This is a genomic window from Bacillus sp. RIT 809 (assembly GCF_016892495.1).
Lineage (GTDB): Bacteria > Bacillota > Bacilli > Bacillales > Bacillaceae_G > Bacillus_A > Bacillus_A cereus_U.
Genome location: NZ_JAFEMR010000014.1, coordinates 115,344 through 163,185 on the forward strand (window position 1 = coordinate 115,344; position 47,842 = coordinate 163,185).

The following is a 47,842-nucleotide window of genomic DNA, read 5'->3' on the forward strand; positions in this document are numbered from 1 at the left end:
GGAGGACATTTAAAATGATCGAAATTAAAGTACCTGAGCTTGCAGAATCTATTTCAGAAGGAACTATTTCACAATGGCTTATCAACGTAGGCGACAAAGTTGAGAAAGGTGGCAGCGTTGTTGAGCTTGAGACTGACAAAGTCAATGTAGAAATCATTGCAGAAGATTCAGGTATTGTATCGAAGTTACTAGGCGAACCTGGAGATACAGTTGAAGTTGGCGCTACTATCGCAATTTTAGACGCAAACGGCGCAGCAGTTGCAGTAAGTACACCTGCTCCAGCTAATGAGCAACCAAAACAAGAAACTACTGAAGCACCGAAAGCAGCAGCTCCAAGTGCTGAACAAAATAAAGCATTGCAAGGTTTACCAAATACAAATCGTCCTATCGCATCACCAGCTGCTCGCAAAATGGCTCGTGAATTAGGAATCGACTTAAACGACGTACGTAGTACAGATCTACTTGGACGTGTGAGACCACATGATGTACAAGCTCACGCTGCAGCTCCAAAAGAAGCACCAGCTGCTCCAAAACAAAGTCCGGCTCCAGTTGCAAAAACTGAATTCGAAAAACCAGTTGAGCGTGTGAAAATGTCCCGCCGCCGTCAAACAATTGCAAAACGTCTTGTAGAAGTTCAACAAACATCTGCAATGTTAACTACATTTAACGAAGTTGATATGAGTGCAATCATGGAATTACGTAAAGAACGCAAAGATGCTTTCGAGAAAAAACATGATGTGCGTCTTGGCTTTATGTCATTCTTCACAAAAGCAGTTGTTGCAGCATTAAAACAATTCCCATTATTAAATGCTGAAATTCAAGGCGACGAGCTTATCATTAAAAAATTCTATGATATCGGTATTGCAGTAGCAGCTCCAGATGGATTAGTTGTTCCAGTTGTACGCGATGCTAACCAATTGAACTTCGCTGAAATTGAAAGCGAGATTCGTAATTTAGGTCTGAAAGCACGCGATAATAAACTTTCATTAAAAGAGCTACAAGGTGGTACATTTACGATTACAAACGGTGGCGTGTTCGGTTCTCTAATGTCTACACCAATCCTAAATAGCCCACAAGTAGGTATTCTAGGAATGCATAAAATCCAAGTACGTCCAGTTGCGATCGATAACGAGCGTATGGAAAACCGCCCAATGATGTACCTTGCACTATCTTACGATCACCGTATTGTTGATGGTAAAGAAGCGGTTAGCTTCCTTGTTGCTGTTAAAGATATGCTTGAAGATCCAAAATCATTATTATTAGAAGGTTGATAGATTATTAATCTATTAAAGGCTGTAGAATGAATCATTCTACAGCCTTTTTTTATTGTATTCATACGGGACACATCACACTACATAGACTAATAATGTATGCCTAAAGCGTAAGGGGGATAAAAATGAATAACCTTCCAGCTCATGCAAAGCTTAAAGCAAATAAGGATACTTTCTTCCTCCCCGATTCAAACGGGGGTGTTTACTTTCGAAATAACTCCAGTTCATTCCGTATGGATGGTGATGGAATTTATGACTGGATTGAGAAATTAATGCCTATGTTTAACGGTAATCATTCTTTGACAGAAATAACCGATGGTCTCCCTCTCCCCTATCAAAATCGAGTATTTGAAATTGGAGAGATTTTATATGAAAATGGTTTCGTTCGTGATGTAAGCCAAGATGCTCCCCACGAATTAAACAGTGCATTACTCGACAGATACGCTTCGCAAATTGAGTTTTTAGAAGCTGATTCCCATTCAGGCGCTTTAAAATTCGAAACGTACCGCGCAGCAAATGTTCTTATAATTGGTTCTGGCGATATGCTTACTTCCCTAGTTTCTTCTTTATTAGAATCTGGTTTACCTACATTTCATTATCTTGTTACAGATCGTGCTGAAACAAACTACAATCGAATTCATGAACTAAGCGAACGTGCATATGCAAATGATGACAATGTACTTATTCAAGAAATAGATATTACAATTGATCGCCCTTTGCATGACGTATTCGAGCCCTTCGACTGGATTTTATACGTTTCCCAAAATGGAGATATTGAAAGTTTAAGGGCAATCCATACTATTTGTAGAGATGTTGGAAAAAATTTCATACCAGCTATTCGCTTATCAAGAATTGGTTTAGCTGGACCTGTCGTAACCGCAGACCGTGAAGAATGCTGGGAATCAGCTTGGCATCGTCTACACGAAACTACTTTACAAAGTGAAAATCCACCTGAACCTTTCTCACCAATTGCATCTGCTATGTTAGCAAATATTATCGTTTTTGAGTTATTTAAACATGTCGCTGAAGATTCACACAGGCATCATAATCCTCAATTCTTTTTATTAAACTTGGAAACACTTGAAGGAAAGTGGCACCCTTTCATAAAACATCTTCTCGCAACCGATGAAATCTTTACAATTGATACGGTGCAAAATCTTCAAGAAAACCTTGCCCACCGTTCCGGACAATATACTTCAACTGAACTTTTTCGTTTTTTTGATACGTTAACTTCTAAAGAAACTGGCATATTCCACATGTGGGATGAACAAGATTTACACCAATTGCCTTTATCACAGTGCTATATTCAAGTTGCAAATCCATTATCAGACGGACCTACCTCTCCCCTTCCTACTATAACTTGCGGTGGATTAACTCATAATGAAGCACGCCGCGAAGCTGGCTTAACAGGAGTTGAAACATATGTAGCTGAAATGATTCATCGTCTTATCCCCGAACATACTGATATCGGTATTGGTGCTGGGGAAACGATGACAGAAGGTGTATACCGAGCACTCCAAAAACATTTAAATAATAAGTTATATGAACGCCAATCACATATGCTAGAAGAGATTACAGAGCTTTATTTAACCGAAATTCATGATAAACATTGTAGGTTTTACTACGATGCTCTCTCTACAATTCATGAAATACCTAAAGTAGGAATGAGTGAGGAGTTACTTGGTTTTCCTGTCGTTTGGATCGGTATTAATGATAGATGGTATGGTGCGGCAACTATTAATATAACACTCGCATTAAGAAATGCTCTGCAACAGGCACTCCTTCATATTCAAAATGAAGAGATTCCTTATAAAGCTAATATGTTACCGGAATCATCCATTGTTTTATATAGTACGGATTCTGTTAGAGTAGCAATACAAGAAGAGGAAGAAATTCCAGGCGTACAGTCTTTACAAGTTGCTTTGCAAAATTTAGCGGAAAACAACTTGTATCCATTCGTTTTTGATTTAGCTATTGAGTCATTTTTAAGAGACAGCTTAGACGGTGTATATGGAGTATTAATTGCAAAGGAGGATGACCAATGACTCAAAACATACTACTTATAGGAGATGGCCTACTCACAGACTATGTACATGAGCAATTGTGCAAGCAATATTCACTCATCCGCCAGCATACAATTACAGAAGCTCTCCCTGAAAACATTCATCTTGCTCTCGTCTTACATGACGGCTCTCCTTCTTCCGTACATCGTGATGCTGAGCTTATCTTTCGCTCAAATAATATTCCGTGGCTTCGCGCGTTTACTTCGTTTGGTGAAGGTATTATCGGTCCTTACGTGAAGCCTCTTACAACTGGATGTTCCCACTGCGCTGATGGACGCCGGTTTATAGCTGGCTTTGATCAAAAAGAAATGTGGGAACTACAACGAAAATATGCATTAAAAGCAGAGAACGTGACGAGGCGTGATGTACGCGCCACCCAAAATGGAATGTTACAAATGTGCCAGCTCATTCATGCTGAAACAGAGAAAATATTAGCTCATGGATATTCTTCTTTAGAAAACGAACTCATTTTACTGGACTTACAAACGTTACAATGTACCCGGAATTCGTTTCTTCCAGACCCTCTCTGTCCGGTATGCAGCAATTTGCCTGACGATACAGCAGATGCAGCGCAAATTTCTTTACAACCAAGTTTGAAAACGAGTACTGAAGCGTATCGCTGTCGTTCCATTCATGAGCTAAACACATTTTTAACGAGAGACTATTTAGATTACCGGACTGGTATTTTAAACGGCCAAATGCAACATTCTTTATTACCGTTTGCTGATGTCATTATAAACATGCCGTTACTGTTCGGAAATGAAGGTGTCGCGGGCCGGACTCATTCATTTTCACTTAGTAAAGCAACCGCTATTTTAGAAGGTTTAGAACGCTATTGCGGTATGTCGCCTCGTGGAAAAAAAACAAATGTACATGGCAGTTTTCGTGAGCTAGAAGATATTGCACTGAATCCCCTCACACTTGGTGTGCATACAAATGAACATTACAATCGTGATAGTTTTCCATTTAAGCCGTTTGATCCTGATTATGAGCAAAACTGGGTATGGGGATATTCTTTATTACAAAGCAGGCCCCTTCTAGTTCCAGAATCAATCGCTTATTATAGCCTTGGTCATAGAGATGCTTTCGTGTATGAAACATCAAATGGATGTGCAATTGGTGGTAGTTTAGAAGAAGCAATTTTTCACGGCATTTTAGAAATTGTAGAGCGTGACGCCTTTTTGCTCACTTGGTATGCCGAATTACCTCTTCCCCGTCTCGATCTTAGTTCAGCCAATGATACTGAATTGCAACTAATGTTGGAACGCTTACGCACAATTACTGGATATGAATTATACGTTTTCAACGCGACGATGGAACATGGTATTCCGAGCATATGGGTCATTGCGAAAAATACAAGGCAAGATGGTATGAATCTCGTCTGTGCTGGCGGCGCACATATGGAACCAATTCGAGCTGTAAAAAATGCAATTCATGAAATAGCGGGCATGTTACTTATAACAGATGAAGAGCTTGAACAAAAAAGAGAGAAATATGAAAACTGTTTACAAGATCCATATCTTGTTTCGCAAATGGAAGATCATAGTATGCTGTATGGATTGAAAGAAGCGGAAGAACGTCTTCACTTCCTTTTACGTGAAGATGCTCCGGTGCAAACGTTCCAAGAAATGAATGCATTACAATCATTTGATATGGATTTAACATCTGATCTTCATCAACTTTTAAACAGGTTACATCAATCTGGACTTGAAGTAATTGTTGTAGATCAAACGGTCCCCCTTATAGAAAAGAACGGCTTACATTGTGTAAAAGTAATTATTCCAGGCATGTTACCGATGACGTTCGGTCACCATCTCACTCGGGTTACAGGACTGGATAGAGTGTATACCGTACCGATGACACTTGGATATTGGGCTGAGCCTTTAACGAATGAAAGTTTAAATCCACATCCGCATCCGTTTCCATAATTCATAGTGAGGGGGAAATTTGATGCAACCTGATACTTTTTTACATCATCTCCATTTTTCTATTAATGAAATTATGTCGTCCGATAAAGAGATTAACTGGGAAGACGCACCACTTCCTTATAAATTATATCGAAATTTACCAGTCATCCCTCTCTCTTTAGAAATCCCATTAACTTTGCGAAATTCTTCTACTAAACCTAACTTAGAGGAAATCGGTCATTATCTTTGGTACTCATTTGGTTTAACACAATTATGTCAGCCTACTACTAACCTAGAAAATAATAAAACAACGACTCTATTCCGAAGATTCATCCCTTCTGGGGGTGCTTTATATCCAAATGAATTATATATGTATTTAAAAATTGATCATTATCCAGACGGCATTTACCATTACGACGCCGCGCACCACCGTCTTATCTTACTTCGTGAAGGAAATTTCGATTCTTATCTTACAGAAGCACTTGGCAATCGTTGTAACATACATTCTTGTTTTGGTGCTGCATTCGTATCCACTATGTTTTGGAAAAACTTCTTTAAATACAATAACTTTTCGTATCGTCTGCAAGGATTAGATAGTGGTGTTCTAATCGGTCAATTACTTGAATGCGCAAAACAATTCGGTTATACAAATGGTGTATATTTTCAATTTCTAGACCGGGCAATGAATCATTTACTTGGACTGTCAGAAGGTGAAGAAAGTGTGTATGCTGTTATTCCTTTAAGTACAGAACCGAATACAGATTGGTTTCACGACGATCATCGTGAAAATAAAACCGTTACTTCTCATGACTTACTGCAGCAAATCCCGCCATTAACACATGAGCATTTCGTTCGTTCAAAACATGTAGATGACTATCCGATGATAAAAAAAATAAACGCGGCATCTATGATTGAATCCACTGAATACTTTCAAACGTTAACTCAAGAAGACCGACAACAATATAGTGCACACGCTGTACAGCTACCTAAAGTGGAACGTTTATCATATGATTTCTTACAACGTTGTAAAAAACGATATTCACCTGATTCTGACTTCATTTTAACGAAATGGGATGCAGCCGAGCTCGCTACTTTACTACAAGAAGCGAGCCTCTCCTTCCCTTATTACAACGACCTTGATGGCAAATATTTAAATGAAAACGCACGCGTCTCACTATATGGATGTTTTTATAACGTAAAAGACATAGAAAACGGCGCTTACGCTTATAACAGTAGGACACATTCCATACAGCCACTTCGGTACGGAGACCTTCGTTATCCGCTTCAATCTAGTATGACGATGGATAACGTAAATCTTTTTCAAGTACCACTTTGTCTACATGTAATCGGAAATAAAGATTACTATAAAAATAAATTAGGTTATAGAGGATATCGCATTCATCAAATGGAAGCTGGCATGCTCGTTCATAAACTCGTTTTAGCTGCGACCGCTATGGGAATGGGCGGGCATCCGTTACTAAGTTTTGATACAAATTCATGTGATCAATTGTACGGAATAGATGGCGGCAGTGAAACGTCTCTCATTCAAATTCCGGTTGGGGCGTATCGGGCGCGTAATTGGTTGAAGGGGTATTTGCATAATTAGAAGCACGCCGATTAATGGCGTGCTTTTTTTAAAGGAGTTAAATTATTAAAAGCGAAATAAATACATATTCTTATATAAAAGGAGAGTTTGAATTGAGTATTTTACAAAGATTAATCGAGCAAGCGAAAAATCCTCGTGGAACAATTGGTTCCTCTATGCTTTGCATTATGAATGCTGCGCATATGAGACTAACAAATTGGGCTTTACAAAAAATACATATACGTGAAGATGCAGTTATTTTAGATATTGGTTGTGGAGGTGGGAAAACAATACAGACTCTTTCAAAACGAACTCCGCTTGGGAAAATATACGGGATCGACTACTCCAATCAAGCTGTTGAAAACTCAAAGAAAGCAAATATGAAGGATGTCAAAGCAGCGAAAGTAATTATTCATCAAGCAAGCGTCTCCTCTATTCCATATCATCCGGACTTCTTTGATCTCATTACCGCTTTTCAAACCCACTACTTTTGGCCTGATGTTGAGAATGATATGAAAGAAGTATTTCGCGTCTTAAAACCGAACGGAGCCTTTTTACTAGTCGCTGAAACTTTCAAAATTCAATATCATATGGATAAATTTAAGACGACCGAAGAATTAGTAAACCTTTTTTATAAGACGGGATTTACAAGCGTGAAATGTTACGAAGAAAGAGGGTGCCTTTGCGTAATAGGAAATAAGTAAAAAAGCAGACCATTAGGGGTCTGCTTTTTCACTAGATTACTTTAAAAATACTCTTAATTTGTCTTGCAAATAACCAGTTTTTCGTACCGTAGTTATCATTCAGACTATCTAAACTGATAGATTGTCCGTTAGCAAACTTTAATTCTAACGTTGTATTTTTATCATTTGTTTTTAAGTTACTATTTGTAATATCATCATACTTTAATTTCCCAATCTCAATATACTCTTCCTTCTCTTCTCCGATAACGACGTGATCTTGGAAGAAAAACAATACTTCTACTTTCTTACCGAAACAAAATACGTTTTTCGTATAAATTAATGTCGCGTTATCAAGTCCGACACATACTTCTTTCATCTCTTCAACAACGTTTCCTAAGTCTTCTTCGTTTCTTGCATTTGATTCAGCAATCCATTCTTCGATTGTATTCATGTTAATTGCCATACTGTGCCCCCTGGTTCGTTCATTGCTTTATTAAAAAATAAATACTATATGACAATATAAGCGATACGTACTATGTTTTCAAGGGTGAACGGTATATTCGAAATAAAGTGAAACTTTATTTATTCCCCTTTAACGAAAAAAATAGCACTTAAAAAGTGCTATTCCGCTCGCCTTGCTGCTTGTTGAATTGGATCCCAAACGCTGTTATATGGTGGTGCGTAACTTAAATCAACATCTTCTAAATCGTGAATGCTCATTTTATTGAAAAGTGCCATTGCGATAACATCAATACGTTTATCTACACCTTCTTCTCCAATTACTTGTCCGCCTAATAATTGTTTCGTATCGGCGTGATATAGTAATTTCAAGTGAAGTGGCGAAGCACTTGGATAATAGCCCGCCATATTTGTTGAATCTACTTTGACCGTCTTATACGGGATGTTTAGCCCTTTCGCTTCTTTTTCATTTAAGCCTGTTCTTGCGAGCGTCAGATTCATAAATTTAATAATGCCTGTACCTAACGTACCTTTGAATGCTCTTCGTTTATCAACCATATTGAGTCCGGCAAGTCGCCCTTGTTTATTCGCAGTCGTTCCAAGCGGGATATGGTCATGCATTTCCTTTATTACATGGTAATGCGTTGCACAATCCCCTGCTGCATATACGTCTTGTACATTCGTTTGCATATAAGCATTTACTTCAATTGCACCTTTAGGATTTTTACGTATATTTGTCCCTTCAAGAAAATCAGTATTTGACTGTACACCGACAGATACTAAAACGAGATCTGTTTTATACGTACCTTTATCTGTTTCAATTTGTTCGACTCTTTCTTTTCCTTTAAACGCTTTTACATTCTCATTTGTTAAAATTTCAATATTATGTTTGTCTGCTTCTTTATGTATATATTCCGCCATATCAGCATCATAAATTGTGCCAATATGATCGTTTCGCTCAATCATTCTTACTTTCTTACCAAGTTCGACGAATGTTTCTGCCATCTCTAGACCAATCGCACCACCGCCAATAATCGTTACGTGCTCAACGCTATTTGTTTGTAATGTGTCTACTATACGCTCAGCATCCGGAATTGTTTTTAAAAGATGAACACCTTGTAAATCTTTACCTTCCCAATCCGGCATAACAGGGCGTACGCCAGTCGCAATTAATAAACGGTCATATGAAAATTCAAATACATCTTTCGTCTTCGTATGTACTGCATATACAATTTTCTTTTCTGTGTCTACTTTCGTTACTTCATGACGCACTTTCGCATCAATTCCATATTTATCACGAAACGTTTTTACATCGCGTGCAATTAACTTTTCAGTAGAGGCGATAACACCACTAATCACATACGGTAATCCGCACTGAGCGTATGAATAGATTTCACCTTTTTCTAACGTTACAACATTTGCAATTTCATCGTTTCTAACAATTTGCATTGCTGCACTCATACCTGCTGCATCTCCGCCAATAATGACATAGTTCACTTTACCACTCCTTCTTTTTTACATACTCTTTACGATTTCCATATTTTATAGAAATAACACCTACTTCTATTGTAAAGAATGTGCATTTCATCTACAAATTTGGTGCACAAACCTATGCTTGAATAGGTATCCGTCGTGTCTTATAAACAACATGTGTAATATGCTATAACAGAAGCAATTGAAAGTAGGTGAAATATACATGTGCCCTGGCCTTCTCGCCCAAACTCCAGAGGAACCGCAAGAACCGAAAGCCGCCACGCCACTTGACCAAGAATTTTCCATTAACGCAACAATATACAGCGCTCGTGCTTGGTTGTCTGACAATGATACTTACGCTCAAGATATTTGGAAAGGCACTCGCTTCGCTTCAGCATCACATGCTGGTAAGTCCATATTTCCAAGTGGTACTATTAAAGTGATTAACTTATCTTCAGATACAATAACAGTTACTACATCAGGAGAGGCAGATCATACTCTCAAAACAGTCGTACCACCCCATTCTGAAGTGGCTTTATCACCCAGTTCGTTATCCGCTGTACAGGCTAGTACATCCGGAAAGGCAAGTAAAGTCACATTCCTCTTCCACATCTTTTTCTCAAGGGATCCTGGTTCAGATAAAAAACCATAAAAAAGGTACAGTAATATACACTGTACCTTTTTCACGTACTCTATTCTCTTGATTTAATCAGTTCAACATTATAAGATTCCACACTCGTTAACGTTCCCGTAAAATACGGATTCTCTCTATACCAAGACTGTTTTGAAAAGTACGCTTGCATATCTTTCGTTTGAAAAATATGTCCATGTCTTGCGTATATTTCATTTCTAGCAATTTTCAACTGTTCTTTCGATAAATATGTTAAGTCCGCACTCGTTAATTTTCGAATATCACTATCAGGGAAGATGAAACCATTATATACATACCCCGTCGCAGGCGGCGGAGTAACATTGTAAACAACTGTTTTTTCTACACTTTTCTTTTGAAACGGAAGATTATAAGCCGAAAGTGCTGTTACCGTTTCTACTTTCGTCGTTTCCCTTCCACTTTCTCCATTTCGTTCTAAATAAATCGCCGCACTTCCATCAGTCGCTATCGGTCCCCACCTAATTTCTTCTCCGGTCAACGCTGTAACTGGCTTTTGATTCACGTATAATGTCGCACCAGGCGCATTCGTTTGAACTGTAATATATTGCCCTTGCAGTGTTAAATCTATCGTTACATTATTTTGACTTTGTTTCATAAGTACAACCTTTTCCTCACGTAATAGTTTTACATAGTCATTTTTATATTCTGCTTGAAATACTTGAGTTCCTGGAAGAAACGGTCCATATTGCTTGTCAAACTTTTTATCATTTGTTTTATCAATTTCTTTTCCGTTCAATTTTAAAGATGTACCTTTTTCATTTGTAAGCAGAGTCGTATAATACGTCTTCGCTTTCAATTTATACCGATCAAATAAAACGAAATACTTCCCGTCTTTCGTTAAAGAAAAATCTGCTCTTTCTATTCCATCCCCTTGTTTTTCACCTTGCCTCAAATATTCTTTCAATTCATTCACGTAAGATGGATTTTCTTTTATATATGAAAATAGAGGCGTTACACTCTCTCTCGTTACAATAACGGCTGGATCATCTGTCGTGACAATCTCAGCTAACTTCTCTCCGTCCCTCTCTTGTAAAACAGTAATAATTCTCTCTACTTGCGATGATTGTGAGTAATATGAAGATCCATACGCATATAATCCGCCCAATACTATAATAAAAAATGTTAAAAGTGTAATTCCAATTATTGTCCCTTTGCTCATTTTTTGCTTCTTTACTACAGGATTCCCCCTCTTCGTCCCGCAGTTTTGACAAAATTGCACACCGTCTTCAAAATGAATCCCACACTTTGTGCATACATTCATCCGTTCAACCACCTTTTCGTTAGAAGCCAGTTAATCCCTGTGTAAAGGTTTGAATTATCGTGTTAATGTAAGACCAAAACACAATAAACGTTGCAATTCCAATTAAAACATTTGCGATAAGAAGTGTGTACACAGGATCTAATCCACCGTTATCTAGTTTTAATATAGCTACAATTATACTAATTACCATATACGTTGTAGCTATCCATAGTAATATTGGTAAGAAAAAGATTAATAAGAAACTAAAAAGAAAAGAAAGAACTAGTATAGCAATAGCTGGCGTCGCTATCGTCCCCCATATGCCGCATGCTTCAAGAAAAGAAAAAGATGATTTCATCATCTTACCACTTACAAAAATAATAAATCCGACAAATAAAGTTAAAATTAATAAAAAGAAAAAGACCATTACAGATTCTCCAAAGAAAGTAGGAGTAGATACATCTGGCACTAATGTCCTCGTAACAGTCGCCGCTGTGCTCATCATTCTATAAAAAATACATGCTCCTAAAAAGCAAATAAGCACAAGACTTACAATTCCATTTCGCACTTCAATATTTCCACTTTTCATAATGGTCGTTGGTGATTTAAAAGCATTTTTGAAGAACTGAAAATAGCCACTTGCAAATTGTTTCGCTTGCTCTACCGTTTCATTTGGGCGAGTTTCCTTTACTTGTGCCGCGCTCGATAGTTGCCCTTCTTCCTGCACACCACTTACTACTACTTCTTCCGATAACGAATGTCCACAATTCCCGCAAAACTTTGCTTCCGCTGCATTTTCTGTTTGACACGCCGTACATTTCATTCTCTCATCCCTCCTTAAGCATATACCTTATAGGGTGTTACAAATTCAATATATGACTTTGTACATAAAACATGACTACAAGAAAAAGAATATGAAATCCTTCTTTTAAACGAAACTATGCGTGCTAGTAATATAGAAAAATAATGTTATTATGAAACAGAGCAACTAACATTTTTAACAGATTGGATGAAGACAATGGAATTTGTAAACTCGATTTTTCAAACACTCCTTACAAGCGTGATCCAATTATTTTCTTTAATTGGTGTCATCATTGTAATTGGATTTATATTAGGTTATTTAGAATCTCTCACACGAACGTATTGGTCGAGAGCTTTCGGAAGGACAGGCTTTCTTTTGACTGCATGGATCGGTGTCCCTATTCATGAACTTGGACATGCAATTATGTGTCTATTATTTCGTCATAAAATTGTAGCAACGCAGTTCTTCCCGACAGATACAAGTCAGGGAGCTTTAGGTTACGTACAACATCAATACAATCAAAAAAGCATATATCAACGAATCGGGAATTTCTTTATCGGCATCGGTCCTATTATTTCTGGTATTACTGCCTTAATCCTTTTAATGCGCTATTTCGTACCAGAGTCATATTCTTTATTTAATACGACTCTTGAAACAACGATTGCATCGACTTCTATTAACTTAGACATGATCCAAAACATGTTTTTATCAACATTCTTTTTATTAAAGAGCTTGTTTACAATGAGCAATTTATTAACCCCTTCTTTTTGGTTATTTTTATTTATAGCTATTTGTATTTCCGCACATATCGCTTTAAGTAAACCAGACATTAAAGGATCAATAGACGGCGTCATCGTCATGTTTATCATGTTATTTTTATTCAATATAATTGCAGGACTTTTTCAGTACGACAGTAACCAACTCATCGGAAAAATGATGAAGTATAATATGTATCTCATCGCGTTTTCTAGTGTGGCGCTTCTTTTCTCTTGTATTTCTACACTTGTGAGTTTTGTGTTTTATAAAATAAGAGGAGGGCGTTCATTGTGAACGCCCTCTTCTTATTAGTTATTTCTCTTATAATCACAATGCTCAACCGGCACACGAGCATGCCCTTCTTCATCCGTACACCATGACTGTGACTGAAAGGCAAGAAAAATACCAATCCACTCTTCCTTCTTCTCAAAATGAATGAGCAAACCACCGTCTTGCCATTTGCCATCATCACCTTGCCATTTCTCTACATTCCCTTGGTTCATATGAATATCATGTATACCATTTCCAGGTGTAAAGTGGAAATACGAATCCGGAACCTCTTCTTCTGGTCCCCACCTTTCACCAAACGCATAAATAATCGCCTTTTCTTCTATTGCTCGCTTTATATAACGTTCTATTTTTTCATTTAAATCATTATCCACTCCTGCTTTTTCAGCAGGTAAAGGAATCATTTGCTTCGAATCAAATAAATTACCTCTTACATAATCTAAAGCAACTTTCGGTTCGTTATTTTTCACTTCTGTAAAACCAAACGGTAACGTCGGTAAAATATGAATCGCCTCTGATCGAATATCGTCGCTCGCAAAATATAAAACTTCTGACGGATAACTTTGCGATTTCACGTTAATTGCAATGCGATAATCTACTCCTGCTTCACCTTGTAAATGAACTTGATAATGAGGTGTTTTGCCTTTTCCAATCTTAGATTGTATAACTGTACCTTTTAATACACCGTAGTTTTTTAAGGGCATACCTTTCATCTCCTATTCATTTAGTAGAAGCTTTTCATATTTAAAACATTATCCAGTCATAAAGAAAATCCTCCTATGTTAGGAGGATTTTTAATTTCTCAATATATACCAAAAGAAAACTTCCACTACTACAAGCAACACCGCACCAAAAATCATTAACGTCGTCTTCTTTAATAGTTCGTTTTCACGATACGGAATATTACATAAATAAGCACCAAGTGTAATCCGTGATGGGCAAGCAATTGTCGCTACTGATGATGCGGTGTTTTGAAGTGTTGTGACGTATTGCCACGGAAGCGCTACGTTTTGTGCTGTTTGCATTTGGAGTTTAATAAACATCGCATTTGATCCTGCATTACTACCTGTTAAAAAGCCGCCAATTCCGCCAATGAATGGAGCAACGAAAACGAAAAAGGTGCCAAATGTTTCACCAGCTGTCTTTGCGAGCAATGAATGCATACCAGATGCCCCCATTAGCTCTGAAATCGCAATAAACATTGTCGTTGTAATTGCGAATGGAATCCATTGTTTTATCGTTTGCGAGAGTGATTGTTTAATAATATTAGATGGAATGCGGAAGAAAATGATTGTAAATAAACAAGTCATGGCGAGCCAAAACCCTGGCGAATATAGTAGCTCTAGTTTGTAAGAATATGATTTTAAATCGAGAACTGCATATGACCTGAGCAGATCATGTAATGCTGGAACGAGGCGAGAAAGTAAAATACAAACCGTTAAAAAAATATAAGGGCTAATAATTTTTATAATGGATACTTCTCTCTCCGTAGCCGCCGCATGTTCTGTTAAAAGGTTTTGCTCACCTTTTCCTTTTAATTTAATGATTAAAAAGCCAAATGAAATTGTAACGATAGAACTTAATATTCCTGCTAGTTCAACACTTACGTATGCGTTAGAAAGATAGATTCCGAGAGAAAATAATAGAAAGAATCCTATCCCTTCCTTCCACTTTTCTATAACTGCCTGAAAGCCACCGACAACGTATAAGGAAAGGATGATGAAGTACGCAAAAATTGGAATGCTTAATAATGCTGTATTTGTACCAAGAGTTGTGAGTGGCATGTTGATAAGCTGAGAACCGATAATCGTACCTGTTGCCATTGCACCCCATGAACTAGCTAGTAAGCCGATAAATGAGAGCAGTACAGCTTGAAATGGTTTATAGCCTAATGAAAGAAAAATAGGTGCTGCGACCATAAAACCAATTCCGAACCCACTTACTGATTCAATAAGTGGACAAATTCCAAAACACATAAGAAGCATTTGTAATAATCGATCGCGCGTGACTTGTTCTAGAAATCTCGCTACTTGATCGATGTATCCCATTTTGTTCATGAGGTGAAATAAAAAAATACCGAAAAACAAAACGTATCCAACAATAAAACAAATTAACCACCCTTTAATCGTTGCGTGTACAGTTTCACTTATCCCTAATTGAAACGTTGGCGAGAGTAAAACGATTCCGACAGAAACGGCATAAGAGATTAATGAAGCTCTTAATGACGTTTGTTTAAACAAAAACAAACAAATAAAAATCATCATAATCGGGATAAGTGCCAACAATATGGCCATGCTATCATCTCTTTTCGTAAAAAATGCAATTTTTAACTATTATATAACAGATATTGTAATTTCCAATTAATTTTATAACAGCTCTTTTTTTGAATCAATCCCATTTTCTTTTATCCTGAAAAACCGTCTGCTGTCCAATCATTTTTTCTAGTACAACAAACACAATATAAGCACATATTACTTGCAATACAATATTCCCAAGTTTTATTAATTCAAATGAATGGATCCATTGGAATAATTCATTTAATAATACAATCGAAACGATACTAAATAGTTCTATACTAACCGAAAATATACATACTTCGAAAATAGATTGCTCTTGAATCCGATTTAGGTTAGAGAAGATGAATAAGTACCCTAGAAACAGAGCTAGTAATTCTATTTTCGTCATGCTAATTAGCCAAGCGTATAGTGGTACGGTTAAAAGAAGATATAATAGTTTCCGTCTTAGCATGCCTTCTCACCTCTAATTTATAAGTGTTTTCTGTATATTTTAACACTTTTCACATAAAAGAAACAGAAGAGACTTATGCCTCTTCTGTTTCTTTTACTGCATGTATTAACTCACATATTTCTTCGTGCATTTCATTTTCTAAAAGCTCAATGACTTTACTTCCAACGACAACACCGTCACATATTGTAATCATTTCTTCTATTTGCTCTCGTGTTGAAATACCGAATCCTGCAACAACTGGTAAGTGAACGTGTGATTTTACTTTTTCCAAGTAACTATGAATCTCGTCCTTAAAGTTTTGACGTACTCCCGTTACGCCCGCTACTGTAACGGCGTAGACGAATCCTTGTGATTCACTCGTAATTTTCTTGATTCGTTCAATTGGGCTTGTTACAGTTACGAGTGGAATTAAAGCTATTTTCGCCACGCGAAGGAGCGGCGCAATAATATGTTGTTCTTCATACGGTAAGTCTGGAACGATAATGCCATCCACACCTGCTTCAAGACAGCTCTCGATGAAACGTTCTTTTCCGAATGCTAGTACTGGATTTAAATATGTCATGAGTACAAATGGAATTTGAACTTCTTGCCTCACTTCTGCTAATGCATGAAAAATCCCTTTTAATGTTACACCGCTATCTAGCGCACGTTTTCCTGCTCTTTGAATAGTTGGACCGTCTGCGACTGGATCTGAAAACGGAATACCGATTTCAACGATGCTTGCTCCTGCTTCATCTAGAAAACGGATTCTTTCTTTTAACTTTTCAAGTCCACCATCTCCGCCCATTACGTACGGAATAAATGCTTTCTTGCCATTTTCAAACGCTTCTTTAATTTTTTCTACTCCCATTTTTTACACCTCTCCCATATAACGTTTTATACTCTCTACATCTTTATCACCGCGGCCAGATAAGCAAATGACAAGACCTTCGTCTTTCTTCATTTTCGGCGCTAATTTTAAAGCGTATGCGACAGCATGTGAGCTTTCTAACGCCGGGATAATCCCTTCTTTTTTCGTTAATAATTGAAACGCGTCTAACGCTTCGTCATCTGTGATTGAATGATAAGAAACGCGTCCAATATCTTTTAGTAAACTATGTTCTGGTCCAACACCTGGGTAATCCAGTCCTGCCGAAATAGAATGCGCTTCTTGAATTTGTCCTTCTTCATTTTGCAGAAGATACATCATCGATCCGTGTAAAACACCGACGCTTCCTTTCGTTAAAGTAGCTGCGTGCTTTTCTGTATGAACACCTTTTCCAGCTGCTTCTACGCCGTAAAGGGCAACTTCTTCATCGTGTACGAACGGATAAAACATTCCCATTGCATTACTACCACCACCAATACAAGCAACGACTGCTTCTGGTAATTTTCCTTCTAACGCTTCGTATTGCTTTTTCGTTTCTTTCCCAATTACACTTTGGAAATCACGAACAATTTGCGGAAATGGATGTGGTCCGAGAACTGATCCCATAATGTAGTGCGTATCGTGTACATGTGAAACCCAGTAACGAAGCGCCTCGTTCACCGCATCTTTTAACGTGCCGCTACCTGCCGCTACGCTTTCTACTTTCGCTCCGAGTAATTCCATTCGGAACACGTTTAATTTTTGTCGTCTCACATCTTCTTCTCCCATGAAGATGACGCATTCTAAACCGAGAAGTGCACATACAGTAGCTGTTGCAACTCCGTGTTGTCCTGCTCCTGTTTCAGCGACAACTTTTTTCTTACCCATTCTTACCGCAAGAAGTGCCTGACCGATTGTATTGTTAATTTTATGAGCTCCCGTATGGTTCAAATCTTCACGCTTTAAATAAATCTTTGCTCCGCCGCAATACTTCGTCATATTTTCAGCGAAATAAAGCGGTGTTTCTCTTCCAACGTACGTTTGTAAATAATGATTTAATTCCTTTTGAAACGCTTCATCTTGCATCGCTTCTTTATACGCTTCTTCTAGTTCTAGTACGGATTGCATTAACGTTTCTGGAACGTATCGTCCTCCGTATATACCGTAATGACCTTTTTCATCTGGATATGCGTAGTTCATTTTGAACACTCCTTCGCTTTTTTAATAAATTGTTTTATTTTCTTTAGATCTTTCTTTCCTTCTGTCTCTACTCCGCTGCTCACATCGATCATATATGGCTGAACGGTTCGAATTGCTTCTTCTATATTAAGGATGTTTAATCCGCCAGCTAATATCGTTTTCTCTCGCAACTCGTTTGGCATATGTGCGAGTAACTCCCATGAGAATGTCTTTCCGTTTCCTCCGTGGAACTTTTCTTTCGGGCTATCAAATAACAGATAATCTGTATCGTATTTTTTCGCACATTCAATATCTTTCTCTAAAGCTACTCCTACTACTTTTATAGACGGAATATTCAATCTTCTAATTTGATGATTGTCTTCATCCCCATGCAATTGCACATGCGTTAACCCGCACTCCTCTGCAATTTTCTGGATCACTTCTACCGATTCATTTACGAAAACACCGACCTTGAAAACGTGGGCTGGAATTTCCCCAATAATTTCTTTCGCTTGCCCTGGAGTGATTTGGCGTTTACTTTCTGCAAAAACGAATCCGATTGCATCTGCGCCGTATTCGCAAGCTCTTTTCGCTGTTTCCATATCAGTGATGCCGCAAATCTTCACTTTCATATGCCCACCTTACAGTCTTCAAAAAAGGTACTGATAGAAGATGATGTCATAAGCGCTTCTCCGACTAATACGCCTTTGGCACCAGCTCGTTTGACTCTGATGATATCTTCTTTTGAATGAATACCACTTTCACTAATCCAAAGCAGATTTTCCTCATTCAGTCGTTTTCCGAGTTTTTCAGTTTGGCTTAAATCTACTTCAAACGTTTTTAAATTACGGTTATTAATTCCGATAACGTGCGGATTTAATCGGGTTGCAATTTCTAATTCCTTTTCATCATGAACTTCAACAATCGCTTCTAATCCCATTTCTAGTACGTAGTTATAAAGCTCTTTTAATTTCTCTTTTGACAATGCTGCAACGATTAATAAAATAAGATCTGCACCAGCTTCATAAGCTCTATCAATTTGAATCTTATCAATTATAAAATCTTTACATAAAAGAGGAATGTTACTTTCTGCTCTTGCCGTTTGTAAGTCGTGAAACGATCCTTTAAAAAATTGACCGTCTGTTAAAACAGAAACCGCTCCAGCGCCGCATTCTTCATATGTTTTTACTTGTTTTGGTACATCAACGTGTAAGTTTATATCGCCTTTTGATGGAGACGCTCGCTTTACCTCGGCGATTACAGTAAACTGCTCTAAAGCTTTTACAAGTGAGTGTGTTTTCCTTTTTTCTTTCACTGGTGAATATGTTTCATATAACTCCGCAACTTCTACTTTCTTCTGCTCTACAATTTTGTCTAAAATCGTCCCCACTTTAATTCACCCTTTCTAATTTTTCATGGCTTGCTGTAATTAATAAGTTTAATTTTTCTAATGCTTTTCCGGAGTCAATGCTATGTGCCGCTAGTTTAATTCCTTCTTCAATCGTTTCCGCTTTTCCGTTTGCGAAAAGAGCAAGCCCTGCATTTAGTAAAACGGTATCGCGGTATACACTTTTTTCTCCGCTCAATACTCCGAGCGTAATTTTTGCATTTTCTTTTGAATTTCCGCCTCTAATTTCCTCATTTTTCACTCTTGAAAAACCGTAGTTTTCTGGTGCAATACTCATTTCAATTATTTCATTGTCTTTTAAAATAGCGACGCAGTTTTCTCCTTGTAATGATGCTTCATCTAAAAATCCACTTCCGTTTACGACGAGCGCTTGTTTTCTGCCTAGTTTCTGCAATACTTCCGCTACCGGCAATAACATATCTCGTTTATAAATACCGACAAATTGTGTTTCTAAATTAACCGGATTCGTCAGCGGTCCAATTAAGTTAAAGATCGTCGGAACGTTTAATTCTTTTCTTATTTTCATAATGCGTCTTAATGCTGGATGCATCGCTGGTGCAAATAAGAAGGCAATCCCTACATTTTCTAATAAGTAGTCAATCTCACCTGGCGTACAACTAATGTTTACACCGAGTTCTTCTAATAAATCAGCACTTCCTGTTTTACTAGAAACAGCGCGGTTTCCATGTTTCGCAACCTTTACACCAGCTCCGGCAAGTACAAATGCCGATGTTGTACTAATATTGAATGTTTGCGCACCGTCACCACCCGTTCCGCAATTGTCCATCGCGCCTTTTATATGATTTGAAAACGGTAATGCCTTTTCGCGAAGAGCACGAACGAGACCGTATATTTCTTCTGCTGTTTCGCCTTTCGCTTTCAGCAATACTAAGAAAGCTGCAACTTCACTTTCCAATATGTTGTCACTTAATAAAAGAAGTCCCGCTTCATACATTTCCTCTTCTGTTAAATGTTGTCCCTCTACTAACTTTCGAAGATAACTGTTCATACTCTCTCCTCCTCTTTCACTTCTGCTAAAAAGGCACGTATTAACTTTCCGCCTTCTTCTGTTGCAATTGATTCTGGGTGAAACTGTAATCCGAAGAGCGGATAATAGTTGTGACGAACTGCCATGATTTCTCCGTCATCCATCGCTGTCGCGAGTATGTCAAAACACTGCGGCAAACCATTTTGTGCTGCGACGAGTGAATGGTAACGCATCGCTGTTAGCGGCTGCGTAACGTACGAAAAGATTGACGTTCCGTTATGTTTCACACGCGATGTTTTTCCGTGTTTAATGCGCTCTGCTCTAACAATTTCTCCTCCAAATGCGGATATGATTGCTTGATGGCCAAGGCAAATTCCTAAGATGGGAACGTTCTTATAAAAGTGACGAATAACATCGATACAAATTCCAGCATCTTCTGGTTTTCCAGGTCCTGGTGATAGCACAATTCCTTTCGGCTTCATCTCCTCTAATTGTTCAATTGTTATTTGATCATTTCTTACTACAACAATTTCTTCCTCGTACTCGCCTAATAGTTGATACAAGTTATATGTGAATGAATCATAATTATCGATCAGTACAATCATTTCATAACCTCCAAAAGCGCTCTCGCTTTATTTAATGTTTCTTCATATTCAGCTACAGGGTCTGAATCGTAGACGATACCCGCTCCTGCCTGAACGTACGCTTTCTCATCTTTTACAACCATCGTTCGAATTGCTAGCGCCATATCAAGATTTCCTGAGAATGAAATATATCCAACTGCTCCGGCGTATACATTTCTTTTTTCATGCTCTAACGTATTAATAATTTCCATCGCCCTTATTTTCGGAGCGCCTGATACTGTGCCGGCTGGTAAACAATACGCTAATGCATCAAATCCACTCATTTGTTTTCGCAATGTTCCGTAAACTTCAGATACAATGTGCATAACGTGAGAGTATTTCTCTACTTTCATATATTTATCTATTGTCACAGAGCCAATTTCACTTACTCTGCCAATATCATTTCGGCCTAGGTCCACAAGCATCATATGCTCCGCCCGCTCTTTCTCATTTCCTAACAGTTCTTTTTCGATTTCCTCATCTTCCTGCTTCGTTTTCCCTCTCGGTCTCGTGCCGGCAATTGGATTTGTCATTACCTTATCATCTCTTACTGATAGTAAACTTTCTGGCGAAGAGCCCAGTACAACATAATCTTGAAAATCGATATAGAACATATATGGTGATGGATTTGCAATTCGAAGTTTCCTGTATAATGCAAATGGATCTCCTTTACATTCACTTTGCAAACGCTGGGATAATACAACTTGAAAAATATCTCCGGCCCGAATGTATTCTTTCGCTGTTTCCACCATTTCACAAAATTCTTTTTCCGTTACTGAAGAAGTGAATGCTAAAGATGATATTACTTCACTCACCTTCTCTTCTTCTACGTTTAGCACTTCCTCTTTGTATCGTTGCAATCTCTCGTATACTTCCTCATAAGAAGCTGATTCATCTTCCTTGCATACATATACAAACGATAGTTTTTGGCGTAAATGATCGTAAACGATAAACTCGCGATACAGTAAAAGGTGTACTTCTGGAATATTTAATGGATCATGTAAGTCTACTCCTATATTTTCATACTGCCGAATTACGTCATAGCCGATATAACCAACTGCTCCTCCGCAAAATGGGAATGGACTTTCTACTAGCGATGGTGCGATTACCTCTTCTAACACTTGCAGTACGTTACCTTGCAGCTTTTCTTTTTGCCCATACATCGTTCGCTCTACTTCTACGCCAACACTTTTCACTTCTCCATAAGGATTACATCCTAAGCAAGAATAGCGTCCTTTATCTTGATGAAGCTGTGAGCTTTCTAGTAAAAACTTCTTCTTCCCTTTCATACGTCTATATAAAGAAATTGGCGTAATGCTATCTCCTTCTTCTTCAGCGATTACTAAAAATGTTTTTCCTTGTTCTTTTTGCTTCATAAATTCTTCTTTCGTCATCATGCCTTTCACCTCACTCTGAAAAATAAAAAAGTCCCCTACATATCGAAATATGTAGAGGACGATAAATTTACCGTGGTACCACCTCAGGTTGGATGCAAAAGCATCCCGCTTTATTCAGGTACAAAATATATACCTTATCCTTGTAACGGCGGAACCCGGGTTGCCTACTGAATAGAAATTGTTCAGCATACCTCTCGTAAGCCCATTCCGTATATGGCACCGTACCGGGCTCCCACCTGCCCCCGGCTCTCTGTAACGTCTCCAAGTATACGTACTCTTCTTACTTAAACGATTTAACTTATTTAATTTTTATAGTGCGTTCAACAATTTTTTGTACACAAAAAGGGAGTACTCATCCTATAAAAAGGACGGGTACTCCCGTGGTGCCACCTTAATTCGTTACGAATGTAACGCACTTTGCCGTATCAAAAAATAATACGTGTCTCTTGTATCGATGAGATCATGTCGCCAAAGCCTACTTCTTTCGTTTCGGTTTGGAAGCTCCGAAGCCCATTCCACATCAATCCCATACTGATTCGCACCAACCATCAGCTCTCTGACATGTTCATCATGTGTACTCTTCTTCATCAACGCTTGCATTTTTTTAAGTTGCACTCATTATATTCCTCATATTTCTAATAAGTCAATACTTTTTCCGAAAAAAATATTATTTCTTCGTTCGATATTATATTGACAAAACAACCTGTTTTTATGTAAAAATAATAAATACTCTATTAAAATTAAGGTTTTTTGCCAGAAAGTTATATATCCCAAAAGTAAATAGATGTCAAAAAACGCTTAAATTTCAGAAAATTCTTATTTGCGCATGGATTTTTCTGAATAATCATGATAGATTATAAATATGCAAAATGCATCAAAAGACATGACAAAAGGAAGGGGAACTACATGAGTACGCAGATGTTAACTTTAACTTCTATCTCTATTTACATGCTCGGGATGTTAGTAATCGGCTATTTCGCCTACAAACGAACGTCCAACTTAACAGATTATATGCTTGGCGGGCGTACACTAGGCCCCGCAGTAACAGCATTAAGTGCTGGAGCATCCGATATGAGTGGTTGGCTTTTAATGGGATTACCCGGTGCAATGTTTAGCGTTGGATTAAGTAGTAGTTGGATTGCGATCGGCCTAACACTAGGCGCATACGCAAACTGGCTTTATGTCGCTCCTCGCTTACGTACCTACTCTGAAATTGCAAACAATTCTATTACTATCCCAGAATTTTTGGAACACCGCTTCCACGACAAATCTCACATGCTACGCTTAGTATCCGGACTTGTTATTATGATTTTCTTTACTTTCTATGTAGCTTCAGGACTCGTTTCAGGGGCTGTATTATTTGAAAATTCATTTGGTATGAACTATCATGTTGGATTATTCATTGTAGCAGGCGTTGTTGTAGCTTACACATTATTTGGTGGTTTCTTAGCTGTAAGTTGGACAGACTTCGTGCAAGGAATCATTATGGTAGTTGCTCTTATTCTTGTTCCTATCGTAACAATTATGAATGCAAACGGACTTGGACCTGCATTTGATACAATTCGATCTGTAGATCCAACACGTTTAGATATTTTTAAAGGTGCCTCCACTTTAGGAATTGTTTCCTTATTCGCATGGGGCCTTGGTTATGTTGGACAACCTCATATTATCGTACGCTTTATGGCAATTTCTTCTGTAAAAGAACTTAAAAGCGCACGAAGAATTGGTATGAGCTGGATGATTTTCTCTGTTGTTGGAGCTATGTTTACTGGTCTTATCGGTATTGCCTACTATTCACAACAAGATTTGACATTATCTAACCCAGAGACAATTTTCCTTGAGCTTGGAAAAATTTTATTCCATCCACTTATTACTGGATTTTTATTAGCAGCGATTTTAGCTGCAATTATGAGTACAATCTCATCTCAGCTTCTCGTTACTTCAAGTGCTGTAACAGAAGACTTATATCATACATTCTTTAAACGTTCTGCTTCTGATAAAGAGCTTGTATTTGTCGGTCGTATGGCTGTTCTTGGTATCGCCTTAGTTGGGTGCGCATTAGCGTTTAAACAAAATGATACGATTTTGGCTCTTGTTGGATACGCTTGGGCTGGATTTGGTTCTTCATTCGGACCAGCTATTTTATTAAGTCTATATTGGAAACGTATGACGAAATGGGGCGCGCTTGCTGGTATGATTTCTGGTGCCGCGACTGTTATTATATGGACTCAATTTAAATTCTTAACAAACTTCTTATATGAAATGATTCCTGGTTTCACAATTAGTTTACTAGCAATCATAATCGTTAGTTTACTAACACAACCTTCAAAAGAAGTTGAAGAGCAATTTGAGGATTTCGAAAAACAACATATTCATAATCTCTAAAAAGAAAGCTCTGCTGTTACGATAACAGCAGAGCTTTCTTTTTACCGCATTTCGACAATATTCTTCTCAAATTTAACAATTTCTTTATGTTTCGTTAAATTTACTATAACATTCTTCCTTTATATTATTAGTATCGACACCTATACAGAAAGGGGACTCCACCAATGTTAGCAGCTTTCCAGCAAAAGCATATAAGAAAATTTTCACCTATCACAAATACTTCTGCTTCTTGTTTAAACATTCAACCTAATCCACCCAAAATTTCAATTGCTCCTTCTGTTATTTCAGTTATCGGTGTTCATATGGGAAAAAATAAGTTAAAAATAAAAACTGGGCAAAGTACTGAGTTATCAGCTTCCGTTTTGCCAATGCAAGCGACGAACCAAGAGCTTATTTGGACAAATATGAATTCTGATGTCATCACAATATATCCAAAAGGTGATACGGTAACGATTACTGGAAAAAGTGCAGGAAGAGCAGTTGTTATTGTCACAACTGCTGAAGGAAAATTCCGCGACTTATGTGTCGTTCACGTACAACCTTATATGACAAATCCAAAGTAAAAGAGTGGCTTCATAGCCACTCTTTTACTTCATTTCAATGTGCGGAGTTTTACTTTTCACAAGATTAATAAACTGTTCTTTATTTGGTTCTGGTGCAAAAACTTAAGGACAATTGCAATGAATCTATAAATCTTGGACATACTGTTACTATTACTTTAAAAAGGGTGCGTGATTGGTATGGAAAAGGAAAATGTATTCAAATGGAAGCATTATCAGCCTGATATTATTTTGTTAACAGTAAGATGGTACCTACGGTACAACCTCAGTTTTCGTGATTTGGTGGAAATGCTAGAAGAACGGGGGTTATCCATTTCTCATACAACGATTATGCGTTGGGTTCATCAGTATGGTCCTGAATTGGACAAACGAATCCGTCGTCACCTCAAACAAACAAATGACTCTTGGAGAGTCGATGAAACATATATCAAAGTAAAAGGTCAATGGATGTATCTGTATCGTGCTGTTGATTCGAAAGGAAACACAATTGATTTTTCCCTAAACAAAACAAGAGACCAGAAGGCTGCAAAGCGCTTTTTCAAGAAAGCTTTGCGGTCTTTTCATGTTTCAAAGCCACGTGTTATAACAGTCGATAAGAACCCGGCTTATCCTATAGCAATTGAGCAGTTGAAAAAAGAAAAAAGCATACCTGATGGTATGCAACTTAGACAACAAAAGTACTTGAATAACATAGTAGAACAAGATCATCGCTTTATAAAGAAGCGAATCCGTTCTATGCTAGGGTTCAAATGTTTTGACACAGCTACATCCATTCTTTCTGGAGTAGAAGCCATGCATATGATTAAAGAAGAGCAGCTTGATTTACGGGACCAGTCTGTCCAAAATCAGAAAGAATTCATCCATCAATTGTTTGGACTTGCAGCATAAGATACGATTCCGTTAGGAATATATGTGCTTTATTCTCTTGTATTTTATTTTTGCACCAGAACCATTAATAGAGAGTGACTGACATGTGAAGGAAGTTAATCAGGTTATCAATGTGGCCTCACCATACATGACCATCAACTTAAGAATTTTATAACGTCTCCAAAACAAAAAAACGAGTTGACTTCACATAAATAGCTTTGGGAAAATTATTTTTTTTTGTTTAGGGGGTACTTCAAGACCTTAGCTTGATGGACATGTGGCGGCATACCTAATTATCTTTTTCTCTATAAATAGAGTTTAGATTCATTCTAGCAAACGAAGATTTATCAACTTTCATCTTTTGGTATTTTGCTTCAAACGATGATCTTTCCCCACTTTTTTTCTTATCATTAGAAATAAAGCGTGTATTGTACTGTTCTTTTATACCTTGAATCATAAGGTGTAGAACAAATATTGAAATTGTAAAAAATAACAACGGAGCTAGTACAAGCCAAGGTGCCGTTAATAATTCATTTTTATTTAATCCAATTAAACTTGACCACTCATTCGTAAGTGAAAACACTTTTAAGTCACTTGACATTCGCCTTCCGCCAATCAAAATTTCAAAAAATGCTAAATGAATCAATAAAGTAAATAATTGAACAAACTGTTGCAGGAAAAGAATAACAAGTATTTCCTTTAAGTAAAGCCAAATATGCCTTCGAAACAAATAGAATTTTGAAGCCCCTAACAAAACTGAACTTATAATGTATTCATTTTTCATGAACAGATTTATTTCTTGACTAATATAAATAATAACCGGTGGTAACGTTACGATACAAAGGATAAAGAATTGTTTCCCAATAATAGACATGCTAAGCCCAGTTTGCTGGCTTTCCAACATTAATGGAGCCATCCACATAATACCCCACAGCACTGTTGGAATGAAGAAATAAGGTTTAAATACTTTTTGAACAAAACTTTGCAACTTAGATGGTGTATAGGCTAAAGCCCCACCTAATAATGTTCCTATTAGAATTTGAATAAGACAAATCCCCAAAACAAACAAGATAGTAAATTTCGCTCCAATGATCAATTGAAAAAACAAATTATATCCACTTCTATCTGAACCAAGTGGAGGCATAATTAACGGATTGAATGGTGCAGTTTGAATGACATCCCCATCTTCATTTTTTAATAACAGTTGCGTATTGGAATATAAATCTTTTCCAAACCATGTAAATAAATAACTGATGATTACAAGTCCTATAAAGTAGGAAACCCCGAACCAAAAACGTCTGGAACGAATAATGCTATGACTCATTTGCAATTCCTCCCGTAATACGATTTACTCGATAATGAACAGCTATGAATATTAAATAGAATGGAATAAATAACAGCAGTGTCCACCACACCATCGTTAAAGGAGTTAAAGCGCCTGGTTTCACCAAAAATGACATATATCCGTGAATGTTGAAAGCTGCCTCTACCATTAAAAGACTTGAAATCATAAATAAGAAAATAGATTGCAGATGATTGAGTAAGTGATACATTATATTTCGAAATAAATGAACAAATAAGATATATCTGTTACTTAACCCCTTTGCACGAGCAAATTCTACATAAGGTTTATGCTTTTCATCCAATAAGAACAGAACAATGATTCGAAAAAGATGAAGCGTAGGAACAATAGTCATACAAAGGATCGGTAGAAAATACACTTGCTTACCATTCATTGCATAAATATTAACTATATTTAACCCTGTTTGTTTAAATACCCATACGAAAAACAGTTGTAGTACAAATATTAATAACAAATCAGGAATGGATTCAATAAAAATTAAACACCGTTCAATTCCCTTTTTTATTCTAGAAGATGATAGTAAATAAAAAAATGAGAGACAAGTAGCAAATAAAACAGCCAAACAAGTGGATACAGCCAGAATAGTAATCGAATAAACATAAGGATCCAAAATATTTTCTAGGAAAGGGACTGGACGCATTAAGGTTCTATTAAAATATAAAATATCTGCTGGAGAACAAAGTTGTTGTAAATAAGCAATAAAACTAAGCGTGTTTCCTTTCAAAAAGATAAACGGTAGATAACTAATAACAACGATTACTACTATACAAATAAAAAATTCAATAATTTTCTCACTTAAAAACTTCTTCATTTCAACCCCCTTAATGATTGTCGAAAAATACACAATGTTTAAATAATTATGCCTAGAGATTTCCATACATTCAAATTTATCTTTTTTACTCCACTCCTCTTTCATTATTAAAATTTTGTTACGATTATAAAACATATGCCTCTAAGGGGGAGTGTCACATCGCAATCAGGCTAAGGTTTTACACTACCCAAAAAGCAAAAAAGGCGTTATCCTTTCTGTAAAATTATAAGAAAGGATGGCGTTTTTTTATGAATCTTTCAATTCTTGATGAACTTCAACCGATTGCTGAAGAATTACAACGACATATGTCTTCTCATGTTCTAGAACACCTAGCCAAAGAAAAAGGATTCGTCCAGCGAAAGAGTAAATATCAAGCACAGGAGTTAGTCGCTTTATGTGTATGGATGAGTCAAAGTGTAGTTTAGTTTAGAAAACTTTGCAACAGGACCATTCTGTATATGTCAAGTGAATATATGGATAGTTACTATTTATCAAGAGAGATTCGCACGTTAATTTTTATCTGTTTTATTTTTTGAATACTCTAAATCTTCATCTTCTACTTTTAATTCAGCAGAATTAGTAATTTCAATCATTCCTACTTGAGTTTGGAATCTATTTAGAAAATCAGTTACTAATTTAATTAATAAAAAGAAAACAATCATTTGAATAATCATACAAGTCCAAAGAAGATAATCAGACCAGTTCAAGTTCATCCCTCCTTTATTTGTTTTGCTAATTTTAAAAAGTTATTCATGCTCGAACGAATAAAAAATAGTGAATTTAAAATAGAAATAAAGAAAAGTAAAAAAATTGATATTAAGACTGATAGTACTGCATTACTATTAAAAATAAGATTAGGGTCTTTTGGATGAATTAATACAGCGTTTAAGCTGAGAAGATTTGTTTGGTTCTTTAAAAGAAAATAAACTACAGTTAATAAGACTATATTACGAAATACTAAAAACCAAGATAAATGGTGATTACCTGCTATTCCTCCACAACCACATGATATAGTGGTTCTTTTCTTTAATAAATTGATTACGATACCTGTAGTGTACAAAACTAATAAAATAAATAATACTAATCCGGAAATAACAGGAAATAAGCCTAGTAATAGCAAACTAGCACAAGAAAATTCTAAAATGACTTCAAAAATAGAAAAGGATTTTGCTAGTTTTTGAGGAATAATTTCATATTCCTTTACAATGATGACATGTTTTTTAAAATCTGAAATTTTACTTATAGCAGTTGATAAGAAGAGAATGCCGATCATTACTCTTAATATTAAAATGATTTCACTCACGTGTAATTCTCCCTCTATAATTAGTAGTACATCAATATTTTAAGTTGCTTATTCGTAAATTCTAGATACTATTTCACATTCTATAGAAATAGCATCTAGTCAGTTTCTAAGGGATTACTGTTCGGAATATTCACGTATCTTGTTGTCATAGAATTCTGCTTGAGTGGTATATAGTTCATGATACTTTCCCTTTTGCAATACTAGCTGTTCGTGGGTACCAAATTCAACTAACTTTCCATTATCTAATACAATGATTTTATCTGCTAGTTTAGCTGCTGACATTTTATGTGAAATCAAAAGTGTTGTTCTTTCTTCTGTTAATTGTTTGAATTTATCGAAAATCCCCCTTTCAGATAAAGGATCTAAAGCTGCGGTAGGTTCATCTAAAATCATAATAGGGCTATTTTTAAATAAGGCTCTCGCAATCGCTACTTTTTGCCATTGTCCACCGGAAAGTTCTTCTCCCTCATATAAAAATCGACCTACATATGATTGATATTTATTTGGAAACTTTGTTATATCTGTATGGATTCCTGATTGTAGAGCAACATCCTGGATTTTTTTCTTATCGTTTCTTTCTGATATATTTCCAAAAGTAATATTTTCTTCAATTGTAAGGAAATATTTGGTGAAATCCTGAAAAATAACAGTGATGTTATCTCTAAGGGAATTTAATTGAATTTTATTTATAGGTACGTCATCAAAATAAATATTTCCAGATGTAAGAGGATATAGACCAAGTAAACATTTAATTAAAGAGGTTTTTCCCGATCCGTTGTGACCAACAATCGCTATTTTCTCTCCAGGTTTAATTGAAAATGATACATTCTTTAAAACTTCTTTTTGACTATTTGGATAGGAAAATGATACATTTTCAAATCGAATTCCTTGGTATAACTTACTAGGAAATGTGATTGTGTTTTTAGTATTAGATTCATTTTCTTCAAATGAATCTATATAGTTAAAATAATCATGAATATATAGTGTATCTTCATATAGTAGTGCAATACTTGCAGAAATAGAATGTAAAGAATTTTGAGTACTATGCACAGCTTGTCCAATAGAAACAAATTCTCCGATTTTAACAGCTGACTTTTTTATTAACCAAATAATGATTCCTGCAGAACTGCAATATGAAATAGCTATGATACCATCTAAAAATGTTTCAGCTTTGCTTTTTGTTTTCAAGAAAGACAGAGAGATTTTCATATTTTCTGTATATTTCCGCTTCCATCTATCTATAAAATGGGGATATAAATTAAACACCCTTACTTCTCTAGCCGATTCTTTTTCCATAATCAAATTCTCAATATAACTAGCTTCTCTAACAATAGGAGTTAAATCTTTTTGGAGTTGAAAGCCCTTATTTCCCAAATAAGATTTGATTAAAAGAGTTGGTATGAAAGCAAAAGTACTAATCAAGGCTAAGCTCCAATGAATTGAAATTAAAAAAATAATTAAAGACGTAAGAGCTATTAATGATTGTATTATGGAAAATAAATTATTAATTGGTGACAAAAGGCGAGGTCCTGTATTTGATCTAACACGATTGGTGTAATTGTAAAAATTAGGATCATCAAAATTAGAATACGGTATTTTGATAGATTTATTAGCAATTTGTTCTGTTAGCAACCTATTAAGTTTAAAAGATAACTGTTGTTCGAGATACGTTTGAAATTGTTTAATAACCGTTTCCAATATTAAAAGCATGAATTGTGATATAAGCAATACAATGGCTAAAGTATTACTTTCACTTTTATTTTCTATTAATAGTGCTATGTTATTTATTAATTCTTTTGTAATTAAAATTGTTCCAACCGGTAGCATTCCTAAAATTAATATAAAAAAGCTAGAATAAAATAACCAAAGTTTATCAACCTTCCAAATCAGCTTGAATATTCTTAGTATGTATGAAATTAACATATTAAAATCACCACTTCTTTTAATTTCTTTGTAGGTTTCTTTTTGTATTGGAAAGATAGAATTTTGTTATATCATTTTTTTAGTATTTTCAAATAGCAGAGAGAAAGGTGCATTGATTTTATTATCCTTAATATTATGATTAAAAGAGAAATAGGAGATACAGGAGAGCAGTAATAAAAAGTTCCCCTATCAAATGTATAGCATGTTGTACCTCAAATTTATAATATCTGGAACAAATTTTTTATAAATTTCAACCTGAAGTTACTTAAATAAGTTTATCTGCTATTGTCGAATTTCTTGTAATAATTCCTTGTGAATCGATATGTATAAAAGCTGGGAAAGCAAATACTCTTAACTTTTTTTGTTGAACAATAGATAACGGATAAACAGGCATGGTACTTTTAAAATGGACATGTTCAACAAATTGATTGTAAAATTCTTTGTTTTTAGAATCTATGTATAAGATTAGGTTATGAGACTTATGTTTGTTGTTATCAATTATTTCGTCTAACTTGTCATGACAAAACATACATGTTGGGGACATTACCATAATAATAGATTCTTTATGGTGCGTGTAAGAACTAGGTAATTCTAAAATTTTTTTTATATCTTGCCCTATTAACGGATCCTTGTATTCACCAGAGAGATAAACTTTAGGGAGCTGGTGTATTACTTGTTTTAGTTTAGTGATTTTTAAAACTAATATCAAAAGTAAAGATATCCATAATAAAAATAAAATAAAATATATAATCATATGATGCACCTTTCTAGATATAGTAGAGCCCAAAGGACGAATGTACATTCGCCCTTTGGGTTCTACATAGTTTAGCAACAACCATTTTTGATTATTTTTCCATTTATAAACGTATATCTCTGTGGATACATATATCCATCTTTCCCTTTACATAAAACATAAGAGTCACATCCAGTTTCAGTATATTGCGGCTTATCAACTTCGACTTTTTTAACTCCAAATAATTTTTCTAATAAATTACTCATAGAAAATTCCTCCTTTAATGTTATATATTACAAATGAATAATAACACAAAATAAACAAAAAGTTAATTGAATTTTATGTTTTTGTCGAATAATCAGAAAACTATTACGGTACAAAAATAAAATAGATGTTTAAAAAATGGTATTAATTAGAATTTATACTTTTTATCTTGTATGAGAGAAATAAGGATATTCTGGTATTTTTATAGTTAAGAAAAGGCTTATTCTAAGAGGGGTAGATCAGATGACGGAGAAAGAAGAAAATGAGTTCTGGTGCAAAAACTTCAGGACAATTGCAATGAATCTATAAATCTTGGACATACTGATACTATTACTCTAGAAAGGGTGCATGATTTGGTGGAAATGATGAAGAAACGGGGTTTATCCATTTCTCATACAACGATCATGCGTTGGGTTCATCAGTATGATCCTGAATTGGACAAACGAATCCGTCGTCACCTCAAACAAACAAATGACTCTTGGAGAGTCGATGAAACATATATCAAAGTAAAAGGTCAATGGATGTATCTGTATCGTGCTGTTGATTCGAAAGGAAACACAATTGATTTTTTCCTAAACAAAACAAGAGATCAGAAGGCTGCAAAGCGCTTTTTAACGAGACCTGATCTAATAGTAATTGTTTCTTCTCCGACAATATATTTTGTCGAAAACCAACTCCAAATAAATAATATTGCTAACGGAATTGTAAAAAATAAAAGAAAATATTCTCTCCCTGCAAATATGGGAGCAAAACACGCTCCAATGACAACGAAAAAAATCGGATATAACCATACATCTTTTTTTGATGGAAATTCCACTAAACTTCCCCTCTCTTGATTTAAGTCAATGAATCTCCTCCTCTTCCCTATTACAATGAAAACAACATTAGAATAGGAGGACGTATTATGACTGAGCGAAAATTTTCCTTATTTGCTGGTACTTCTCTTCTTATTATGGCATTCGCTGCATTTTTTTCTTACGGTTTTGTTCACGGAAATCTCGTTGTACAAGGAGATGCGAGCACGACACTCCATAATATTCAAACTTCAAGTTCACTTTTCAAAGCAGAAATTTTCGGATGGATTATCATTTTTATTACGGATATTATCGCCTCGTGGGCTCTTTACTTCTTTCTAAAACCTATCCATGCTAGCCTCTCATTACTAGCCGCCTGTCTTCGTCTTATGTATACAGCTATACTTGGGATTGCTATATTCAATTTAACATTTGTATTACTTCTTTCAAAAAGTACAGTTGCTAATTCAGAAGCATATACAATGTTATTTCTAGAAGCTTTTGAATACATTTGGTCTGTAGGATTAGTCATTTTCGGCTTACATCTTCTCACCTTAGGATACGTAACCTTTCAATCTACAAACATACCGAAAACTATTAGTATATTACTGCTCATTGCTGCTATCGGTTATATCGTAATTCACGTCATGAATACAATGTTTTCACAATATGATACGATTATTTCCATTCTTAATGTTGTCTTTCAACTACCGATGATCGCTGGTGAACTAGGATTTAGTATATGGCTATTGCTTAGAGGTGGAAAAAACTCTACTGTTTAAGTCGTTTCTTAATTCTGCTTAATGATTCTGGCGTAATACCTAGATAACTTGCCAATTGATATTGAGGAACACGATGAATTAAATGCGGGCGTTTTTGTAATAATGATTTGTAGCGCTCTTCTGGTGTCGATGCAATAAATAATGTAAGTTCTTCTTGTACTTCACCAAAATTGTATTCAATCATTTGGCGCGTCATTTCTTCTAACTGTGAATATTTCTTATACATGTCCTTTTCACTATACAGATCGCCAACTACTACTATACAGTCTTCTAAACACGTTAACGTATGCGGGGATGATTTATCTTGTTTATGATGATTGAAATTTGCGATTGCTTGTTCTTCTGTATAAAAATTTGATGTAACCTCTCTCCCTGCTTCATCTATACAGTGCTGCCTCACGCATCCTTTTAATACAAAATAACATTTAGACGGAACATCTCCTTGTCTTAGGAGCACTGTTCCTTTTTTATATTCTTCAATTTGTAATTCACTCAGGATCAGTTGCTGCTCTTCTTCACTTAATGTTGTAAAACTCTTCATATACTTCTTTAATATCTCTTCCATTTCTCTCCCCCTTCTTCACTTAAATTTCTATAAAACAAAAAGAGAAGTATCACAACTTCTCTTTTCTCCCCTAACATTATAATTCCTGTGTATACACCGGTTTGTTCACCACATTTTTTGCTGTTCGCTTTTGTTGCTGTAGTAAGAAAACAGATACACCAAACAATACGAGCATGCTACCGATAATTTGCATTGCGTTTAATTTTTCTCCAAGTAAGAAGAACGCTAGTATAGATGCCCCAACTGGTTCCCCTAGAATACTCATTGAAATTGTTGTTGCATTTACGTAGTTTAATAACCAATTATTAATGACGTGTGACACTGTCGGTACAATCGCAAGTAAAAGAAAAATACTCCAATCCCACTTCGTATAGCCTGTAAATGGCACTTGAAGTATAACGTTATAAATCGCTATAAATATACCAGCGAAGGCAAATACAGTGAAACTATAAATCCAATGCGATACTTTCTTTACTGTCGTTTGTCCGATAAATAAATAACCGACAACTGCTATTACACTTAAAAAGGATAATATATCCCCATAAATTGCTTGCTCACTTAGCCCTAAATCTCCCCAGCCAATACACATTACGCCTAGTATCGCAATCCCCATCGTCGCAATTGCTGAATAGGTTGTTCTTTCTTTAAATAGAAAAAAACCTCCAACTAAAGATACGATAGGTTGCAGCGCTAAAATAATCGTCGAACTTGCTACTGTCGTATGCTTTAAGGATTCAAACCATAAAAGAAAATGAAGTGCTAAAAAGAAACCAGATCCAATTAAAAATCCCCAATCTTTTATTTGAATCTTACTAAACTCTTCCCGTTTTTTCCAAACGATAGGCAGCATAATAAGTACGATAATCCATAATCGATACATACTTAAAATTGAAGATGGTGCTGAGGACATCTTTACAAAAACAGCTGCGAATGAAATGGCTATAATGGAAATTGCTAATGGTAGTGCGATTGATCTTTCTTGTTTCAAATCCTGTCTCCCCTCTCACCTGTAAAAAATCCCACTTCATTATATCCGTTTTCTTTCATAACTTAAATACTAATTTTTTAGATTCTTCGTACCATTATGGTAAAATAGAAATTAAGGCACCTATTAGTGATTATTTCTTTCCTTTTCACTACAAGCGTCGCTCTTACAATCATTACAGTAAATTTTTATTTAGGGGGATCTACATGAATCAAACAATAGGGAGAATTGAAGAAATTTCATTTTTTAGTACATCACTTCAAGAGGAACTTACACTTCTTGTTTATTTACCAGTAAATTACACACCTCTCCATAAGCATACGGTTGTTATTGCACAAGATGGTAGAGATTATTTTCAGCTTGGTAAAGCGCACCGTGTAATTGAGCGTCTTCGTGAAACTGAAGAAATCGACCGTACAATTATTGTCGGCATTCCATATAAAAATGTACACGATCGTAAGGAAAAATATTTCCCGAGCGATGTAAAGAATGCTGCTTACATTCGTTTCCTTGCTCATGAGCTTGCTCCATATATTGATGAAAATTATCCAACGTATCAAATGGGTAAAGGACGCGTTTTAATTGGAGATTCTCTTGGCGGTACAGTTTCCTTTATGACTGCACTTATGTATCCGCATACATTCGGTAAAGTCGTTATGCAGTCACCATTTGTTGATGAAACAGTGATGAACTTAGCAAGAGACTTTAAAAATCCAGGGGCGTTAGAACTTTATCATGTCATTGGGACAGAAGAAACAGCTGTCAAGCGCACAGATGGACAAGTATCTGATTTCGTAGAACCGAACCGTGAGCTAAATACTCTTCTTACAGATAGAAATTTCATCACGCATTATGAAGAGTTTGAAGGGAATCACACATGGAAATATTGGCAAGCAGATTTACCGAAAGCATTTTCTCATATTCTATCAATGAAATAATAGAGAGCGATATTCAGAATAATTTGATATAATAGATAAAGAGATTTATTCTCAAAATCTAACTAGACTTGCAAAGGGAGGAATTGGAACATGAAATTAGGAATTGTAATTTTCCCATCAAAAATGATTCAAGATAAAGCAAACGGATTGCGTAAACGTTATGATCCACATTACGCATTAGTTCCGCCACATATTACATTGAAAACACCCTTTGAAACGCAAGATGAACAATTAGAATCGATTGTGAATGAGTTACATACAATCGCAAACAAAACGAACCCTTTCACCCTTCATGTTGGAAAAGTTGGTTCATTCGCACCTGTTAATAATGTTCTTTATTTTAAAGTAGAAAAAACACCTGAACTTACTTTCTTAAATGAAGAAATGCATAATGGATTCTTTACACAAGAGCGCGAGTACTCTTTCGTACCTCATTTAACAATCGGTCAAAGCCTGTCAGATGCAGAGCACGCTGATGTATTAGGTCGATTACGTATGAAAGATTTCTATTATGAGCAACCAATCGATCGTTTCCACCTTCTATATCAATTAGAAAACGGAACATGGACTGTACATGAAACATTCCACCTTGGAAAGGGGAGCAACTAATTTGCACGCACAAATCGTACAAACAGACGAGCAGCTAAGTGATGCATTCTCTGTACGTAAACAGGTTTTTGTAGAAGAACAACGTGTTTCTTCTGAAGAAGAATATGATGAATTTGAAGATACTTCGGTGCACGTTGTTGTATATGACAATGACATTCCAGTCGGTGCGGGCCGCTTTCGCATTGTTGATGGAGTTGGAAAAATGGAACGCATTTGCGTACTGGCCTCCCATCGCCAAAAAGGTATTGGCAAAATCATTATGGATGCACTTGAAGCGCATGCTAAAGAAGAGTCTCTACCAAAATTAAAACTCCATGCTCAAACACATGCTGAAGTTTTCTATAAAAAGCTAGGATACGTGACGGCTTCTGATGTATTTATGGAAGCAAATATCCCGCACGTCGTAATGATAAAAGAATTGTAATTTTGTAGCAGGAGGTAGCCCCTCCTGTTTTTTACATTGCTATTTTCTTTTTCTTCCGCTAAAGTTAAATGTTGATGCTATAGTTTTGAAGGTGAATATATGACACAAGAAAAATTTTCACAAAAACCGTTAACACACGCTGGTATTCCGCAAGCGACGTATCATATTCCGAAAACATCTACCCATTTAATTATGGAAGAAGATGCAGATGCGGCGTATTTCCGCGCTTTAGAACAGCAAGGTGTTTATTTAAATGAAAAACAGTTAGAAGCAGTGCAAACGACAGAAGGACCTGTCCTTACACTAGCTGGTGCTGGAAGTGGTAAAACATCTGTTTTAACAACTCGCGTTGGTTATTTAGTTAATGTAAAACATGTTCATCCACGAAATATTTTGCTGCTGACGTTTACACAAAAAGCAGCTGAAGAAATTCGAAGCCGTGTAGCGAATTTACCTGGTATGAATCATGCCGCAAGTAGCTATGTCGTTGCTGGTACATTCCACTCTGTCTTTTTAAAATTGCTTCGTAGTCAAGGATATAATCAGCAAATTTTAGCAAATGAAAAACATAAACAAATTATGATAAAGAAAATTTTGAAAGAATTACGCTTAAAAGACGCTTATGATGCCGAAACGATACTCGCTATGATTTCACTTGAGAAAAACAAATTGAATCGTCCGAAAGATGTAAAAGCGAAAACACCGGTTGAACAAGAGTTCAAAGAAGTATACGAACGTTTCGAAGAGGTAAAACAACGGTACAATTATATCGATTTTGACGACATCTTATTAGAAATGTATTATCTTTTAGAAAATAACGCTCCCCTGCTTACTCAATTACAAGAGCGTTTTCATTACATTGAAGTAGATGAGTTTCAAGATACGTCGTATGCACAATATGAAATTGTAAAATTGTTAGCCACGCCAAGAAATAATTTATTTATCGCAGGTGATGACGATCAAGCGATTTACGGCTGGCGAGGGGCAAGTCACCAAATTATTTTATCTTTTCCAAAGGAATTTGATAATACAACGATTATCGCACTTAATACGAATTATCGATCTAATCCATTTATCGTCGGACTTGGAAATGAAGTTATTAAGCTCAATCAAGAACGTTTTGATAAAGAGCTATATTCTGTTCGTAACGATGGCATGCAGCCGTTTTATGCACGACCTGCGACAACTCTTGATGAAGCAAATCAAATTTTGCAACTCATTCAGGAAAAAGTAGATAGTGGTGAACGAAATTATAAAGATTTTTGTTTATTATATCGTACACATTCTGTAAGCCGTTCTTTACTTGATCAGCTTACAATTCATAAGATTCCATTTATTAAACATGGAGCGAGCCAATCGTTCTACGAACATTCTTTAATTAGGCCCGTATTAGATCACTTACGACTCGTGCTTGAACCGTTCCGCCTCGAATCACTTTCAAATATATTACCAACAATGTATATTGGCCGTGATGAGTGCATTTCATTTATTGAACGTGAACAATGGAAATATGGTGAGGGCCGTTTCCCTTCTCTTCTTCATTTTCTATTACTAAACCCAAGCTTGAAACCTTTTCAAGTTAAAAAAGTAAATGAGCGAATCGATTTTATTAAGTTTATAAAAGAACTTGAACCGAAAAAAGCATTGAAAGAAATTATTCATGGTAAAGGAAAGTATTTAGAGTACTTACAAAGTAATGATCGTTCTTCCTTTACGATGCATAAGGACATACAAGAAGAGATGTTAGAAGAATTAATGGAATCAGCAACTCGCTTTACGGATATTTCAGCTTACTTACAATTTATTAATGAGGCCATTCAAGGTCAAAAAGAAATGGAAGCATTAAAAACAATGCCGCAAAAAGATGCCGTATCGCTTATGTCGATTCATAACGCGAAAGGCCTTGAGTTTCCATGCGTCTTCTTACTCGGTGCAAGCGATGGCATACTGCCGCATACTTCTTCTTTAAAAGATGCCAATGACCGTGTGACGGAGACTTCTGAAGCATTAGAAGAAGAACGACGATTACTCTATGTCGCAATTACGCGTGCTAAAGAAGAACTTTACATTTCCTCCCCGCAATTTTTCAGAGGAAAGAAACTAGATATATCTCGTTTTTTATATACTACGCGAAAAGATTTACCTGAAAAGACATCCGCTAAATAAGGATGTCTTTTTTCCATATCACGATATGTACATCCCCTCTATATAAATTCCCTGTTTCTATCCTGAGAATTAACGTAATATCAACCATATCCCGTTCATATTGTAATAGTGTATGTCAGAACTCACGATAAGGAGTGAACATAATGAGCTGCAATTGTAATGAAGATCATCATCACCATGATTGTGATTTCAACTGTGTATCTAATGTCGTTCGTTTTATACATGAACTACAAGAATGTGCAACCACAACATGTGGATCGGGTTGCGAAGTTCCATTTTTAGGAGCACATAACAGCGCATCAGTAGCGAATACACGTCCTTTTATTTTATACACAAAAGATGGAACACTTTTTGAAGCATTTGCGCCTTCAGGAAGCCTTACTAGTTGTACCTCTCCTATTTTCCGAGTTGAAAGCATAGATGATGATGGCTGTGCTGTATTACGTGTACTAACCGTAACTATAGGCGGAGATCCTATATCACCTGGCGATAATCCAATTTGCACGTTTTTAAATGTTCCAACTGCAACTTTAAGGGGAACGAATTCTTGTATTACTGTTGATTTAAGCTGTTTCTGCGCTATTCAATGCTTACGTGATGTTACGATTTAAAACTGAATAATGATTTAAGCATGGATTGGGTGGCAGAAATTTCTGTCACCCAATCCATGCTTAAAAGGTACTAATATATTTTTTATAAAATTAGGAACTTGTCTAGAACAAAGAACTTATCCCTTTCATTGAATAAAAGTAGAAGAAATAAAGGAGTGAAAAACATGCTCTCTTCTGATAAATATAAATTTAATAAAATTGATTGCAACGCAAAAGCCGTTAGTACATTGCCAGCTTTCGGCTTTGCATTCAACGCTCTCGCCCCTCAATTCGCTTCATTATTCACACCACTATTATTACCTAGTACAAGTTCAAATCCAGATCTCACTGTTCCAGTAATAAATGATACAGTAAGTGTAGGAAATGGCATTAAAATCCAAAGAACTGGTATTTATCAAATCAGCTATACATTATCAATAAACTTTAATGATCCTAATTTTATACCATCAGCGGCTCGTTTTTTCTTATCATTAAATACGCCGCAGAATGTTATTCCTGGATCTGGTACAGCAGTACGCTCTAACGTTATTGGTGCTGGTGAAGTAGAAGTTTCCAGTGGTACTGTTCTCATTAACTTAAACCCTGGTAATTTCATTCAAATCGTACCGGTTGAATTAGAAGGTAGTGTAGATATTCGCGCTGCTGCATTAACAGTCGTACAAATTGATTAACTAAAAGTGGTATTTCTTATTTGAGATACCACTTTTAATTATTAAATGAAAAACACTCACATTAACATGAGTGTTTCATTCTTCATATTGTTTTATTGTATTTTTCTTCTTGCCACAATTACATCCCTTTTTCTTCACAAAGCCTTGTTGCTGTAATTGTTCTTGATATGCCTGTTGTTGTTTTTGTTGCTGTTGCTGTAGGTAGTACCACTGCTGAAGGTCATATGAATTTGGCCTTGGATTATTGCTCACAGCAAACATCTCCTCTACTGTCAATTCTGTCTATTTACTATATGAACAACTCCTTATTTCCGTTCCCTCATCCTTTTAAACTCCGCTTTCTCTAACATGAAAATTCATTATTCTTCCATAAAATATCCTGTAATTGTTTCAATAATTGCTGCTGCTCCTGCAATAGCTAATACTGCTAGTAATGGCTCTGCAACAATTTGAATCCAATTATATAAGACTAATAAAAAAGCACTAACCCATACACCTGTACACCAATAACAACTTAATAATTCTCCAATCCACTTCCTGAGCCCTTTTCCTTTCACCTTCGTATAAGTTGATACACTTCCGTCAGATTCCGTAATTTCTAATTCTTCAATAAACGGTCTTCGCAAAAAGCCAGTAATTTTATCATAAACGATAAGGCGTGTTAATCGAAAAGCAGCTAATGCGAAAATAAAAAATAAAAGCCAACTTGTAAATAGCATACTTTCACCTTCCCTTACCTTCTTTAGCCTATTTAAAAAAAAAGCGCTTTAGAGTGTGACCGATTCCCTTCCGCTCCAATATCTTATTAATGTAAATACAAACAAGAAGATAAGGAGTGACATTAATGAGTTGTAACGAAAATAAACACCATAGCTCTTCTCATTGCGTAGCTGATGTTGTAAAATTTATCAATGAATTACAAGATTGTTCTACTACAACATGCGGATCTGGTTGCGAAATTCCATTTTTAGGAGCACACAGCAGTTCATCAGTAGCAAATACACGTCCTTTTATTTTATACACAAAAGATGGAACACTTTTTGAAGCATTTGCACCATCAGGAAGTCTTACTAGCTGTACATCTCCGATTTTCCGTGTCGAGAGCGTAGATGATGATAGCTGTGCTGTATTACGTGTATTAACTGTAACTATCGGCGGAGATCCTGTTAAACCTGGTGACAATCCAATTTGTACGTTTTTAAATGTACCAACTTCAACTTTACGCGGTACAAATACTTGTATTACCGTTGACTTAAGCTGTTTCTGCGCTATTCAGTGCTTACGTGATGTTACTATTTAATAAGTAAACTAAAAAACTATTGGGGTGGTAGAATCTATCTACCACCTTTACATAATTTAAAAAACAGCCATATCAATTGATTTTATCTCTTCTATAGATACTCGAATATCTCTCATACTATTTGGCGGCATAATTGATACAACACCATTTCGGTACGAAATAATAGATCCTACATATGAGACTGTCGCTGTTTTTATTCTACATCTTACTTTCGGAATGTAATGAGGGCGGTTTAATAAGAAATGAATTTTTTCTTCATTGTTCATATCTTTAAATGCTTTATTATGTGGTACTGTCGTCACCTGCTTTCGTTGTTCTCCAACTTCTATTTGTTCCACTTCCTCTTGTTTCTCTTTGTTCACAATTTCTTTTTGTTCTACCACCTTCTCAACTTCTTTTTGTATTACCATTTCTTCCACCGCACTACTTATACTGGATTGCTCTCTATCACCTTGTTCCTGCCTATTATCATTTTCAAAGTTTGTAAGGAGAATTCTTTTTATTTTCAGTGTATCAAGTTCTAAATTTACTTGCGTTATATATAGCAACGGTTTTCCAACTGTTGAGCCTTTATTTTTATTCTCCACACTCGTCCCTCCCACTTCCATAAAGTGAATCTTTCATCAACGAGGAATTTTTCCCTATTTAATTATTAATTGAACAAATTAGGCTAACGTCCACCAAGACTCTTTACACTTACTAAATCTAAAGGGAAAAGCCTGATTATCCTCTACTGTTGAATAAATCGTGTACTCTTATAGTTATATTCATCCTAACGCAATAACTTTCGTTAAAATTCTTTCTTTCTCTAAAACATCAAAAGGGCAGTCTCACTATATAGAGACTGCCCTTAAAAAGTTATAATCGATATCATATTTATCCTAAAATATGATATCCTGAATCAACATGAATATTCTCACCTGTTACTCCGCGTGCTAAATCACTGAATAAGAATACTGCTGTATCCCCAACTTCTTCTGGAGTTGTTGTGCGGCGAAGTGGTGCGCGCTCCTCGATTTCTCTTAAGATTGAGTTAAAATCGCCTACACCTTTCGCAGATAACGTACGAATTGGTCCTGCAGAAATAGCGTTAACGCGAATGCCATGTTGTCCTAAATCATTCGCTAAATATTTCACGCTAGCTTCTAATGAAGCTTTCGCAACACCCATAACGTTATAGTTTTTCACAACACGCTCACCACCAAGGTATGTTAACGTTAAAATATTTCCGCCTTCTGTCATTACTTTCTTCGCTTCTCTTGCTACAGCTGTTAAAGAGAATGCACTAATATTTTGTGCAAGTAAAAATCCATCGCGAGAAGTATCTACAAATTCGCCTTTTAAATCGTCACGATTTGCAAAAGCAATACAATGTGCTACACCATGAATTGTACCAACTTCTTGCTTAATCGTTTCAAAGCAAGCTGTAAGTTCTTCATCATTCGTTACGTCACAAGGTAATACAAGTGATTCTTGCCCTTCTAATGTATCCGCTAATTCACGAACGTTTCTTTCTAAACGTTCTCCTGCAAATGTGAATATTAATTTTGCACCTGCATTATGCAAAGAGCGAGCAATTCCCCATGCAATACTTCTTTGGTTCGCAACGCCCATAACAACAAATGTTTTCCCTTGTAATAGTTCCATGATATATCCTCCCAGAAATACTTATACTTGTTATTAGTACCTGATACTATAATAATAGTACCATAAAACCTCTTAAAGGCAAACAAAAAAGTCATTAACTTAAATTCGTTAATGACTTTTTGTTTCTATAAAAAAACGCTCTAATCCTTCTTCCCAAGAAGGCATTTCTAAAAAACCATTTAGTCGTAGCATGTTATGTTGAAAAATAGAATATTTCGGTCTCGCTGCCGCCGATCCAAATTCTTCGGTTGAAACAGGTAATACATTCACTTTCATATTTGCATATGAAAATATTTTTCGAGCAAATTCAAACCAAGAACATGAGCCTCTATTTGATACGTGATACGTACCGTATAAAGAAGTATGAATGAGCTTATTAATAATCATATTTAAATCCGCCACATACGTAGGAGAGCCGATTTGATCCGCTACAACAGATATTTCTTCTCTTTCTTTTCCTAATCGCATCATCGTTTTCACAAAATTATTTCCATACTTACCATATAGCCACGATGTACGAACGATAAAATATTTATTATGTAGCTCTTTAACGAACTGCTCCCCCGCAAACTTAGAGGCCCCGTATATATTTATCGGCGCTGGATTATGAAATTCATCATATCCATCCGGTCTGTCCCCTTGAAATACATAATCGGTACTAATATAAACTAACTTAGCCCCTACTAATTGTGAAGAAACCGCTACATTTCGAGCTCCTATCGCATTTATTAAATAAGCAAGATCTTGTTCTTTCTCAGCATGATCAACCTTCGTATACGCTGCACAATGAATGATTATATGTGGCCTTATTTCTTGTACCACTTGCTGAATTCGGGATATATTTGTTACATCTAGTAACCTTTTATCAAATGGATATATATCATATTCTTCAGGATTTAATTCTTCTTGTAGTTGTTTTCCTAATTGACCATTTGCTCCTGTTATGATAATCCGCTCTTTCATTTACATGCCCCTTACTTTTCTTTTAGTCGTCTCCACCATTCCGTATTGTTTTCATACCATTCCACCGTTTCTTTTAACCCTTGTTCAAACGTATACTTCGGTTCCCAATCAAACTCATTCTTCATCTTTTGTGCATCAATCGCATAACGACGATCGTGACCTAAACGGTCTGTAACAAATTCAATATCTTTTTTCGTTTTTCCCAATAGATTAATAATTTGTTCCACAACATCTACATTTGTTTTTTCGTTATTTCCGCCTATATTATATACTTCTCCTAAACGCCCCTTATGCAAAACAACATCAATCGCGCTACAATGATCCGTTACATGTAACCAATCTCTTACATTTAATCCATCACCATATAACGGTAGGTTTTTTCCTTCCAGCGCATTCGTAACCATTAATGGAATTAACTTCTCAGGATATTGATACGGCCCATAGTTATTGGAACAACGCGTCACTATGACTGGTAATTGATATGTTTTATAATAAGATAAAGCTATCATGTCAGCGCTCGCCTTACTGGAAGAGTATGGACTATTTGGAGCTAACGGGGTTTCCTCGGTAAACTTCCCTGTTTTCCCTAAAGACCCGTACACTTCATCTGTTGATACTTGCACGAGTTTAATATGTGGATATTTTTTCACTAACTCTAATAAGGTGACTGTCCCGATTACATTCGTATCATAAAAAGGAATAGGATTTTCAATGCTACGATCCACATGTGATTCCGCTGCAAAATTTACAATTATTTGCACGTCACGTTCATTAATAATATGCTCCAGCAGCTCTCCATTTTGGATCTTCCCCTTTATGAATGAATAGTTAGGATTGTCTTGAATTGACTTTACATTATTTAAATTCCCGCTATATGTTAATGCATCGTAATTAATAATTTTATATGTTTCATAGTTTTTTAACATATAGTGAATGAAATTACTTCCAATAAATCCTGCTCCACCTGTTACTAGTATCTTCATAAACAACTCTCCTACTTAAAAACTATCTTCATATCCCTGAAGTAATGGTAATATGCGGTCCTTATCAGACAAAATAGGGTTTGTTACCGGCCATGGAATTGCTAGTTCTTTATCTTCCCAAAGCAACCCTGAATCATGCTCAGCACTATAATACTCATCTACTTTATACATAACAATTGTATGAGGTACAAGCGTACAAAAACCATGAGCAAATCCCTTTGGCACTAATAATTGCCGGTGATTATCCGCGCTTAAAATATACCCTTTCCATTGTTTAAAGGTTGGTGAATCTTTTCTTAAATCTACGATAACATCATAAATTGCCCCTTGAACAACTTGAATGAGTTTCGTTTGTGCTTTCGGTTTTTTCTGGAAGTGTAGTCCTCGAATCGTTCCCGCTTTAGCTGAATAAGATACGTTATCCTGTACAAATGAATCCGTAATTCCTAATGTTTCTAGCACCCTCTTATTATAACTTTCTATAAAGAAACCTCGATCGTCTTTAAATAACTTCGGTTCTAACAATTTCGCATCGGTAAAATTTGTGTCTACAACTTTCATATTCTCACCTATTCTCCATTAAACTGTTTCCCAAAGTTTATATCCCGCGCTAACGTATTCGCCCTTTGAAGAGAAGCATGAGTTCCTGCATCCGTCCACCAGCCGCTCATTTCATTATAAGTAAGTACCCCTCGTTTTAAATACCAATTATTTATATCCGTAATTTCAAGTTCTCCCCTTGCGGAAGGTTTTAATTCTTTTATATAAGAAAAGACTTTCGAATCATACAAATAAATTCCTGTAACAGCATAAGAACTTTTCGGTTTCTTCGGCTTTTCTTCAATTTCAATTATTTTTCGGTTTTGAATATGTGCCACACCAAATCTTTCAGGATCTTCTACAGATTGAAGCAGCACTTTAGCACCTTCTTTTTGATTTGTGAATTCTTCAACATATGGACGAATATCATCTGAAAAGATATTATCTCCTAATATAACTACCATACGATTATTCCCGATGAAATCCTCACAAAGCCCTAACGCTTGCGCAATTCCGCCTGCCTTATCTTGCACACGATACGTAAAGGACACACCAAATTCGTGACCACTTCCTAAAAAGCTAACAACATCTCCCATATGCTCTTTACCTGTAATAATCATAATATCTGTAATCTCACATTGTTTCAGTTTATATACTGCATGATAAATCATCGGATACCGCCCAACGGGAAGTAGATGTTTATTCGTTACTTTTGTTATTGGATATAGTCTCGATCCAGTTCCGCCCGCTAAAATAATCCCTTTCATTATGCATCTCTCCCTTATGATGGAGATAGTACATCTTTATAATGTTCCATATACTTACTCTGTTCCATCTCAATCATATGTTATATGCACACAAAACTTTCCATTTTTTTATATTGTTCCATATAATTAAAGTTTCTTTTCAAGCATACAAATATCTATGTCATTTTCTCATTAATTTTCACCTATTATATAACGAGAGATTTACGGAGGTGAATTTATGTCCAATCATAATGATTCAAACAGCTTAAATCCAGTTGACTCTTTATCTTCCAGCACATCTGATCCTGCATTTCCACAATTTCCTTTGACACCTGGACCTACTGGGCCATCTGGTACTATCGGACCGATTGGTGCCACTGGACAGACTGGCAACACTGGGCCGACTGGTAACACTGGACCATCTGGCACTACCGGACCTACTGGTGCTACTGGACAGACTGGCAACACTGGACCAATCGGCGATACTAGGCCGACTGGTGCTACTGGACCATCTGGTACTAC

Annotated in this window: 49 protein-coding genes, 5 pseudogenes and 2 other annotated features; of the genes and pseudogenes, 21 read left to right on the plus strand and 33 right to left on the minus strand. The window is 36.1% G+C overall.

The window, feature by feature from the left end:
- The first annotated feature begins 14 nt into the window (after positions 1-14).
- The 5 genes from odhB to JTF23_RS16540 all read left to right on the plus strand — a co-directional run bounded on the left by odhB (position 15) and on the right by JTF23_RS16540 (position 7,530).
- Positions 15-1,271: a 2-oxoglutarate dehydrogenase complex dihydrolipoyllysine-residue succinyltransferase gene (gene odhB, locus JTF23_RS16520; protein ID WP_002201328.1), complete on the plus strand. Its 1,257-nt coding sequence runs from the start codon at positions 15-17 to the stop codon at positions 1,269-1,271.
- 125 nt (positions 1,272-1,396) lie between these two features.
- The gene (locus JTF23_RS16525; RefSeq protein ID WP_204209191.1) at positions 1,397-3,316 is read left to right on the plus strand and encodes a putative thiazole-containing bacteriocin maturation protein; all 1,920 of its coding nucleotides are present in this window, start codon (positions 1,397-1,399) and stop codon (positions 3,314-3,316) included.
- Positions 3,313-5,262: a TOMM precursor leader peptide-binding protein gene (locus JTF23_RS16530; protein WP_204209192.1), complete on the plus strand. Its 1,950-nt coding sequence runs from the start codon at positions 3,313-3,315 to the stop codon at positions 5,260-5,262. Before JTF23_RS16525 ends, JTF23_RS16530 begins: the two co-directional genes overlap by 4 nt.
- Before the next feature lie 22 nt (positions 5,263-5,284).
- Positions 5,285-6,847, plus strand: coding sequence for a SagB family peptide dehydrogenase (locus JTF23_RS16535; protein ID WP_204209193.1), 1,563 nt, complete (start codon positions 5,285-5,287; stop codon positions 6,845-6,847).
- A gap of 92 nt (positions 6,848-6,939) precedes the next feature.
- Positions 6,940-7,530 (plus strand): class I SAM-dependent methyltransferase, encoded by a 591-nt coding sequence (locus tag JTF23_RS16540; protein WP_199714914.1) that lies wholly within the window; start codon positions 6,940-6,942, stop codon positions 7,528-7,530.
- 31 nt (positions 7,531-7,561) lie between these two features.
- Here JTF23_RS16540 and JTF23_RS16545 read toward each other — a convergent pair whose 3' ends face one another.
- Positions 7,562-7,972 (minus strand): DUF3908 family protein, encoded by a 411-nt coding sequence (locus JTF23_RS16545; RefSeq protein WP_204209194.1) that lies wholly within the window; start codon positions 7,970-7,972, stop codon positions 7,562-7,564.
- A gap of 158 nt (positions 7,973-8,130) precedes the next feature.
- The gene (locus JTF23_RS16550; protein ID WP_204209195.1) at positions 8,131-9,465 is read right to left on the minus strand and encodes an FAD-dependent oxidoreductase; all 1,335 of its coding nucleotides are present in this window, start codon (positions 9,463-9,465) and stop codon (positions 8,131-8,133) included.
- A 199-nt stretch (positions 9,466-9,664) separates the two neighbouring features.
- Between JTF23_RS16550 and JTF23_RS16555 the strand changes: the two genes are divergently transcribed.
- On the plus strand, positions 9,665-10,093 hold the full coding sequence (locus tag JTF23_RS16555; RefSeq protein ID WP_002202734.1) for a hypothetical protein: 429 nt from the start codon (positions 9,665-9,667) through the stop codon (positions 10,091-10,093).
- Between the two features lie 40 nt (positions 10,094-10,133).
- Here the strand turns inward: JTF23_RS16555 and JTF23_RS16560 are convergent, their stop codons facing one another.
- Both JTF23_RS16560 and JTF23_RS16565 read right to left on the minus strand, forming a co-directional pair.
- The gene (locus tag JTF23_RS16560) at positions 10,134-11,372 is read right to left on the minus strand and encodes a TcaA 3rd/4th domain-containing protein (RefSeq protein ID WP_204209196.1); all 1,239 of its coding nucleotides are present in this window, start codon (positions 11,370-11,372) and stop codon (positions 10,134-10,136) included.
- Positions 11,373-11,391: 19 nt separating this feature from the next.
- Complete coding sequence (locus tag JTF23_RS16565) at positions 11,392-12,174, minus strand: zinc ribbon domain-containing protein (protein WP_204209197.1); 783 nt, start codon at positions 12,172-12,174, stop codon at positions 11,392-11,394.
- Positions 12,175-12,369: 195 nt separating this feature from the next.
- Between JTF23_RS16565 and JTF23_RS16570 the strand changes: the two genes are divergently transcribed.
- Positions 12,370-13,203 carry a hypothetical protein gene (locus tag JTF23_RS16570; RefSeq protein ID WP_204209198.1) on the plus strand — a complete coding sequence of 278 codons (834 nt, stop codon included), beginning with the start codon at positions 12,370-12,372 and terminating at the stop codon, positions 13,201-13,203.
- Between the two features lie 14 nt (positions 13,204-13,217).
- Here JTF23_RS16570 and JTF23_RS16575 read toward each other — a convergent pair whose 3' ends face one another.
- The 10 genes from JTF23_RS16575 to trpE all read right to left on the minus strand — a co-directional run bounded on the left by JTF23_RS16575 (position 13,218) and on the right by trpE (position 22,387).
- Positions 13,218-13,901, minus strand: coding sequence for a DUF2278 family protein (locus JTF23_RS16575; RefSeq protein WP_204209199.1), 684 nt, complete (start codon positions 13,899-13,901; stop codon positions 13,218-13,220).
- A 90-nt stretch (positions 13,902-13,991) separates the two neighbouring features.
- Positions 13,992-15,491 (minus strand): L-lactate permease, encoded by a 1,500-nt coding sequence (locus JTF23_RS16580; protein WP_204209200.1) that lies wholly within the window; start codon positions 15,489-15,491, stop codon positions 13,992-13,994.
- Positions 15,492-15,585: 94 nt separating this feature from the next.
- Positions 15,586-15,945, minus strand: a complete 360-nt coding sequence (locus JTF23_RS16585) for a DUF4029 domain-containing protein (protein ID WP_070128124.1) — start codon at positions 15,943-15,945, stop codon at positions 15,586-15,588.
- Positions 15,946-16,018: 73 nt separating this feature from the next.
- Entirely contained in the window at positions 16,019-16,795 is a 777-nt protein-coding gene (gene trpA, locus JTF23_RS16590) for a tryptophan synthase subunit alpha (RefSeq protein ID WP_204209201.1), read from the minus strand.
- A 3-nt stretch (positions 16,796-16,798) separates the two neighbouring features.
- A complete protein-coding gene (gene trpB, locus JTF23_RS16595; RefSeq protein ID WP_002158844.1) occupies positions 16,799-17,992 on the minus strand; it encodes a tryptophan synthase subunit beta in 1,194 nt (397 codons plus the stop codon).
- A complete protein-coding gene (locus tag JTF23_RS16600) occupies positions 17,989-18,603 on the minus strand; it encodes a phosphoribosylanthranilate isomerase (RefSeq protein ID WP_204209202.1) in 615 nt (204 codons plus the stop codon). Before JTF23_RS16600 ends, trpB begins: the two co-directional genes overlap by 4 nt.
- Entirely contained in the window at positions 18,600-19,361 is a 762-nt protein-coding gene (gene trpC / locus JTF23_RS16605; protein WP_078180037.1) for an indole-3-glycerol phosphate synthase TrpC, read from the minus strand. Before trpC ends, JTF23_RS16600 begins: the two co-directional genes overlap by 4 nt.
- A gap of 1 nt (position 19,362) precedes the next feature.
- On the minus strand, positions 19,363-20,388 hold the full coding sequence (gene trpD, locus JTF23_RS16610) for an anthranilate phosphoribosyltransferase (protein WP_016104197.1): 1,026 nt from the start codon (positions 20,386-20,388) through the stop codon (positions 19,363-19,365).
- Complete coding sequence (locus tag JTF23_RS16615; RefSeq protein ID WP_002158848.1) at positions 20,385-20,972, minus strand: aminodeoxychorismate/anthranilate synthase component II; 588 nt, start codon at positions 20,970-20,972, stop codon at positions 20,385-20,387. The genes trpD and JTF23_RS16615 overlap by 4 nt, the downstream gene beginning before the upstream one ends.
- Positions 20,969-22,387, minus strand: coding sequence for an anthranilate synthase component I (gene trpE / locus JTF23_RS16620; protein WP_204209203.1), 1,419 nt, complete (start codon positions 22,385-22,387; stop codon positions 20,969-20,971). Before trpE ends, JTF23_RS16615 begins: the two co-directional genes overlap by 4 nt.
- A gap of 51 nt (positions 22,388-22,438) precedes the next feature.
- Positions 22,439-22,685 (minus strand) — a binding site (T-box leader).
- Positions 22,686-22,748: 63 nt separating this feature from the next.
- Positions 22,749-22,987, minus strand: a binding site (T-box leader).
- Positions 22,988-23,293: 306 nt separating this feature from the next.
- On the opposite strand from trpE, the gene putP reads away from it, so the two are divergent.
- From putP to JTF23_RS16635, 3 genes are all read left to right on the plus strand, one after another.
- Positions 23,294-24,772, plus strand: a complete 1,479-nt coding sequence (gene putP, locus JTF23_RS16625; protein WP_088098807.1) for a sodium/proline symporter PutP — start codon at positions 23,294-23,296, stop codon at positions 24,770-24,772.
- Between the two features lie 164 nt (positions 24,773-24,936).
- Positions 24,937-25,335 carry an Ig-like domain-containing protein gene (locus tag JTF23_RS16630; protein WP_002202749.1) on the plus strand — a complete coding sequence of 133 codons (399 nt, stop codon included), beginning with the start codon at positions 24,937-24,939 and terminating at the stop codon, positions 25,333-25,335.
- A gap of 177 nt (positions 25,336-25,512) precedes the next feature.
- Positions 25,513-26,220: an IS6 family transposase gene (locus JTF23_RS16635; RefSeq protein ID WP_204209204.1), complete on the plus strand. Its 708-nt coding sequence runs from the start codon at positions 25,513-25,515 to the stop codon at positions 26,218-26,220.
- Positions 26,221-26,488: 268 nt separating this feature from the next.
- Here JTF23_RS16635 and JTF23_RS16640 read toward each other — a convergent pair whose 3' ends face one another.
- Positions 26,489-27,523, minus strand: a complete 1,035-nt coding sequence (locus JTF23_RS16640) for a hypothetical protein (protein WP_204209205.1) — start codon at positions 27,521-27,523, stop codon at positions 26,489-26,491.
- Complete coding sequence (locus JTF23_RS16645) at positions 27,513-28,373, minus strand: ABC transporter permease subunit (protein WP_204209206.1); 861 nt, start codon at positions 28,371-28,373, stop codon at positions 27,513-27,515. The genes JTF23_RS16640 and JTF23_RS16645 overlap by 11 nt, the downstream gene beginning before the upstream one ends.
- Before the next feature lie 248 nt (positions 28,374-28,621).
- Here JTF23_RS16645 and JTF23_RS16650 point away from each other — a divergent pair.
- Positions 28,622-28,792 (plus strand): annotated as a pseudogene (locus JTF23_RS16650) (IS4 family transposase); the annotation flags it as partial.
- Between the two features lie 90 nt (positions 28,793-28,882).
- Here the strand turns inward: JTF23_RS16650 and JTF23_RS16655 are convergent.
- The 6 genes and pseudogenes from JTF23_RS16655 to JTF23_RS16675 form a co-directional block, all read right to left on the minus strand.
- Positions 28,883-29,086 (minus strand): hypothetical protein, encoded by a 204-nt coding sequence (locus JTF23_RS16655; protein ID WP_252188026.1) that lies wholly within the window; start codon positions 29,084-29,086, stop codon positions 28,883-28,885.
- Positions 29,083-29,676 carry a MauE/DoxX family redox-associated membrane protein gene (locus JTF23_RS16660; RefSeq protein WP_204209207.1) on the minus strand — a complete coding sequence of 198 codons (594 nt, stop codon included), beginning with the start codon at positions 29,674-29,676 and terminating at the stop codon, positions 29,083-29,085. Before JTF23_RS16660 ends, JTF23_RS16655 begins: the two co-directional genes overlap by 4 nt.
- Positions 29,677-29,790: 114 nt before the next feature.
- The gene (locus tag JTF23_RS28490) at positions 29,791-30,561 is read right to left on the minus strand and encodes an ABC transporter ATP-binding protein (protein WP_427226764.1); all 771 of its coding nucleotides are present in this window, start codon (positions 30,559-30,561) and stop codon (positions 29,791-29,793) included.
- 186 nt (positions 30,562-30,747) lie between these two features.
- Positions 30,748-31,599: pseudogene (locus JTF23_RS28495) on the minus strand (ABC transporter transmembrane domain-containing protein); the annotation flags it as partial.
- 265 nt (positions 31,600-31,864) lie between these two features.
- Positions 31,865-32,353 carry a hypothetical protein gene (locus JTF23_RS16670; RefSeq protein ID WP_061676105.1) on the minus strand — a complete coding sequence of 163 codons (489 nt, stop codon included), beginning with the start codon at positions 32,351-32,353 and terminating at the stop codon, positions 31,865-31,867.
- 71 nt (positions 32,354-32,424) lie between these two features.
- Positions 32,425-32,598 (minus strand): hypothetical protein, encoded by a 174-nt coding sequence (locus tag JTF23_RS16675; protein WP_204209209.1) that lies wholly within the window; start codon positions 32,596-32,598, stop codon positions 32,425-32,427.
- A 348-nt stretch (positions 32,599-32,946) separates the two neighbouring features.
- Here JTF23_RS16675 and JTF23_RS16680 point away from each other — a divergent pair.
- Positions 32,947-33,211: pseudogene (locus JTF23_RS16680) on the plus strand (IS6 family transposase); the annotation flags it as partial.
- Here the strand turns inward: JTF23_RS16680 and JTF23_RS27880 are convergent.
- A pseudogene (locus tag JTF23_RS27880) lies at positions 33,201-33,413 on the minus strand (PH domain-containing protein); the annotation flags it as partial. The pseudogenes JTF23_RS16680 and JTF23_RS27880 sit on opposite strands and share 11 nt — an antisense overlap.
- Before the next feature lie 87 nt (positions 33,414-33,500).
- Here JTF23_RS27880 and JTF23_RS16685 point away from each other — a divergent pair.
- A complete protein-coding gene (locus JTF23_RS16685) occupies positions 33,501-34,172 on the plus strand; it encodes a DUF4386 domain-containing protein (RefSeq protein WP_204209210.1) in 672 nt (223 codons plus the stop codon).
- Here JTF23_RS16685 and JTF23_RS16690 read toward each other — a convergent pair.
- Together JTF23_RS16690 and JTF23_RS16695 are read right to left on the minus strand one after the other, a co-directional pair.
- Positions 34,162-34,737, minus strand: a complete 576-nt coding sequence (locus JTF23_RS16690) for a Crp/Fnr family transcriptional regulator (RefSeq protein ID WP_002158855.1) — start codon at positions 34,735-34,737, stop codon at positions 34,162-34,164. The genes JTF23_RS16685 and JTF23_RS16690 overlap by 11 nt on opposite strands.
- 76 nt (positions 34,738-34,813) lie before the next feature.
- Positions 34,814-35,725: a DMT family transporter gene (locus tag JTF23_RS16695; protein ID WP_002158858.1), complete on the minus strand. Its 912-nt coding sequence runs from the start codon at positions 35,723-35,725 to the stop codon at positions 34,814-34,816.
- 203 nt (positions 35,726-35,928) lie between these two features.
- Here JTF23_RS16695 and JTF23_RS16700 point away from each other — a divergent pair, with 203 nt between their 5' ends.
- The 6 genes from JTF23_RS16700 to exsF all read left to right on the plus strand — a co-directional run bounded on the left by JTF23_RS16700 (position 35,929) and on the right by exsF (position 41,141).
- Positions 35,929-36,660 (plus strand): alpha/beta hydrolase, encoded by a 732-nt coding sequence (locus tag JTF23_RS16700; protein ID WP_002158859.1) that lies wholly within the window; start codon positions 35,929-35,931, stop codon positions 36,658-36,660.
- Positions 36,661-36,750: 90 nt separating this feature from the next.
- Positions 36,751-37,269, plus strand: a complete 519-nt coding sequence (locus JTF23_RS16705; protein ID WP_002201352.1) for a YjcG family protein — start codon at positions 36,751-36,753, stop codon at positions 37,267-37,269.
- Between the two features lies 1 nt (position 37,270).
- Entirely contained in the window at positions 37,271-37,693 is a 423-nt protein-coding gene (locus JTF23_RS16710) for a GNAT family N-acetyltransferase (protein WP_002158861.1), read from the plus strand.
- Positions 37,694-37,792: 99 nt separating this feature from the next.
- Positions 37,793-39,859: an ATP-dependent helicase gene (locus JTF23_RS16715; RefSeq protein ID WP_002201354.1), complete on the plus strand. Its 2,067-nt coding sequence runs from the start codon at positions 37,793-37,795 to the stop codon at positions 39,857-39,859.
- Positions 39,860-40,002: 143 nt separating this feature from the next.
- Positions 40,003-40,470, plus strand: coding sequence for a CotY/CotZ family spore coat protein (locus JTF23_RS16720; protein WP_078180030.1), 468 nt, complete (start codon positions 40,003-40,005; stop codon positions 40,468-40,470).
- Between the two features lie 164 nt (positions 40,471-40,634).
- Positions 40,635-41,141: an exosporium protein ExsF gene (gene exsF / locus JTF23_RS16725; RefSeq protein WP_199714912.1), complete on the plus strand. Its 507-nt coding sequence runs from the start codon at positions 40,635-40,637 to the stop codon at positions 41,139-41,141.
- Between the two features lie 75 nt (positions 41,142-41,216).
- On the opposite strand, the gene JTF23_RS16730 is transcribed toward exsF, so the two are convergent.
- Both JTF23_RS16730 and JTF23_RS16735 read right to left on the minus strand, forming a co-directional pair.
- Positions 41,217-41,402 (minus strand): cytochrome C oxidase subunit III, encoded by a 186-nt coding sequence (locus JTF23_RS16730; protein WP_199714924.1) that lies wholly within the window; start codon positions 41,400-41,402, stop codon positions 41,217-41,219.
- A 98-nt stretch (positions 41,403-41,500) separates the two neighbouring features.
- The gene (locus JTF23_RS16735) at positions 41,501-41,860 is read right to left on the minus strand and encodes a DUF1360 domain-containing protein (protein WP_002158866.1); all 360 of its coding nucleotides are present in this window, start codon (positions 41,858-41,860) and stop codon (positions 41,501-41,503) included.
- 125 nt (positions 41,861-41,985) lie between these two features.
- Between JTF23_RS16735 and JTF23_RS16740 the strand changes: the two genes are divergently transcribed.
- Positions 41,986-42,441, plus strand: a complete 456-nt coding sequence (locus JTF23_RS16740; protein WP_199714911.1) for a CotY/CotZ family spore coat protein — start codon at positions 41,986-41,988, stop codon at positions 42,439-42,441.
- 56 nt (positions 42,442-42,497) lie between these two features.
- Here the strand turns inward: JTF23_RS16740 and JTF23_RS16745 are convergent, their stop codons facing one another.
- From JTF23_RS16745 to JTF23_RS16770, 6 genes are all read right to left on the minus strand, one after another.
- Positions 42,498-43,049: a CotO family spore coat protein gene (locus tag JTF23_RS16745; protein WP_080013736.1), complete on the minus strand. Its 552-nt coding sequence runs from the start codon at positions 43,047-43,049 to the stop codon at positions 42,498-42,500.
- Between the two features lie 268 nt (positions 43,050-43,317).
- On the minus strand, positions 43,318-44,088 hold the full coding sequence (gene fabI, locus JTF23_RS16750) for an enoyl-ACP reductase FabI (protein WP_002158869.1): 771 nt from the start codon (positions 44,086-44,088) through the stop codon (positions 43,318-43,320).
- Between the two features lie 108 nt (positions 44,089-44,196).
- Complete coding sequence (rfbD, locus tag JTF23_RS16755) at positions 44,197-45,051, minus strand: dTDP-4-dehydrorhamnose reductase (RefSeq protein WP_078180026.1); 855 nt, start codon at positions 45,049-45,051, stop codon at positions 44,197-44,199.
- A gap of 11 nt (positions 45,052-45,062) precedes the next feature.
- A complete protein-coding gene (gene rfbB, locus JTF23_RS16760) occupies positions 45,063-46,034 on the minus strand; it encodes a dTDP-glucose 4,6-dehydratase (RefSeq protein WP_078180025.1) in 972 nt (323 codons plus the stop codon).
- 15 nt (positions 46,035-46,049) lie between these two features.
- Positions 46,050-46,595 carry a dTDP-4-dehydrorhamnose 3,5-epimerase gene (gene rfbC, locus JTF23_RS16765; protein ID WP_078180024.1) on the minus strand — a complete coding sequence of 182 codons (546 nt, stop codon included), beginning with the start codon at positions 46,593-46,595 and terminating at the stop codon, positions 46,050-46,052.
- 8 nt (positions 46,596-46,603) lie between these two features.
- Positions 46,604-47,341 carry a sugar phosphate nucleotidyltransferase gene (locus tag JTF23_RS16770; protein ID WP_002201364.1) on the minus strand — a complete coding sequence of 246 codons (738 nt, stop codon included), beginning with the start codon at positions 47,339-47,341 and terminating at the stop codon, positions 46,604-46,606.
- 217 nt (positions 47,342-47,558) lie between these two features.
- On the opposite strand from JTF23_RS16770, the pseudogene JTF23_RS28355 reads away from it, so the two are divergent.
- Positions 47,559-47,842, plus strand: a pseudogene (locus tag JTF23_RS28355) (hypothetical protein); the annotation flags it as partial.

Bases quoted from the DNA above. Each gene is read 5' to 3' on its own strand.
- odhB (WP_002201328.1), top strand. From the start codon at position 15: ATGATCGAAATTAAAGTACCTGAGCTTGCAGAATCTATTTCAGAAGGA.
- JTF23_RS16525 (WP_204209191.1), top strand. From the start codon at position 1,397: ATGAATAACCTTCCAGCTCATGCAAAGCTTAAAGCAAATAAGGATACT.
- JTF23_RS16530 (WP_204209192.1), top strand. From the start codon at position 3,313: ATGACTCAAAACATACTACTTATAGGAGATGGCCTACTCACAGACTAT.
- JTF23_RS16535 (WP_204209193.1), top strand. From the start codon at position 5,285: ATGCAACCTGATACTTTTTTACATCATCTCCATTTTTCTATTAATGAA.
- JTF23_RS16545 (WP_204209194.1), bottom strand. From the start codon at position 7,972: ATGGCAATTAACATGAATACAATCGAAGAATGGATTGCTGAATCAAAT.
- JTF23_RS16555 (WP_002202734.1), top strand. From the start codon at position 9,665: ATGTGCCCTGGCCTTCTCGCCCAAACTCCAGAGGAACCGCAAGAACCG.
- JTF23_RS16560 (WP_204209196.1), bottom strand. From the start codon at position 11,372: ATGAATGTATGCACAAAGTGTGGGATTCATTTTGAAGACGGTGTGCAA.
- JTF23_RS16565 (WP_204209197.1), bottom strand. From the start codon at position 12,174: ATGAAATGTACGGCGTGTCAAACAGAAAATGCAGCGGAAGCAAAGTTT.
- JTF23_RS16570 (WP_204209198.1), top strand. From the start codon at position 12,370: ATGGAATTTGTAAACTCGATTTTTCAAACACTCCTTACAAGCGTGATC.
- JTF23_RS16575 (WP_204209199.1), bottom strand. From the start codon at position 13,901: ATGCCCTTAAAAAACTACGGTGTATTAAAAGGTACAGTTATACAATCT.
- JTF23_RS16580 (WP_204209200.1), bottom strand. From the start codon at position 15,491: ATGGCCATATTGTTGGCACTTATCCCGATTATGATGATTTTTATTTGT.
- JTF23_RS16585 (WP_070128124.1), bottom strand. From the start codon at position 15,945: ATGCTAAGACGGAAACTATTATATCTTCTTTTAACCGTACCACTATAC.
- trpA (WP_204209201.1), bottom strand. From the start codon at position 16,795: ATGGGAGTAGAAAAAATTAAAGAAGCGTTTGAAAATGGCAAGAAAGCA.
- trpB (WP_002158844.1), bottom strand. From the start codon at position 17,992: ATGAACTACGCATATCCAGATGAAAAAGGTCATTACGGTATATACGGA.
- JTF23_RS16600 (WP_204209202.1), bottom strand. From the start codon at position 18,603: ATGAAAGTGAAGATTTGCGGCATCACTGATATGGAAACAGCGAAAAGA.
- trpD (WP_016104197.1), bottom strand. From the start codon at position 20,388: ATGAACAGTTATCTTCGAAAGTTAGTAGAGGGACAACATTTAACAGAA.
- JTF23_RS16615 (WP_002158848.1), bottom strand. From the start codon at position 20,972: ATGATTGTACTGATCGATAATTATGATTCATTCACATATAACTTGTAT.
- trpE (WP_204209203.1), bottom strand. From the start codon at position 22,387: ATGATGACGAAAGAAGAATTTATGAAGCAAAAAGAACAAGGAAAAACA.
- putP (WP_088098807.1), top strand. From the start codon at position 23,294: ATGAGTACGCAGATGTTAACTTTAACTTCTATCTCTATTTACATGCTC.
- JTF23_RS16630 (WP_002202749.1), top strand. From the start codon at position 24,937: ATGTTAGCAGCTTTCCAGCAAAAGCATATAAGAAAATTTTCACCTATC.
- JTF23_RS16635 (WP_204209204.1), top strand. From the start codon at position 25,513: ATGGAAAAGGAAAATGTATTCAAATGGAAGCATTATCAGCCTGATATT.
- JTF23_RS16640 (WP_204209205.1), bottom strand. From the start codon at position 27,523: ATGAGTCATAGCATTATTCGTTCCAGACGTTTTTGGTTCGGGGTTTCC.
- JTF23_RS16645 (WP_204209206.1), bottom strand. From the start codon at position 28,373: ATGAAGAAGTTTTTAAGTGAGAAAATTATTGAATTTTTTATTTGTATA.
- JTF23_RS16655 (WP_252188026.1), bottom strand. From the start codon at position 29,086: ATGAACTTGAACTGGTCTGATTATCTTCTTTGGACTTGTATGATTATT.
- JTF23_RS16670 (WP_061676105.1), bottom strand. From the start codon at position 32,353: ATGATTATATATTTTATTTTATTTTTATTATGGATATCTTTACTTTTG.
- JTF23_RS16675 (WP_204209209.1), bottom strand. From the start codon at position 32,598: ATGAGTAATTTATTAGAAAAATTATTTGGAGTTAAAAAAGTCGAAGTT.
- JTF23_RS16685 (WP_204209210.1), top strand. From the start codon at position 33,501: ATGACTGAGCGAAAATTTTCCTTATTTGCTGGTACTTCTCTTCTTATT.
- JTF23_RS16690 (WP_002158855.1), bottom strand. From the start codon at position 34,737: ATGGAAGAGATATTAAAGAAGTATATGAAGAGTTTTACAACATTAAGT.
- JTF23_RS16700 (WP_002158859.1), top strand. From the start codon at position 35,929: ATGAATCAAACAATAGGGAGAATTGAAGAAATTTCATTTTTTAGTACA.
- JTF23_RS16705 (WP_002201352.1), top strand. From the start codon at position 36,751: ATGAAATTAGGAATTGTAATTTTCCCATCAAAAATGATTCAAGATAAA.
- JTF23_RS16715 (WP_002201354.1), top strand. From the start codon at position 37,793: ATGACACAAGAAAAATTTTCACAAAAACCGTTAACACACGCTGGTATT.
- JTF23_RS16720 (WP_078180030.1), top strand. From the start codon at position 40,003: ATGAGCTGCAATTGTAATGAAGATCATCATCACCATGATTGTGATTTC.
- exsF (WP_199714912.1), top strand. From the start codon at position 40,635: ATGCTCTCTTCTGATAAATATAAATTTAATAAAATTGATTGCAACGCA.
- JTF23_RS16730 (WP_199714924.1), bottom strand. From the start codon at position 41,402: ATGTTTGCTGTGAGCAATAATCCAAGGCCAAATTCATATGACCTTCAG.
- JTF23_RS16735 (WP_002158866.1), bottom strand. From the start codon at position 41,860: ATGCTATTTACAAGTTGGCTTTTATTTTTTATTTTCGCATTAGCTGCT.
- JTF23_RS16740 (WP_199714911.1), top strand. From the start codon at position 41,986: ATGAGTTGTAACGAAAATAAACACCATAGCTCTTCTCATTGCGTAGCT.
- JTF23_RS16745 (WP_080013736.1), bottom strand. From the start codon at position 43,049: ATGGAAGTGGGAGGGACGAGTGTGGAGAATAAAAATAAAGGCTCAACA.
- fabI (WP_002158869.1), bottom strand. From the start codon at position 44,088: ATGGAACTATTACAAGGGAAAACATTTGTTGTTATGGGCGTTGCGAAC.
- rfbD (WP_078180026.1), bottom strand. From the start codon at position 45,051: ATGAAAGAGCGGATTATCATAACAGGAGCAAATGGTCAATTAGGAAAA.
- rfbB (WP_078180025.1), bottom strand. From the start codon at position 46,034: ATGAAGATACTAGTAACAGGTGGAGCAGGATTTATTGGAAGTAATTTC.
- rfbC (WP_078180024.1), bottom strand. From the start codon at position 46,595: ATGAAAGTTGTAGACACAAATTTTACCGATGCGAAATTGTTAGAACCG.
- JTF23_RS16770 (WP_002201364.1), bottom strand. From the start codon at position 47,341: ATGAAAGGGATTATTTTAGCGGGCGGAACTGGATCGAGACTATATCCA.